Raw genomic sequence first — 55,891 nt, 5'->3', positions numbered from 1 at the left:
GGCCGATGGGGCGGGGGGTGCCACGCGTTCCAGGTGGCGAGTCAGCCCGGCTGTACAAATACATGATCGCCAAGGCCGGCGCGGACACTTCTGCGTGCTCGCGGTCGTCGCCCGCCTTGCCGTAGGACAGGTCCTTGCCGGCGGGTGAAGTTCTCCGCCACAGTCAGCCCCTCGCCGAACTCCCTCCCGGACTCCGAGCCCGCCAGGTGATCGCCCAGTATCTGCTCGCCTCGGCCATCACGCGCGTGGCGACGTCGTCGATGGGAGACGTCATGGTTTGGACCCGCCGCTTTGGAGGCAAGGCCTCAGCGGACCGGTGCGGCCGGGATGAGCTTCTCGATGAGGCTGCGTGCCTGCTTGGCAGGGCCTTGCGGGCCGAGCGACTGGCCTGAGGCGTGCAGGCCTTCGAAGACCAGCGTGAGATGGTCGGCAAGCTGGCCGGGATCGTCGATGTCGAGTCGGGCGGTCAGCTCGCCGATGGTCTCGCGGAACCAGGATTTCGCGATGACGGCGTTGCGGTGGGCCGGCAGGTCGGGGTCGGGGAACTCGGCCAGCGCCATCTGCATGGGACAGCCGCGGTACTGCTCGGAGCTGACCTGGTCGAAGACCACGTCGAAGATCGCCAGGATCTGGTCGCGGGGGTCGGGGCCGGCCGCCAGAGTGGCCCCCGCGACTTGAGCCCGGAAGTCTTGATGGGTGTTCTCGACGTACGCGCCCACCAGACCGTCTTTGGAAGTGAACAGCCGGTACAGGGTGGTGGGGGCGACATCGGCCTGGACCGCGACCAGGTCGATGCCGGTGGCACGGATGCCTTTTCGGTAGAACAGCTCGCCGGCCACATGTAGCACGTGGGATCTGGTTTTCGCGGCGGTTCTCTGCACGGCCCCTCCCGATTGCCAATGTTAGGGTTCGTTCCCTATAGTCTACCGAAAGGGAACGATCCCTAACATTCCGCGGTGCCGCTCGGACCTTCTCTCCCGCACAGGGACATGCCGGCGGCCGTTCGCCGCAGCAACTGTGTGCAGCGCGACACGACAAGAAAGGGTCCCGCATGGATAGGCAGCGAGCGGCGCACGGCCAGGGTAAGACCACCCTGGCGCTGGCGACGCTGTTCCTTGGAACGTTCGTGCTGGGCAGCGCCGAGCTGCTCCCGGTCGGCGTGCTCAGCCTGATCGCGACCGACCTGAAGGTGTCCATCCCCGCGGCCGGCGCGCTGGTGACCGCCTACGCCCTCGGCGTGGCCATCGGCGGCCCGCTCCTGACCGCCTTGACGATCAGGCTGAACAAGCGGACCGTCCTGGCCGGGGCCCTCCTGCTGTGCGTCGTGGGCAACCTGGTGCCGGTACTGGTCGCCGACTACACCCTCTTCGTCGCCGCCCGCGCCTTCACCGGCGCACTCGGCGGCCTGTTCGTCGCGGTCGCCTTCGGCGTCGGCACCTCGATCGTGCCGCCGGAACGCATGGGCCGGGCCATCTCCGCCGTCTTCGGCGGCTTCGCGGTCTCCGGCGCGCTCGGCGTGCCTCTGGGCACCTTGATCGGCCAGCAACTCGGCTGGCGTGGCTCGTTCGTCGCCGTCGTGGCGCTGGCCGTCGTCGCCCTGCTCGCGGCACTCATCCTGGTGCCGTCCGTGGCCGGCGCCAACGGGGGCGCGGCCAACCAGGCCAGATACGCCTTCGCCCCGCGGGTGCTCGCGCTGCTCGCCCTGCAAGCCCTGGGATTCGCCTCGCTGTATGCGGCCTTGACCTACATCGTGCCCTTCTTGCAGAACGTCACCGGCATCTCCGGCGCCCTGATCAGCGCCTTCCTGCTCGCCTACGGCGCCGCCAGCGCGGTCGGCACCATCGCCGGCGGCCGCTTCGCCGACAGTAACGCTTCCCTGACCCTGACCGTCGCCTCCATCGCCGTGGCCTTCAGCCTCCTGGCCCTCTACCTGGTCGGCGCGATCGCGTTCCTCGTAGTACTGGCCCTACTGGCCTGGGGCCTGTTCGCGATGGGGATGGTCCCCTCCCTGCAATACCGGGTCGTCAGCCTGGCCGGTCCGGGAGGCGCACTCGCCTCGTCCCTTCCCGCCTCAGCGGCCAACGTCGGCATCGCCATCGGCTCGATCACCGGTGGCGCGGCCATCGGCGCCCACAGCCCCTCCGCCCCCGTGATCGCCGGCCTCCTCATCGCCGTGATCGCCACCCCTGTCGCCTGGGCAACCAGCTTCCTCAAGCCGCCGATCATCGACGAGAGCCCGGCAGCCGAATCCGTCCCGAGCGCCGCGCCCAAGCCCGCCTGACATCAGCGAGACACGTGGCCTGTCGGCCCATGACCCCCTTCCGCTTCGTCGCAGTTTCCCATCAAGGAGTGAGCATGAGCGAGCCGCGAGAATTCGCCGTTGCCGGCGTCCGTGGAACCAACACGGCCTACGCGTGGCCGAATGAGCAGCCGCGCTACTTAGCACTCCTGGTCCACGGCTACGGCGAGCACATGGGTCGCTATGGGCACGTGGCCGACCGGCTCATCCGGCACGGCGGCGCCGTCTACGGCATCGACCACATCGGCCACGGCAAATCCGAAGGCGAGCGCGCGCTGATCGAGGACTTCGAGGACGTGGTCACCGACCTGCGCACCATCGAGGAACGTGCCCGCCAGGATCACCCCAGCCTGCCCGTCGTAGTGATCGGCCACTCGATGGGCGGCATGATCGCTGCCCGCTTCGCTCAGCGTTACGGCATCGGCCTGGCCGCACTCGTCCTGTCAGGGCCCGTCATCGGCGAGTGGCATGTCGTGTCCACGCTGCTGTCCTTCGACGAGATTCCCGACGCGCCCCTCGACCCGGCCATCCTGTCGCGTGATCCATCCGTGGGCCAGGCCGCCGGTGCTGATCCGCTGGTGTGGACCGGGCCGTTCAAGCGAGCCACCCTGGAGGCATTCGTCGAGGAGATGGCCACGATCGCCAAGGGCGGCACGTTCGGGAGCCTGCCGACCTTGTGGCTGCACGGGGAGGACGACGAACTCGTGCCTCCCGGCCCCAGCCGAGACGGCATCGACGCCGTCCGGGGGAGCGACCTGACCGAGCGGATCTATCCGGGCGCCAGGCATGAGGTGTTCAACGAGACCAATAAGGACGAGGTCCTGGACGACCTCATCTCCTTCATAGACCGCGCCCTGCGCACCGGCCATCCGTAGCCTCGCCGACTCGGGTCCCGGTCGCAATTGCAGAAATCCTCGAGAAGTAACCTCTGAACTGCGATGACGCATGAGTCACGGGCTGGTGCCTCGGCTTGATCACGATGTTGGATCGGCCAAGGACAGTTCGCGGCTCGGGTGCCGGCTGGTGTCGTGGTCGCGGAGCACGCGCATGACGGGTGACAAGGCCGCGCGCACGTTGAGCGCCACACCGGACGGATCGTGGCCGCCTCGCAACTCGCCGGTGAGGAACTCCAGTCCGACGCGCGCAACTGTTCGGCGAGCTCGGCCATGGCCAGGCCGAATCGCTGGCGTTCGTGGAGGACCAGGTTGACCGCGACGCCGGAGGCGCATCTACCGGGCCAGGGTGACGCCCGCTCAACGCGACCAGATCCTTTGGTGGCTAGGTTCGCAGACCGGGCAGGATGCCGTGCGGGTCGTGGGCTGCTTTCACCCGTTCCAGCCTGGGGAGGTTGTCGCCCCAGTAGGCGCGTCCCGGATCGGTGAGGGCGGGGTCGGGGAAGTTGGGGTACACGCCGCCGCTGGACCAGGGCTGGACCGTCTGCCAGGAGTGCTGCAGCCATTCGCTCTCCGGCGGGCTGGTGCCGGGCTGCAGCGTGGCGGTGTGTTTGAGCAGGAAGCGTTCGCTGCGATGCGGGAACGCGGTGGCGTGCGAGGGGACACGGTTGTAGGCGCCGCCCCATGGCGTGAGGTCGAGTTCGCGTGACTCGCCGGGCCGCCGGTCGGCGATCAGCTGATCGACCAGGGTGTTGAGCGGACTGGGCGGGATGTCCTGCTGGAAGAAGGCGGACTTGCAGAACAGGTGCCCGTCCGCACCGGCTGGCACGAGCGTGGTCTGGGGGGCGTCCTGCCATGATGTCCGCCGGCTGTGGGGGCGGGCTCCTGCCAGGGTGATGAGCTCGTTGAGCAAGTCGTCGGTGTGCGAGGGCGACAGTCCGACGGCCACTCCGAGCAGGCTCACGCGCGCTAGGCCGTACGGCTCGGCAGGGACGGTGAGCAGCAAGCTGGCGGCGAGTTCGTCGGGTGCGGCCGGGCTCCATCTCTGCCAGGCGTCTGTGACCTGGGCGGCGTGCCGGTAGTCCCAGCGGAGTTCCACGGCGGTGCACCGCGAGGACGGGACCGGCTCGAACGACAGCTCCGTGACGACGCCGACCCCGGCGGCGCCGCCGCCTCTGAGGGCCCAGAACAGGTCGGCGTGCTCGTTCTCGTCGCAGCGGACGAGGCTGCCGTCCGCGAGGACGACGCGCGCGCCGACGAGCCGGTCGCAGGTCAGCCCCCAGGTCCGGCCGAGGAAGCCGAGACCGCCGCCGAGGGTCAGCCCGGCGATGGCGACGGAGGGGCCGCTGCCGGCGGGCAGGGTGCGGGCGTGCCGATCGAGGTGCCGGTACACGTCGGCGAGGCGCGTGCCTGCGCCGATGCGCGCGTATCCGTCTTGTAGGCGGACTCCGGTGAACTCGCCGAGGTCGATGAGCAGTCCGGTGGTGGTGGAGCGGCCGGCGAAATCGTGTCCGCCGCTGCGTACGGCCACCAGCAGGCCGTGGCGCTGGGCGAAATCGAGCGCGGCCCCGATGTCGGAGGCGGTCTGGCAACGGACCACCGCCTGAGGGCGAACCCCGGCGAAGCGTTGCCCGGCAGGTCTGAACACCGCCTCGTAGCCGGAGGAGCCGTCGATCAGCACGGCGTCGGTGACCCGCCGTGCCAGGTCCTGCCAGGCCCGGGCCGGCAGCGTGTCGAAGTGTCCGGTCCTGATCACGAGATTCACACTAGGCAGCCGATGGGCCGGCGAGTATGGCCGTCGAGGCGTCCCTGGCCGGTTGTTGGCTCCGATCGTAAAGTGAGCCGCGTGAATTCCTTTCGGTCGGAAAACGACCTGGATGACCTCGACTGGAAGCTTCTCGACGAGTTGCAGGCCGACGCCCGGCTGTCGTACAACGAGCTGGCCCGGCGGGTGCATCTGTCCGCCCCGGCCGTCGCCGACCGGATCCGTCGTCTGGAACGGCGCGGCGTGATCACCGGTTATCAGGCGCACATCGACCCGGGAGCGGCCGGCTTCCCCATCCAGGCCTACATCGAGCTGCGCTGCGCGCCGGGCTCCTGCCTGCTGAAGAGCTCGGCCGCCGAGGACTACCCGGAGGTGATCGAGGTCGACAAGCTGAGCGGGCAGCACTGCTCGATGCTCAAGGTCAGGGCCGCGTCGCTGGCGCATCTGGAAGGCGTGCTGGAGCAGATCGGCAAGCACGGACAGATGGACACCCACATCGTCCTGTCCACGCAGTATCGCGACACGCGCGTGCGCCGGAACCACCCCGACCGGCCGGTGACCGCCTCCACGGGATGGACGCGCCGGCCCGCGGGGACGGATAACGCGACCGAGTGACCCATCAATGGACTGTGTGCCACATGGTGGTAGGAGAGACAAGCTCGAACAGGAGCTGCGGCATGGCATCGTCCTGGCCGCCCTGTCGCAGCTGCACGTCGCACGCTACGGCTACGAGCTGCGCAAATCGCTCGCGGACAGCGGCATGCCCATCGAGGAGGGGACGCTCTACCCCCTGCTCAGGCGGCTGGAGTCGCAGGGCGTCCTGACCAGTGAATGGCGCACCGACGGCGGCCAACCACGCCGCTACTACGCGCTCAGCGCTGAAGGCCGCGAGCTGTACCCCAACGGCTGACGGCGACCTGGCGCGGCCTCAACGACACCATGGATCTTCTCCTGAAGGACGGAGAGCACCATGAACCCTGACGATCTCATCCGAAGATACGCAGATGACGTGGCACGCCTGTTACCGCGCGGGCAGCGGCGCGATGTCGCGGCCGAGTTGCGCATGCTCCTGACGGAGGAACTCGCGGCCAAGGCCGCCGACCGAGGCCGGCCCGCCGACGAGGAGATGGCGCACGAACTGGTGCTCGCCTTCGGCTCCCCGGCCGAGGCCGCCGCCCGCTACCACCCCTTCCTGACTCTCATCGAACCGGCGAACTCGCGCAGGTTCGTCCGCCTCACCTTGATCGGCATGGCGGTCATCTGGGTGCTCGGGCTGGCGGACACCGTGATCCGGCATCCGGTCGACTCGGTCACCGACCTGCTCGTCGTGCTCCAGATCTGGTGGACCGGCAGCGCCCTGTCGGCCCTGTGGTGGCCGGGCCTGCTCGTGGTCTGCTTCGCGGCAGGCGCCTGGCTGCGCCACAGGCGTCCGCAGTCGGCCGCGTGGAAACCCCGTCGCACGGACCGCGACCGAGTCAACCGATACGGCTCACTCGCGGGAATCGCCGCCGCCATCTGCGGCCTGCTCGTGCTGCTCAACGCGGGACGGCTCCTCGACCACTTCTACGACGGCCGCGCCGCCGCCAACGCCTACCACGCGTTCGCGCTGGACGAAGGCTTCCTGAGCCTCCGCGCGCTGGCTGCTGACCGTGATGATCCTGCACCTCGTGCTCTACGCGGTGCTGATCGTGCGCGGACGCTGGCAGGCGCTGACCCGGCGAATCGACATCGGCCTGCTCCTCCTCACCTGCGGCGTGCTCGCGTGGTGCATGGCCGTGGGCGCCATCTTCGCGGCCGAGCCGACCGACCAGATCGTGAAGGGCGCGCTCGTGCTGATCATCCTGGGCACTCTGATCGACACTGGCCTCAAACTACGTCGCGAGCTGGACAAGGTGATCCGGCCCGCCTAGCGGCTTCTCCGTGAGGGAGGCCCCGAGAGGAGTGGTCATGTACAGCACGCTCCGCCCGGATCGTTCGCGCGTGACCAGCCCGCTCTCGCGCAAGACCCGGAGGTGCTGCGACACCGCGCTGGGCGTGATCCCGAGCGCTCGCGCCAGATCCGTCGTCGTCGCGGGCGACCTCAGTGCCCCGAGCAGTTCGGCTCTCGCCCGGCGGATCGTGCCGTCCGAGCTGCTCGGCCGGGTGAACAGTGCTTACAGGATGGTCGGCTGGGGACTGATCCCGCTTGGGGCATTGGCCGGGGGACTGGTGGCGTACGCGTTCGGCCTGCGGGCGCCGTACCCGGTGGCCGGGGTGTTGCGAGGGATCGCCTTGCTGGTCGCGATGCCTGTGCTGATCCGGGCCATGCGTGGGATCCGAGGCGCCTGAGCCCAACGCGGTGCGATCTGGTCGCGTCCGAAACGTGCCAGTGCCTGCCCACCACCCCCTGTTTGGCTGGATGTCCGCACACCTGCCTGAACGGGAACCATGTCCACGACACTCGTCCGCGCGCGCCTCACCACCTGGCTCGCGATCATCTCGCTCACCCTCGGCATCTTCGCCATAGTCACCAGCGAGATCCTGCCCATCGGCCTCCTGTCCGCCATCGGCGCCGACTTCGGCATCTCCGACGGCGTCACCGGCCTGACCATGGCACTGCCCGGCATCGTCGCCGCCGTCGCCGCGCCCGTGGTCACGCTGACCACCGCGCGGCTGGACCGGCGCGTGATGTTGTGCGTCCTCATGGCGGTCCTGGCCGTGGCCGACGTGCTGGCCGCGGTGGCGACGTCCTACTGGGTCATGCTGATCTCCAGGGTCCTGGTCGGTCTCACCATCGGCGGCTTCTGGTCGATCGGGGCCGGGCTGGCCGGTCGCCTGATGCCGCCGCAGGCCGTCGGCACCGCCACCGCCGTGATCTTCTCCGCCGTGCCGCTGGGCTCCGTGCTGGGCGTCCCGGCGGGTACGTTCATCGGCGACCTCGCCGGTTGGCGGACCGCCTTCCTGGTCCTGGCGGTGCTCGCCGTCCTGGTCATGGCCGCGTTGCTGATATTGCTGCCGCCGCTGCCCGCCGAGCAGGTCACCAGCGCGCGCGTCCTGCTCGACCTGCTGCGGACCAAGGGGGCAGCCAGAGCTTTGCTGGCCACGTTCCTCATCGTGCTGGCCCATTTCGGCACCTACACCTACGTCACGCCCTTCCTCCAGGACGTCACCGGCCTGCCTCCCGCCGCCGTCAGCGCCGTCCTGCTGGCGTACGGCGTAGCCGGGATCGCCGGCAACTTCCTGGCGGGGAAGGCCACCGCCTCCCGCCTGCGAGTCGCGTTCGTGACGTGCGGCGGCCTGATCGCGGCCACCACCCTGCTGCTGCCCACGCTGGGCGGCTCGCTCGCCGGAGCCGTGGTGCTGCTCATGATCTGGGGCTTGGCGTACGGGGGCGTGCCCGTCTGCTCGCAGGCGTCGTTCATCGCCGCCGCCCCGCGCGCGCCCGAGGCGGCCACGGTGGTGTTCACCGCCTCCTTCCAGGCGACCTTCGCCCTCGGGGCGTTCCTCGGGGGCCGTGTCGTCGACGCCTTCTCGGTCTCGGCGGTGATGATCTGCGGCGGGGTGATCGCTTTGCTGATGGCGGTGACTCACCGCCGTTGACGGCCCATGGTGCGCTCGACCGATTGGACCCTGACGTCGCGTCAGGCCGCACGCTGAATCGCATGACCGACTATTACGACGCCTTCGAGATCAGCCCCGTCCCTCCGCCCGGGCCCGACGCGACGCCGCCCGAGATCTACCGAGGGATCTACGGCATGCCGCTGTTCGTGAAGGTGCCGACGCCCGACCTGGCCGCGTCCGTGGACTTCTGGACGCGCGGGCTCGGGTTCGTCGACCTGTTCACGGTCCCCGGCCAGGTCACGCATCTTCGGCGGTGGGCCTTCCAGGACGTGCTGCTCGTCCCGGCCGACGCCTTGCCGGTGCCGTCGACGATGAGCATCGGCTTCAGCTGCGTGCTGAGCCAGGTCGACGAGATCGTGCGGGCGTGCACCGAGCTGGTGCCCGGGTGCACGGCGGGACCGCGGCAGACCCCGTGGAACACCGTGGAGGTCGAGGTCGTCACGCCGGAGAACACGCGCGTGGTCGTGACGGCGGCCCGCCTCTTCGATCCCGGCAGCGTCGAGGCGCGCTTCCTCGAGGAGCAGGGCATCAGCCTGCCGAAGGGGTGAAAGCGCATGTCAGACTCGATGGCGTGACCGATGCCGCGATGGACGACGCCGCGGGTCTTGGCGGGCTGACCGTCGGGGCCGCGGCGTCGCATCTCGGCGTCACCGTCCGCACCCTCCACCACTGGGACAGGATCGGGCTGGTCCGCCCGTCCGCGCGGAGCGGCGGCGGCTACCGGCTCTACTCCGCCGCCGACCTCGCCCGCCTCCACCGCGTGCTCATCTACCGGGAGCTTGGTCTGTCGCTCGACGACATCGGCGAGCTCCTCGACGCTCCGGCGGCCGACATGACCGTGCCGCTGGAACACCAGCGTGCCCAGCTCGTCGAGCGCATCTCCCGCCTGCAGGCCATGGTCGGCGCGGTCGACCGCATGATCGAGGCCGCGCGCACCGGCATCCTGCTCTCCGCCGAGGAGCAGATCGCGATCTTCGGCGAACGCTGGAAGCCGTCGCTGACCGAGGTCGCACGCGAGCGGTGGGGCGACACGGCGCAGTGGGCGCAGTACGCCGAGCGTGCCGCACGTATGACTCCCGAAGACTGGCAGCGGGTCGCCGACAACGTCAGGACGCTCGAACAGGACCTGGCCGCCGCCAAGCGTGCCGGCGTCAGGCCGGGCAGCGCCGTGGCCGACGCCCTGGCGGAGCGGCACCGGGCCTCCATGGACGCCTACTTCGACTGCACCCTGTCGATGCAGGTCTGCCTGGGCAGGAAATACGTCGCCGATCCGGGCTTCAGTGCCTACTACGACGCGATCGAGCCGGGGCTGACCGTCTGGCTGCGCGACGTCATCGACGCCCACGCCCGCCATCGAGGCGTCGACCCGGATGCGGCGACCTGGGTCTGAGCGTCGAGCGCCATGGGAAGGGCGCCACGGAGGTCACCGCCCTGGCCCAGGTGAGCGTGGGCTTCCCGCGAGGCAGTTTCACCGCCGTGATGGGCCCCTCCGGCTCCGGGAAGAGCACCCTGCTGCAGTGCGCCTCCGGCCTGGACCGCCCGGATCGCGGCGAGGTGCGCATCGCCGGGCGGGACATCACCCGCCTGGGGGAGAAGGACCTGGCCGTGCTGCGCCGTGACCGGATCGGCGTCATCTTCCAGTCCTTCAACCTGGTGCCGTCGTTGACCGCCTGGCAGAACGTGATCCTGCCCAGCAGGCTCGGCCGGGGACGGCCCGATCCGTCGCGCGTGCGTGAGTTGCTGCACCGCGTCGGGCTGGCCGGGCGCGAGGGGCATCGCCCGGCGCAGCTGTCCGGGGGTCAGCAGCAGCGGGTGGCCATCGCTCGCGCCCTGCTCGGCAGGCCGGAGGTGCTGTTCGCCGACGAGCCGACGGGGGCGCTGGACCGCGGGGCGGGGCACGAGGTGCTGGCCCTGTTGCGCGAGGCGGTCGACGAGTTCAGCCAGACCGTGGTGATGGTCACCCACGACCCCGAGGCGGCGGCCAGGGCCGACAGCGTGCTGTTCCTGACAGACGGGCGGATCGTCGACGTCCTGGACAGGCCCTCGGCCGACCAGATCGGCATGCGGCTGGGGGGCCGCAGGTGACCATGGTTCTCGCCTGGAACAACGTCAGGACCAACCGGCTGGGCCTCGCCGCGTCGTTCGCGGCGGTGCTCCTGGCGGTGACGCTGGTGGGCGGCGGCGGGCTGGTGGTCGCGGGCGCCGGAGCGCGCGACGAGCTGAACGGCGTCATAGGGCTGCTGGTGTTGTCGGCCGTGGTGTCGGGGTTCGTGTCGGTCTTCGTGGTCGCGGGCATGCTGAGCCTGCACGTGCTGCGCCAGCGCAGGACGTGGGCGCTGCTCCGGTCGGTCGGCATGACGCCGCGGCAGGTGAGCCGGCTGATCACGGCGGAGGCGCTCGTGGTGGCCGTCCTGGCGGGTGCGGCAGGCTGCGTGCTCGCCGTGCCGTACGCCTGGGTGATGTCGGGGTTCGTGCGGATGACCGGCCTGGCTCCGGAGGGGGTGCCGGTGGAGGTCACGCCGTGGCCGTTCGTCGTGGCGCTGGTGGTCGGGCTGGCGGTGACGTTGCTCGCGGCCCGGGGCGCGGCGCGCAAGGCGGTGGGGGTGGGACCGCTGGAGGTGCTGCGGGAGAGCGCGGCGCAGCGGCGGATCCTGCCCTGGCCCAGGGCGGTCGCCGGGGTGATGGCCCTGGCCGGGGGCGGCGGGTTGTTGTTCCTGGTGCCGCAGGTCAAGGCGACGGCCGCGGTGCCGGCCGGGCTGGGGGCGGCGATGGTGCTCTGCGTCGGCGCCTCCGCGCTGGGTCCCGTCGTGTTGCGCGGCGCGGGCTGGCTGGTCGGGCTGGTGGTGGCCAGGTTCGACCCGGGGGCCGGGATGCTGGCCGGTTCGTCGCTGGTCACCCAGCCGCGGCGGGCCATGGCGGCGGCGTCGCCGGTGATGCTGACCATCGCGCTGGCCTGCACCTTCTTGTTCGCCGTGTCGACCGGCGACGCGGCCGACGGCGTCGTCCGCACGGGGCCGTCGGCGTGGGCGGCGCCGATCCTGGTGGGTTCCGCCGTCGTCTATACGGTGATCTCGGTGCTCAACGCGACGGCCATGACGATGGCCGAGCGGGGAGAGGAGATCCGGCTCCTGCGCACGCTGGGGGTCAAGCCGCGGCAGCTCACCAGGATGGTGTGCTGGGAGACGTTGATCGTGACGTGCGCAGGCACGCTCCTCGGGACGGGCATCGCCGCGGCGGCACTCACCGCGCTCGGCGTGGCCGCGACCGGGCGGCCGGCGTTCACCTACTCCGTGACGCAGTACGCGGGGCTGGTGCTGGTCTGCGCCGCGAGCGGCCTGGCCGGCGCGGTGGTCTCGACACGGAAGGCACGGCGCGGGTCGCTGCGGCCCGACTGAGCGGCGGTCAGGACCTCGATCCCCTGATCAGCAGGTAGAGGATCAGCCCGAACTCCGCCACCGACGTCGGCACCGCGATCAGGTCCCGCAGCAGCCCCAGCGACTCCGGCAGCACGAACGCCAGCACCGGGTCCGCCAGCCAGGCGACCCCGCCCACGAGCACGACCACCCCCAGCCACGAGGGGAAGTCCTCCGACAGCCGCAGTGACTGTCCCAGCGGCAGCAGCCAGAGCCCGAACAGGATGCCGCCGATCACATAGGCGTCGTGGTGCAGATCCAGCATGAGCAGGGCCAGATCGGCGTCGTCCACCGTCAGGGTTCCCGCCTGGAAGGTCAGCTTGGCCAGCATGCTGGTCGCGCCGCCGACGACCAGGACGAGCAGCGCCGTCGCGTGGCGGCTGGAGACGGGGTGGAACAGGCGTTGGAAGGCGAGCCCGAGAAGGACGAACACCGTGGACATCGCCAGGTCGGCAGCCAGACCCCAGCGGACCAGGGTCTCGTGCTCGGCCAGCCGGGCGGCGGTCGCCGCCGCGTCGCCGGGGACGTGGACCTTGTCGCGGACGAAGAGCTCGGCCCAGATGCCCAGGGCGGCCATGAGGGCGTACAGCAGGCCCGCGAACCGGGCCTGGCCTTTGACGGAGGAGGAGGTGGTCATGCATCCCAGCGTCGGGTTCCGCCGGGTCCCCTGACCTCCCCCCTGGGCCTCGAACGGCTCCACCCGTGGGGGGAGCCGCCACGACGATGGGCTGTCCTACTGTGGGTGCCATGTCCCGATTACTGCCCTATGCGATGGCCGGGCTGGCCGGGGCCGCGCTCTGGATCATGCTGACGACCACGATGCTGATCGACTACTCCGGGGATCTCCTCGGCCCGATGCTGGTCGTCGACGCCGCCGTGGGCTGCGTGGCGCTTGCCGTACAACCTCTGCGGCACCGGCGCCCGCTGGCGGTGACGCTCGCGGCGGTCGCGGCGGCGGCCGTGTCGGTCAGCGCCCTCGGGCCCGCCCTGCTGGCGGCGGCGACGCTGGCCACCCACCGCAGGCGCGCGTGGTCCGTCGCCGCGGCGGCCACGCTGGCCGCCGCGATGAGCGCCGGCGACCGGCTCTACCGCCCGCTGTTCACGGGTGTACGGCCGAGCGTCGCGGAGACCGCCGGCAGCGTACTGCTCACGCTCGCGCTGCTGGCGGTGGCCATGGTGTTCGGCCTCTACCTGGGCGCGCGGCGCGAACTGGCCGCCTCGTGGGAGGAACAGGGGCGTACGGCGGAGCGGGCCAGGATCGCCCGCGAGATGCACGACGTCCTGGCGCACAGGATCTCCCTTGTGGCCATGCACGCCGGGGCACTGGCCTTCCGCGAGGACCTGGATCGCGAGCAGGCGCGGGAGACGGCGCAGACGATCCGCGCCAACGCCCACCTGGCGCTGGCGGAGCTGCGGCAGGTCCTGGGAGTGCTGCGCAAGAACGACGCGGTCGGCGTGGAACCGCCGCAGCCGACGCTGCTCGAACTGCCCGCCCTGCTCGCCGAGGTCCGCGAGGCGGGGGTCGGCGTGATGCTCGACCTGGGCGGGCGGCCAGTGCCCAGAGTCGAGGAGAGCCTGTCACGCACGTGCTTCCGCATCGTGCAGGAGGCGCTGACCAACGCGCGCCGGCACGCTCCCGGCGCCCCCGTGACAGTACGGCTGCGCGAAACCGCGGGGGAGTGGCTGGAGGTGGAGGTGTCGAACCCCTTCACCGGCAGGATCCGCGACGGGCTGGGGCTCATCGGGCTGACAGAACGGGCCGAACTGGCCGGCGGGCGCCTCACCCACGACCTCCACGACGGCACGTTCCGGGTGACGGCGAGGTTCCCATGCCCAAAGTGGTGATCGCCGACGACGACCCGCTGGTCAGGGCCGGACTGCGGATGATCCTGGGCGGCGCCCCCGAGGTCGAGATCGCGGGCGAGGCCGCCGACGGGCGCGAAGCGCTCGCCGTCGTCGCGCGGGAACGCCCCGACCTGGTGCTCATGGACATCCGCATGCCCGTCATGGACGGCCTGCGCGCCACCCAGGCCCTGCGCGAACGCGGCCGGCTGCCCAGGATCGTCATCCTCACCACCTTCGACGCCGACGACCTGGTGCTCACCGCCCTGCGGCACGGCGCCGACGGGTTCCTCGTCAAGGACACCGAACCGGAGGAGATCGTGCGCGCCGTCCGCCGGGTGATGCTGGGCGAGCCGATGCTCTCGCCCGGCGTCACCGGGCGGCTCATCGCCACGGTCACGGGCAACGGCCTCGACGAGCGCCGCAGAATCGCGCGCGCCCGGCTGGCCCGGCTCACCGCCCGCGAACGCGAGGTGGCGGCGGCGATCAGCGAGGGACTCACCAACGGGGAGATCGCCACGGCGCTCCACCTGGGGATCGCGACGGTCAAGACATACGTGGGCAATGTGTTCGCCAAGCTGGAGGTCACCAACCGCGTCCAGGTCGCCAGGTACGTCAACGACGCCTCGTCATGATCGGGGCGTGGCGCGCGTGAACGTCGTGCGGTAGGCGGTTGGGGTGAGGCCCGTTCGCCGTGACAGGTGCCGCCGCAAGGAGTCCGTTGTGACCAGGCCGCTGAGCTCGGCCACCTGACCCATGGGCAGGTCGGTGCTCTCCAGGAGCTCCCTGGCCCGCTCCACGCGCTGGTGCAGCAGCCACTGCAACGGGCTGAGCCCCGTCTCGGCGTGGAAGCGGCGGGCCAGGGTGCGGATGCTGGTGCGGGCGTGGGAGGCCAGGTCGGCGCGGGTGAGAGGTTCGTGCAGCCGCTTCAGCGCCCATGCCCTGGTGCCGGCGAGCGAGGTGCCCGTCTCCGGTGGCAGCGGTGAGGCGATGAACTGGGCCTGCCCGCCGGGCCGTACGGGGGCGGCGACGACCAGCCGGGCCACGGCGTTGGCGGCCGCGGCGCCGTAGTCGGCGCGCACCATGTGCAGGCACAGGTCGATGCCGGCCGACAGCCCGGCGGAGGTCCAGATGGGACCGTCCTCGACGTAGAGCACGTCGGGCCGCAGGTCGACGGTGGGGAAGCGGCGGCGGAACTCCTCCGATCTGGCCCAGTAGGTGGTGGCGCTGCGGCCTTCCAGCAGTCCCGCCTGGGCCAGGACGAACGCTCCCGTGCAGATCGAGGCGACCCGCTTGCCCGCTTCTGCGGCTCGCCGCAGGGCCTGCAACACGCGGGCGTCGATGTCGTCGCGGGCGCCCGTGCCGGTGACGATGACGGTGTCGGCGTCGTCGACGACCTCCAGCCCATGCGGTACGGCGACGCGGAGGCTGCCGCTGGTGGCCACGGCGCCGGGCTCGGCCGCGCAGATGCGTACGGCGTAGCCGGGGCGGCCGTCGGCGAGCGTTTCGCCGAGGACCAGTTCCGGGATGGACAGGTCGAACGTGGTGGCCGGTGGGACGGCGATGACGGCCACCCGGTGCATGGCCTGAACCTCCGGATACTTGGCATTCGGGCCACTATCGTACGCGGCGTCCGCGAGGCAGGGTGGACAACCAGGTCCCCCAATGAAGCGGAGTGGAGCATGTCCTTGCAGGTCATCGTGGGCGCCGGTGCCACCGGATCGGCGCTCGCGCGGTTGCTGGCCGACTCCGGTCACCAGGTTCGTCTTGTCACCCGCCGGGGCAGCGGCCCGATCCATCCGCGGATCGAGCGGGTGCCAGGCGACGCCGTGCTGCTGCCGGATCTGGCGGAAGGGGCGGAGGTGTTGTTCAACTGCGCGATGCCGCCCTACGACCGCTGGCCGCAGGAGTGGCCGCCGCTGGCCGCCGCGTTGCTGGCCGCCGCCGAGCGCGCGGGGGCCGATTACGTCATGCTCGGCAACACCTACGGCTACGGGCCCGCCGAGGGGCCCGTCACCACGGGGACGCCGATGGCGCCGGCCAGCCGCAAGGGCCGGGTGCGCGCGCGGATGTGGCACGAGGCCCTCGCCGCTCACGTGGCGGGCCGGGTCCGGGTGACCGAGGTCAGGGCCGCGGACTTCCTGGGAGCGGGAGCCTACTCACCGTTCACGCTCATGGTGGGCGCGCAGGTGCTGGCGGGCCGGCCTGCTGACTACCCAGGCGACCTGGACGCGCCACACAGCTGGACCTACACCGGCGACGCGGCCCGCACGCTCGCCGCCGCCGCGCGCCATGAGGAGTCGTGGGGCCGGGCCTGGCACGTGCCGTCGACGTCCGACCTCCCGGTGCGCGAGCTGGCCCACCGTCTCGCGGAGGCGGCCCGGGCGCCGGCGCCGCAGCTGGCCCACCTGCCCCGGCGCCGGCTGGAGGAGATCGCGCGCACCGATTCGATCATGGCCGAGATCCCGGAGATGCTCTATCTGTACGACCGGCCGAACATCCTGGACGCGTCGGCGACCACCAAGGTCCTCGGCGTCGAGGCCACGCCGCTCGACGCCGTCCTGGCCGAGATGGCCGCCGGGGCGGGCCCTAGAGCCTGACCAGCATCTTGCCGACGTTTCCGCCGCGCATCATGTCGAGGAAGGCGGCGGGAGCGCGGTCGATGCCCTCGGTCACGGTCAGCTCGGTGCGCAGTGAGCCGTCGGCCAGCCAGCCCGCCGCCTTGCCGATCCACTCGGGGAACAGGTGGAAGTAGGAGCTGACGAGCATGCCGCGCAGGGTGGCGTCCTTGGCGGCCAGGGCGAACAGGTTGGCGGGGCCGGGGAGCGGCCCGGCGGCGTAGGAGGAGCTGATCGAGCCGACCATCGCGATCCTGCCGCCGTGCCTGAGCGCGTCGATGGCCGCCACCAGGTGGTCGCCGCCGACGTGGTCGACGTAGACGTCGATGCCGTCGGGGGCGGCCTGGGCCAGCTGTTCGGCGAGCGAACCGGCGCGGTGGTCGATCGCGGCGTCGAAGCCGAAGCTCTCCACCAGCTTCGCGGTCTTCGCGGGCCCGCCGGCGGAGCCGATCACGCGGGAGGCGCCGAGCTTGCGGGCCAGTTGCCCGGCGACGCTGCCCACCGCGCCGGCCGCGGCCGAGACGAAGACGACGTCGCCCTCTCGCACGGGGGCCACCTGGGTGAGGGCCACGTAGGCGGTCAGTCCGGTGGTGCCCAGCGCGCCCAGCCACGCTTCTGCAGGTGCCAGCGACAGATCGGCGACGGTGGCGGTGGCGGCGTCCACCACCGCGTACTCACGCCACCCTTGGAAGTGCACGACGGTCGCGCCGACGGGGACGCCGGCGGAGCGCGAGGCCACCACCTCGCCGATCGCCGAGCCCTCCATGGGGGCGCCGAGCTGGAACGCAGGCATGTACGACTCCTTGTCGTGCATGCGGTCGAGCATGTAGGGGTCGACCGACATCCAGGTGTTGCGGACCACGATCTGGCCGTCGCCCGGTTCGGGCAGCTCGGTGACGGCCAGCTCGAAGTTCTCGGGCCGCGGCTCGCCGTTGGGGCGGGAGACCAGGTGGATCTGACGGTTCATGGTGTTGCTCCTCAGTCGTTCTCGGTGAGGTCCACAGTGGCCGGGGGCGCTCACGATCGGCTGGGGGTTCGCTGCGGGTACGGTGACCAGGTGCGATTCGGTGTGCTTGGCCCGCTTTGCGTGTGGACCGACGACGGGCGGCTCGTGCGGGTCCCCGAGGTGAAGGTCCGCGCGTTGCTGGCCGACCTGCTGGTTCACGAGGGCCGGCCGGTGTCCGCCGACCGCCTGGCCGAGGACCTGTGGGGAGACGACCCGCCGGGCCGCCCGTCCAACACGCTGCAGACCAAGGTGTCCCAGCTGCGCCGCGCCCTGGAGCAGGGCGAGCCGGGAGGGCGCGAGCTGGTCGTGTTCCAGGCGGGCGGCTATGTCCTGCGGGCCGACGACGTGGACGCCGCCCGCTTCGCCGAACTGCTGCAGCGCGCCCGCGCCGCCACCGTGCCCGCGACGAGAGCCGGTCTCCTGGCCGACGCGCTGGCGCTCTGGCGCGGGCCCGCCTACGCCGGCTTCGGCGACGAGGAGTTCGCCCGAGCCGCCGCCGCCCGGCTGGAGGAGCAGCGCCTGACGGCGCTGGAAGAACAGGCGGAGGTACGGCTGGAGCTCGGGGAACACGGGTTGCTCGCCGACGAGCTGGGCGAGCTGGTGGCCGCCCACCCGCTGCGCGAGCGGCTGCGCGCCTCCCACCTGCGTGCGCTCTACCGGTCGGGACGGCAGGCGGAGGCGCTGGCCGGTTTCGACGAGGTACGGCGGCTGCTGGCAGACGAGCTGGGGCTGGACCCGGGCCCCGAGCTGGCGGCCCTCCAGCGGGCGATGTTGCGGCAGGACCCCTCGCTGGCATCGCCCGCGCGTCCGGTCACGGCACGCCCGCGGACGGACCTTCCCGCCCAGCTCACCGAGCTCATCGGCCGCGAGGAGGCCGTGACCGCTGTAGCCGATCTGCTCGGTTCCGCGCGGCTGGTCACGCTGACCGGTCCCGGAGGCGTGGGCAAGACCAGGCTCGCCCTGGCGGTCGCCGCCGGTGCCGTCGAGGACTTCCCCGACGGCGTGTGGCTGGTCGAGCTGGCCGGGACCGGGTGCGAGACGGCGGGCGTGGCCGAGGTGGTGGCGGCCCGGCTCGGCGTGCGCGACGACACGGCGACCGGCTCGCGTCCCGGCGTGCGGCCGCCCGACCTGGCGCACCGGCTCGCCGACGCTTTGGGCGGCAGGCGGTCGTTGCTGGTGCTCGACAACTGCGAGCACGTGGTCGGCCAGGTCGCCGACCTGGTGGACGTGCTGCTGCGATCCGCCCCCGACCTGCGCATCCTGACGACCAGCCAGGAGTCGCTGGCCCTCCCCGGCGAGACGTTGTACGCGGTGCCGCCGCTCGGCCTGCCGGTCCCGGGAGAGGATCCGGGGCAGGCGGCCTCGGTGCGGCTGTTCGTCGCCCGCGCCTCGGCCGCCGCGCCCGGATTCGTCTTCGACGAGGCGAGCGCTCCGGCGGTGGCGGCGATCTGCCGGAGGCTGGACGGTTTGCCGCTGGCGCTGGAGCTGGCCGCCGCACGGGTACGCGCGCTGGGGGTGCGCGGCGTGGCCGACCGGCTGGACGACCGTTTCCACCTGCTCACCGTCTCGGGCCGGGGCCGTCCGGCGCGCCAGCAGACCCTGCGCGCGGTGATCGACTGGAGCTGGGAGCAGCTCACCGACGAGCAGCGCCAGGTCATGCTCCGGCTGGCCGTCCATCCCGGCGGTAGCACGCTGGAGGCGGCGCGGGACGTGTGCGCGGACCTCGGGCTGGACGTGGCCGACGTGCTGGACCAGCTGGTCGCCAGGTCGATGGTGGAACCCGCGGGTGAGGCCCGCTTCCGGCTGCTGGAGTCGATCGCCGCCTACTGCCTCGAACGGCTCGGCGACGGCGAGGCCGTCCTGCGCAGCCGGGATCGTTACTACGTCGAGCTCGCGGAGCGGGCCGCGCCCCGGCTGTACGGCCCGGCCCAGCGCGAGTGGCTGGAGCGCCTCGACGCCGAGGCCGTCAACCTGCGGGCCACGCTGGACCATGTCACCGACCCGCGCCTGGTCGACGCCCTCACCTGGTACTGGTTCCTGCGCGGCCGCCACCGCGAGGGCCGCGCCTCCATCGCCGCGGCGCCGCCCGGTGCCCGATCGGACCGGAGAACGGCCCAAAGAGCGGCATGGGAGGCCGGGTTCGCCATGCTGACCGGCGACGGCGGCGACCTGATCGAGCGCAGCCGTACCGTCTCACGAGACCTGGACCCCGGCGACGCCCGGGAACGCTGGTTCCTCGCGCTCGCGCACCTGAGCTTCGGCGACGCAGCCACCGCCGAGGGCCTGCTGACCGAGGCGCTGGCCGCCTTCCGCGCCGCCGGCGACCGCTGGGGCGAGGCAGCGGCGCTGGCCGGCCGCGCCAAGCAGGCGATGTTCCAGGGCGACCACGCCCTCGCACAGCAGGCGGGCAGCGAGAGCCTGGCGATCTTCGCCGATCTCGGCGACGGCTGGGGCTGGTTGCAGGCTTCCGACATGCTCGGCTACCTCGCCGAGATCAACGGTGACTACGAGCGGGCCGCCGAGCTGCTCGGCGAGGGGCTGCGCATCGCCGAGGAGCTGAAACTGTGGACCGACGCCTCCTACCGGCTGTCGAGCCTCGGCCGGATCGCCCTGCTGACCGCGGATCTCGACCGATCGCGTGACCTGCACGAGCGCGGCATGCGCCTGGCCGCCGAGCAGTCCGACAGGTTCGCCGAGGAGTTCGCCCGGGTCGGCCTCGGCCTCGCGGCCCGCCGTACGGGAGATCTCGACGCGGCGGAGCGGCTCTTCGGGCAGTCGCTGGCCTGGAACCGCCGCCTGGAAGCCGACTACGGCGTGCCCTTCTACGGGCTGACGTTGTTGCTGGCCGAACTCGGCTTCATCGCCGAACTGCGCGGCGACCTCGCCACGGCCAGGGCACTGCACGAGGAAGGTCTCGCGGCGGCCCGCGAGGCCGGCGACCGGCGGGCGGTCGCCCTGGCCACGGAAGGGCTCGCCGGGGTCGCGGCCGCCGGGGGCGACCACGAGAGCGCGGCGGCCCTGCTGGACGAGGCCGCCGCGCTCAGGGAGTCGGTCGGCGCGCCCCTGCCGCCCGCGGAACGCGCCGACGTCGACCGGATCTCCGCGGCCATCAGCGCGTCGCGGCGCAAACTTGTTCAAGACCCCGTGGACCCCGCCTGACGACACTGGACGGGTGATTCCTCCCGCTCCTTCGCCGGTCACGGGCGTGCGCCGTGGCCCGATGCTCGCCGTACTGCTCACCGGCCAGGTCATGGCGTCCATGGACGGCTCGATCGTGTCGGTGGCCGCGGAGACCATCCGGGGCGACCTCCGGGCGGGCGGCACGGGCATCCAGCTGATCGTGTCGGGCTACCTCCTGACCGTCGGCGTGCTCCTGGTCACCTGCGCGCGGATCGGCGACGTGATCGGGCAGCGGCGAGCGTTCCTGATCGGGCTGGGCTGGTTCACCGCCGCCTCGCTGTTGTGCGGGCTCGCGCCGAACGTGACCGTGCTCGTGCTGGCGCGCATCGCACAGGCCGTCGGGGCGGCGCTGCTCACGCCGCAGATCTTCTCGCTCATCCAGACGCACTGGGACGGCACGGCACGCCGCAGGGCCATCGGCCTCTACAGCATGGTGCTCGCCCTCGGTGTCGCGCTGGGGCAGGTCGTCGGCGGGCTGGTCGTCAGCGCCGACCTCTTCGGCCTGTCGTGGCGTCCCGTCTTCCTGCTCAACGTCCCGATCGGCGTCGTCGCCGTGGCCGTCGGGCCGAGGCTGCTGCCGGCGTCGCGAGCGGACGAGCGGGCGCGCCTCGACCCCGGCGGGGTGGCGGTCCTGACCGCCGCGATGGCCGCGATCACGATCCCGCTGATCTTCGGCAGCGACCTGGGCTGGCCCGCGTGGACGTGGATCTCGCTGGCGTGCGGCGCCGCACTGCTGGCGGGGTTCGTCCGTTACGAGACCCGGGCGCCGCACCCGCTGCTCGACCTGGCCTCCGTACGGCCCGGCGGAGTCAAACCGGGGCTGGCGGCGTGCTGGACCATCATGGGGTGCTACACCGCCTTCGTGCTCGCCCTCACGCTCCACCTGCAGACGGCGCTGTCGTATTCGCCCTTCGAGGCGGGCATGGCCTTCGTGCCCTACGCGCTGGGATTCGGCACGCTGAGCCTGACGTGGACGCGGTATCCACAGGCTGTGCAGCGCGCGCTGCCGATCGCCGGGCCGCTCGCCTTCGCGGGCGGGGCGGTCCTGGTGGTGCTCGCCTGCCGCGACGAGTGGCAGCCGTGGCTCGCCGTACCCTTGCTGCTCCTGGCGGGGGCGGGGCACGCGGCGGGGTACAGCCCGCTGATCGCGAGGATAACGTCGCTGGTCGAGCCGCGGCTGGCCTCGGCGATCTCGGCGCTGAACGCCACCGGCCCCGTTCTCGCGGGGGTGACGGCGGTGGCGGGGCTGGGGAGCGTGTACTTCGCGGCGCCCTCGTCGGCGGACGGCCTGCTGCGCGTCGTGATCGCGGTGGTGGGACTGCTCGCGCTGGGGACGGCGTGCGCCGTTCGCGTCGTGGTCCTGGACAAGGCGCCGGCCCGGGTGTGACCGCTAGTAGGACGGCAGGTCGATGGCGGTGGCGGCGCGGTGGATGGGCTCGACGACCTTGGCCATGATGCGGTCCTTGCCCGGCAGCAGGTTGACCACGCGCAACATGATCATCGACATGCGCACCTGGAACGGGGTGGCCATCACCATGCGCTTGATGTTGCCGGTGCCCAGGGCCTGGTTGGCCTCGACGAAGGGGCGCATGCGCGCCTCGTAGGCGGGGAAGGCGGCGGTGTGGTCGCCGGCGGCGCGCTTGAGCTCGCCCGCCAGCACGTAGGCGCCGACGAGGGCCAGGCTGGTGCCCTGCCCGGAGGCGGGGGAGGCGCAGTAGGCGGCGTCGCCGATCAGCGCGACCCGGCCCGCGTGCCAGCTGTCCATGCGCACCTGGCTGAGGGAGTCGTAGTAGAAGTCGGGTGCGTCGGCCATGCCCTCCAGCAGGCGCGGCACCTCCCAGCCCGAGCCGGTGTAGGCCGCGGCCAGCGTGCGCTGCTGCTCGGCGCGCTCGCGTGCCTTGTCGTCGGACTGCCACAGGAACATGGCCTTCGCGCCGGCGTCCTGCCGGGTGCTGTAGAGCAGCGCCGTACGGCCGGGGCCGACGTAGGTGAGCTCTTCGCGGTCGAGCCCGAGGTGGTTGGGGACGCTGAAGATCGAGACGTTGTAGCCCATGTCGCGCACGTAGCGGTCTTCGGGGCCGAAGGCGAGCGCGCGGGTGTTGGAGTGCAGCCCGTCGGCGCCGACGACCAGGTCGAAGTGGCGTACGAGCCCGCTGTCGAAGGTCACCCGGGTGCCGTCGATGGAGGCGATCGAGTCGCCGAAGATGTATTCGACGCCGCTGGTCGCCTCGTGCAGGAGGCGGGTGAGGTCGCCGCGGTGGAGCTCGGCGTCCTGGTGGACGCGGCCGCCGAAGCTGTCGCCGTCCATGCTGGCGACCTGGCGTCCGGCGCCGTCGACCACCGAGCCGGTGCGCACGTCGGTGCGCAGCGAACGGATCCGCTCCAGCAGGCCCATGCGCTCGACCACGTCGAGGGCGGCGCCCCGGATGTCGACCTTGTAGCCGCCTTCGCGCACCTCGCTCGCGCGCTCGACGACGGTGGGGGTGAAGCCGTACTCACGCAGCCAGTAGGCGAGGGTCGTGCCCGCGATGCTCGCGCCGGAGATCAGGATGTTCGTCATGTCCTGAATAGTACGCACGTCTTAGACAACTGTGCAAGACGTTCGTGTAAGATGAACTCATGGGTAACCGCGAAGATCTCCTCGAAGGCGCCAAACGCTGTCTGTATGACAAGGGCTACTTCCGCACGACCGCACGCGACATCGCGAATGCGGCGGGGGTGAGCCTGGCCGCGATCGGCTACCACTACGGCACCAAGGACGTCCTGCTCAACGAGGCGCTCGTCGAAGCGATGCGGGAGTGGGCCGAGGATCTGGGCCGGGTGCTGGCGGAGCCGGGCGACTTCGAGACGACCTGGGGCAAGGTCATCGAGTCCTTCGCCACGGCCAGGCCGCTGTGGACGATCCAGTTCGAGCTGGTCGCGCACATGGCGCGTACGCCGGAGATGCGCGAGTCGTTCGCGGAGGCGGGACGGCACGCCAGGCTCGGGCTGGCCGAGCTGTTCGGATCGGATTCCGAGCAGGTGGGGGCGGTGATCCAGACCCTGCTGAGCGGGCTGGCGGCGCAGTGGCTGGTGGATCCCGACAACACGCCGACACCGGCGGACCTGCTGGAGGGGCTGCGCACACTGGTCAAGGCGTAAGGGATCGCCCAAGCGCGACGCCCCGCGCGCCCGGGAGCGCGCGGGGCCGTACAAGCCGGTGAGGTTACGGCCTGACCAGGAAGACGTTGCCCAGGGAGCGCTGCCCCGTGGCGTCCGACGGGCGGTTGACGATGCCCGCGCCGGCCGTGGCCAGCACGCTGGAGCCGCCGCCGTCGAGGTTCATCGCCTCCACCGCGCCGAGCCGCTTCATCAGCTCGGCCGTCTGCGCGATGCCGAGCCCCTCGCTGTATCCGGCCTGCCTGCCGTCCACGACCACGAGCATCAGCCGCCCGCGGTCGTCCATGCCGATCATGGATCGCGGGTTGGCGCGCAGCGTCCAGTTGTAGGTGAACGTCTGGTCGGCGCCCTCCCGGATCAGGCCGTCCGCGTCCGCGTTGACGGAGACCCGGCCGTCGCGGACCAGGGTCGGGCCGACCTGCAGGATCGTGGTGTCGGGCGTGAGGGGCACGCGGTGGCCCCTGCTGTCCTCGACACGCTCGGTGACGGTCAGCTTCCCGCCCGGCGCGGCATGGGCGAGCAGCCACGCGGCGCTGTCGCCGATCGCCTGGACGACCGATCCTCCGGCCGGCACGCTCGCGCCGCGCGTGGTGTTGACCGCCAGCACTGTGCCGTCGGCGTCGAGTACCGCCTCGGCGCCCTCGCCGACCGGCGGCACGCCCCATTCGGGGGTGAAGAGCACCAGCTCGCTGGAGTCGGTGCACTTCAGGTCGTGCTGGGGCTTCTGTGTGGGCTGGTCGCCGCCGACGCCGCCGCAGTTCCAGACCTCGCCCGGCAGCCGGTTGACGCCGTCGATCTCGGTCGTCGCCCCGCCCGAGCGGAGCGTGACGCGTGCGGTGTAGGCGTCGACGTCCACCCTGCGGCCGCCGTGCGTGATCCTGATCCCGCCGCGGCCCTGGGTGGCCGAGCCGATGAGCTTGCCGTTCTTGACGTAGAGCCCGCCGGGCGCGCGGTTGTAGAACCACTGGGCGTTGATGCCGGCCGTGGCGCCCGTCGCCGTGATGAGGTCGGTCAGCGTCTCGGGACCGTTGAGCGCCGGCCCGAAGTCGGTGTCCACGGTGCCGCGGAACCGGCTGAAGTCGACGCGGAGCACGTGGACCTTCTGCGGCGCGTTCGCGTCGGTGCCGTCCTGCGCGGTGTAGCGGGTGCCGCCGGTGAAGCCCGCCGCCCTGACCTGGGTCAGAGCGGCCGACGCCTCACCGCTGGTGGCGTAGCGGCCCAGCCGTACGGTCCACCCGAGCACGCCGGCCGGGCGGTCGGCGAAGGCGGGCAGGTCGACCTGCTCGATGCGGGGCTCGAAGCCCTTCTCGCGCAGGCCCGCGGCGATGCGGTCGGCGATCTCCCTCGATCCGAGCGCGGTGCCCGCCGTGCCGGCGGGGCCGTCGAGGGTCGCGGGCAGGTAGACGTGCACCGTCCAGAAGTCGTCGGCGTCCTGGGCGCCCAGCGACAGCGTGGTCAGGGTCAGGCCCGGGGGGAGCGCGGGCGAGGTCGTTCCCTCCGCGGGTACGGCCACGGCAGGCAGCGCGATCGTCAGGGCTGCCACCAGGGACGTTAAGGCTGTGCGGGGCATGGGCGTCCTTCGTTCTCATGGGCGAGCCGGGCCGGGAGGCCGTCTTGACGGCGTCCCCAGCGGCTCCTATTCTTCAGGCTTAATTAATAAATGACCCTTAAAAAAAGAGCAAGCCTCCTTCCCCCAAGGACCCCTCATGAGGAATCTGCTTCGGCTCGCGGCGGCCGCACTCACCGCCCTGCCCCTGGCCGCGTGCGCCGCCGAGAACGACGGCCCCGTCGCGCTCACCTGGTGGCAGGGCCCGAACGCCGAGACGCCCACGCAGGAAGCCGTGGCCGCCTGCACCAAGGACGGCAAGTACACGATCAAGGTCGAGACCCTCCCCGACGGCTCCGACAAGCAGCGCGAACAACTCGTGCGGCGGCTCTCGGCCAAGGACAAGTCGGTCAACCTCATCACCATGGACGTCGTCTGGACGGCCGAGTTCGCCGAGGCCGGCTGGATCCTGCCGCTGCCCGACGCCACCGCCAAGACCGTCTCCGACGGCACGCTCGAAGGCGCGCTGAAGTCCGCGACCTGGAAGGACAAGCTGTACGCGGCGCCGCTGCTGTCCGGCTCGCAACTGCTCTGGTACCGCAAGTCCCGCGCGGAACAGGCCGGCATCGACCCCGCCAAGGGCGAGCTGACCTGGGAGCAGCTGCTCGCCGCGGCCGGCGGCATGCCGGAAGGCGAGCGCGGGGTGGCAACGCCCGGCAACCGCTACGAGGGATACACCGTCTTCGTCAACGCCCTCGTCGCCTCGGCCGGCGGCCAGGTCGTCGACGCCCAGGGCCAGGCCGGCCTCGACAGCGACGCCGGGCGGGCCGCCGCCTCGGTCATCGGCTCCCTGGCCACCGGCCCGGCCGCGCTCAAGGGCATGAGCACGCTCGACGAGGAGACCATGCGGGCCGCCTTCGAGCAGGGCGAGGCGTCGTTCATGACGAACTGGGGCTACGTCTACGCCGCCGCCGCCGACCGCGCGACGAAGGAGCCCGAGTTCAAGAAGATCTTCGACGACTACGGCTGGGCCAGGTACCCGAGAGTCGTGGCCGGCGTCCCCAGCGCCCCGCCGCTCGGCGGCTCCAACATCGCCATCGGCGCCGGCACGCCGGAGGACCAGCGTGAGAGCGCCTACGCCGCCCTCGCCTGCCTGACCTCCACCCCGTCGCAGAAGGGCTTCATGATGGGCGCCGGCATCCCCGCCGCCCGCTCGTCGGTCTACGACGACGCGGAGGTGCGCGCCAAGTTCCCCTTCGCCGACGTCATGCGCGACTCGATCGCCGAGGCGGCGCCGCGCCCGATGGTCCGCAAGTACAACGCGCTGTCCACCGCCATCCAGACCGCCTTCCACCCGCCCGCGTCCGTCACCGCCGACACCGCGGCCAAGGCCCAGGCGGCCGTCGCCCAGGCCGTGGGACAGTGAACCGAGTCCGCACCGAGCAGCGGCTGGGCTGGCTCATGGCCGGCCCGGCGCTGTTGCTCATGCTGGCGGTGACGGTGGTGCCGGTCCTGCGGACCGTCGCCCTGTCGCTGGAGCGTTACTCCCTGAGCGCCCCCGACGAGCGGGCGTTCGCGGGACTCGGCAACTACCGTGAGATCCTCGCCGGCCAGGACTGGTGGCGTGACCTGTCCTCGACGGTCATCCTGACGGTGACCAGCGTCGGACTCGAGTTCGTGCTGGGCTTCGCCCTCGCGCTGGCCATGCACAAGGTGCTGTGGGGCAGGCAGCTGCTGCGCACCGTCGTGCTCGTGCCGTACGCCGTGCTGACGGTGGTCTCCGCCTTCGCCTTCCGCTTCGCCTTCCAGCCGTCGGTGGGATTCGTCGGCGGCGACTTCAACTGGCTGGGCGAGACCTGGTCGGCCTACACGGTGATCGTGCTGACCGAGGTGTGGAAGACCACGCCGTTCATGGCGCTGATGCTGCTCGCCGGGCTGGTCACCGTGCCCGGCGAGGTCTACGAGGCGGCCAAGGTCGACGGGGCGAACGCCTGGCAGCGCCTGTGGCGGGTGACGATCCCGTGCGTACGGCCGGCCATCATGGTCGCCCTGCTCTTCCGCACCCTCGACGCCTTCCGGATCTTCGACACCGTCTACATCCAGACGCAGGGCGCCGTCGGCACCGAGACCCTGTCGTTCCTGAGCTACCGCTTCCTGATCAGGGACCTGGAGGTCGGCCTCGGCTCGGCCGTCTCGGTGCTGCTGTTCGTCTGCGTCGCGATGATCGCGGCCGGGTTCGTCCGAGCGTTCAGGGGTGCGTCATGAGGCGGCGGATCGCCGACATCCTGGTCACCCTCACGGTCGCCGTCTGGACCCTGGCGCCGATCGTCTGGGTCGTGAGCCTGTCGCTCAAACCGCCCACCCTGCAGAACGACGGGCGATTCCTGCCGGCCTCGCCGACGCTCGACAACTACACCGGGCTGTTCACCAAGCCGATGTTCACCACCGCGCTGGCCAACTCCGTGGGCATCTCGCTCATCGCCACCACCGTCTCGGTGATCGTCGCCGTCTTCGCGGCGTACGCGATCGCGCGCCTGCGCTTCCGCGGCAGCGGGCTGGTGCTCGGCACCGCCCTGGGGCTGACGATGTTCCCCGCGATCGCGCTGGTGGGCCCGCTGTTCACGCTGTGGACGGAGCTCGGCCTGTTCGACACCTGGCTCGGCCTCATCATCCCCTACGTCTCGTTCTCGCTGCCGCTGGCGATCTGGCTGCTGACCGCCTTCTTCCGCACCATCCCGCGGGCGCTGGAGGAGTCGGCGCAGGTCGACGGGGCCACCCGGCTCCAGGCGCTGATCCGGGTGATCCTGCCCGCGGCCGTCCCCGGGGTGGTCACCACGTTCCTGCTCACCTTCCTGGCGTGCTGGGGCGAGTTCCTGTTCGCGATCTCGCTCACCTCGACCGAGGCCTCCCGCACGGTCCCCGCCGCGCTGGCCTTCTTCACCGGCGACTCGGAGTTCCAGCAGCCGTACGGCGCCATCGCCGCGGCCGCCCTGCTGGTGACGGTGCCGGTGGTCGTGCTCGTCCTGCTCGCCCAGCGTCGCATCGTCGCCGGGCTCACCTCCGGCGCGGTGAAGGGGTGACACCATGCCTGCCATGACGTCATCAGCGACCGCTCCCTTGCTGCGCCGACTGAACGCCGAGAGGGCGCTCGCCGTCCTGCGAGAGGTCGACACGATCCGCCTCACCGAGCTGGCCGACGCGTCCGGGCTGTCCAGGCCGACGGTCGACGCGGTGGTCGAGGATCTGCGCAGGATCGGGCTGATCGCCGAGACCGAGGACGCCACCGCTGGCCGCCGCGGCCGTCCCGCCCGGCTCGTACGGCTGCGGGCCGAGCGCGGCTACGTCGTCGGCATCGACATCGGCGTGCACAAGTGCGTCGTCTCGGTGGCCGACCTGCGCGGCGCCGTCCTGGCCACCGAGGTCAGGCCGCTCGGGCAGGAACTCGACCGCAAGGCCAGGCTCGACGGTGTTCGGAGGACCGTACGAGCCGCGCTGAAGCCCGCCGGGGTCGACCGCTCCGCCGTGCTGGCCGTGTGCACGGCCACGCCCGGCGTCGTCGACCCCCGCACCGGGGTGGTCCTGGCCTGCGACGTGCTGCCCGACTGGAAGGGCCTGAACCTGCGGACCGGGCTGGGCCGGTCCTTCGGCGCGCCGGTCCTGGCCGACAACGACGCCAACCTCGCCGTCGTGGGCGAGCGCTGGCGCGGCGTGGCCGCCGCCAGCCAGGACGTCATCTACGTGCTGGCCGGCGAACGGCTGGGCGCCGGCATCGTCTCGGGCGGCCAGGTCTTCCGCGGCCACGACGGGGGCGCCGGCGAAATGGCCTTCCTCAGCCTGCTCGAACACACCCCGGGCGCCGAGGGCATCGGCGCCCTGGCCAGCAACATCGGCAAGGAGGTCGTGGCCAGGCTGCGCGAGCACGATGCCGTACGGCCGGGCGGCGCCGAAGGGCTGACCGGCGACGCCGCGCTGCTGATGGCCGCCGCCCGCGACGGCGACGACGAAGCCCAGCAGGTCCTCGAACAGATCCTCGCCCGCATCGCCCGGGCGGTCGGCACGCTGGCCCTGCTCCTGAACCCCGAGCTGATCGTCATCGGCGGCGGCGTGGCCGCCGCGGGCGAGCAGATCGCCGAGCCCATCCGCCGCAGGCTGCCGCAGATGACCTCCCTGCCGCCCCGGCTGGAGGTGTCGTCGCTGGGCGACAGGGCCGTCACCGCCGGCGCCCTGCGCACCGCCCTCGACGTCGTCGAGAGTTCCCTGCTGGACAACCTGAATGGCTGAGAAGAGAAGCATGTCACCTGTGTCGTTGGCCATCGTCGGAGCCGGAGACCGCGGCAGCGGATACGCCCGGTGGGCGCTGGCGCACCCGGACCAGGCACGGATCGTGGCCGTCGCCGACCCGTCAGAGGAGCGGGCGCTCGCCCTGGCCCGCCCGAGCGGCGCCCGCGTCTTCCCGGACTGGAGGCAGCTGGCGGACGCCGGCCGGATCGCCGACGCCGTCGTCATCGCCACCCAGGACGCCGACCACGCCGAACCGGCCGAAGCCTTCGCCGCGCTCGGCTGCCACCTGCTCGTCGAGAAGCCCCTGGCACCGACCGAGGACGAGTGCCGCGCCATCGTCGCCGCCGTCGAACGGGCAGGCGTGATCTTCGCCGTCTGCCACGTGCTGCGCTACGCGCCGTACACCGACACCGTGCGATCCGTGCTGCGCTCCGGGCGGATCGGGGAGATCGTCTCCGTCCAGCACCTCGAACCCGTGGGCTTCTGGCACCAGGCCCACTCCTACGTCCGCGGCAACTGGCGCAGGTCCGACCAGGCCAGCTTCATGCTGCTGGCCAAGTCGTCCCACGACCTCGACTGGCTGCAGTACGTCGTCGGCCGCCCCATCCGGCGCGTGTCGAGCTTCGGCGGGCTCAAGCACTTCCGCCCCGAGAACCGCCCGGAAGGAGCGGCCTCGCGCTGCCTCGACTGCGCCGTCGAGCCCGACTGCCCCTACTCCGCGACGCGCCTCTACTTCGGACGGCTGCGCGAAGGACGGCACGGATGGCCGCTCAGCGTCGTCACCTCCACCTTCACCGAGGAGGCGCTCACCGGCGCCCTCAGACACGGCCCGTACGGCAGATGCGTCTACGACTGCGACAACGACGTCGTCGACCACCAGGTCGTCGCCATGGAATTCGAAGGGGGAGCCACCGGCACCTTCACCATGACCGCCTTCAACACCGGCGGGCACCGCCGTACCCGCATCTTCGGCACCCACGGCGAGCTGTCGTGCGACGGCCAGAGCGTCGTGGTCAACGACTTCCGCACCGGCGCCACCACCACCCTCGACGTGACACCCACCGGCGACGCCACGGCAGGCGGCGGCCACGCGGGCGGCGACGAACGCCTCATGGACGCGTTCGTGCGCGCCGTCGCCACCGGCGAACGCGACCTCATCCGCTCGGGCCCCGCCGAATCGCTCGCCTCCCACCTCGCCGTGTTCGCCGCCGAGCGGGCCCGGCTCACCGACCAGGTCATCACCGTGGAATGAATCGAAAGGAGCTCGCCCATGCGGGCAGCAGTCAGAACGTTCCTCGCCACGCTCTTCTCCTTAGGCCTGATCCTCACCCCGAGCCCAGCCCAAGCCGACCTGCCCGACGCCGAGAACTGGCCGCGCCCGCGCTTCATCTCCTACAACGTGTGCGGCGCCGCCAAGCACTGCCCGCCCGTCTACCAGGGCTCCAAGACCGCCTGGCGTGACATCGTCGTGCGCGCCATGGACAACTGGAGCGCCGACCTCGTGATGCTCCAGGAGGTCTGCTACGGGCAGTGGACGCTGCTGCGCGACCACCTGCAGAGCCGCACCGACAAGCCCAGGTACGACTCGGTGTGGGCGGCGGCCCTGCCGTCCGCGCCCGGCTGCTCGGACTGGGGCACCGACCACCGCTTCGGCCTGGTGATCTTCGCCAAGGGGGAGGCGGGGACGATCAACAACGGCTCCCGCAGCGTCTACGCGCTCCCCGAGGTGGGCAACGTCGAGGACCGCAAACTCCTGTGCGCCCGCACCACCGTCACCGGCCGGACCGTCCGGGCCTGCAACACCCACATCGACCCCGACCCCGCCAGCGCCAAGGTACAGGTCGAGCGCGTCGCCGCGCTCACCGAGGGCTTCGCCGCCCAAGGCGACCCGGTGGTGCTCGGCGGCGACTTCAACGTGATGCCCACGAGCGCCACGCTCGACCCGCTGTACAACCACACGGGCGGGCACGGGGTGTTCCAGGAGGTCGACGAGAACGACAAGGAACACTTCGGGAACGTGTGCGGGCAGGAGCGGGACCGCTGCAGGACCGGCGAGGAGACGGCCGAGCCCGTGTGCTCACCGCCGGTGGGGGAGGCGGGGAAGATCGACTACATCTTCCTGAGCTACTACTGGTTCACCACCGTCCGCGGCGACGCGGCGGCCTGCACCACCGGCGTGTCGGACCACCACCTCCTCCGCGGCGCCGCAGCCTGGGAGCACTGAGCATCACGCGACGACCTCGAACGAGGTCCCCTCACCCGTGTTGGTGAACGGCTCCGCGGTCCGCGACGGACCGCGGAGCTCCGACACGCTCCAAGCCAGGACCACATGGCGGGGAAGAACACACGCAGCCGCGGGAACCGCGCCCTCCAGCAGCGCCAGGCGCTGGCTGCACGTCGGCGCCGGAGACCTCTGCCGAGAGGGACAGGATCCGCGGGTGGGTCCAGTCGAGGATCGGCGTGCTGCGGGGCGCTCGGAGCTGGGGAAACGGGTACATGCCGTAATATTGATCACTTCCACCCGCATTTGGAAGGCGCGCAAGATGACCACCCACTGGCGGCGTAACGTCGCCTTCTTCCTCACCGGCCAGACCGTGTCGCTCTTCGGCTCGATGGTCGTGCAGTACGCCGTCATGTGGTGGGTCACCCTGGAGACCCGTTCCGGGATGAGCGTGGCGCTGTACGCGGTGGCCGCCTTCCTGCCGCAGGGGCTGGTCTCGCTGTTTGGCGGTGTGCTGGCCGACCGGATGAACCGGCGGGTGCTGGTGATGGTGGCCGATGCGGGCATCGCGGCGGCGACGCTGGTGCTGGCGGTGTTGATGGCCAACGGGGTGACGGATCTGTGGATCGTGTTGCTGGCCGTGGCGGTGCGGTCGGTGGGTGCCGGGGTGCAGACGCCTGCCGTACAGGCGATGATCCCGCAGATCGTGCCGGGCGAGCAGCTGATGCGGGTCAATGGGATCTTCCAGACGATCCAGTCGGCCATGGCGTTGCTCGCGCCGGCCGCGGCGGGGGCGATCTACGCGAAGTTCGGTCTGGTGCCGGTGTTCTTCCTCGACGTGATCACGGCTGTGCTGGGCATCGGGCTGCTGGCGCTGGTGGCGGTGCCGACGCTGGAGCGGGTGACGGAGTCGTCCGCCACCTACTGGCAGGACCTGGTCGAGGGCATGCGCTACATCCGCAGCCACTCGGTGGTGCGCTGGCTGCTCATCGTGTACACCGTGATCTTCCTGCTGACCGTGGCGCCGTCGTTCATGACGCCGTTGATGGTGGCGCGCAGTTTCGGCAGCGAGTCGTGGATGCTCGCGGTGCTGGAGATCGCCTTCAGCGTGGGCATGTTGCTCGGCGGCGTGCTGATGTCGACGGTGCTGGCCAAGCGGGGCAAGGTGGGCCTGATCCTGGTCGCCGTCTACGGGTTCGGGCTGGTGACCATCGGGCTCGGGCTGAGCCCGAACCTGTGGATCTTCTTCGGCTTCATGTTCGTGATCGGCCTGCTGGTGCCGCCGTTCTCGACGCCGTTCATGACGCTCATCCAGGAGACCGTCGAGCCCGCCATGCACGGCCGGGTGTTCAGCTACGTCAGCATCGTGATGGCGCTGGCGACGCCCGTCGGCATGATGGTGTTCGGCCCGCTGGCCGACGTGATCAGCGTGCAGGTGCTGCTGATCGTGGCCGGGGTGGCCACCGTGGTGGTGATGGCGATCGCGGCCCGGCTGCCGTCGGGCCGGGAGACGATCGCGATCGCCCGCGGGCGGGAGCCGGTCTCATAGGTCCTCGCTCCATGGCCGCAGCTTCTCGGGGTTGCGGATGCCCCAGATGCGCCTGATCAGGCCGTCGTCGGCGATCTCGAAGGCCAGGACGCCCGCCACGGCCCCTTCGTGCTCCAGCAGCAGACCGGGCTGGCCGTTGACCAGGCGCTCGTGGATCGCCAGCCCGGTGCCGCCGATGTCGGCGATGTAGCGGGCGATCAGCTCGCCGCCCTCGATCGGGTGCAGTGCGGCGCTGGCGCGTCCGCCGCCGTCGCCGATGGCCACGGCGTCGGGGGCGAGCAGGCCGATGAGCGCGCCGATGTCCTTGGCCTCCCATGCCTGCTTGAAGTCGCGCACGACCTCGGCGTGCCGGTGGCCGGGGGCGGGGGGCACGCGCGCGTCGCGCAGGCGCCGCCTGGCGGAGGTGGCCAGCTGGCGGCAGGCGGCGGGGCTGCGCCCGACGATCTCGGCCACCTCGACGAAGGTGTAGCGGAAGACGTCGTGCAGGACGAACGTGACGCGCTCGGCCGGGGTCATCGCCTCCAGCACCACCAGGAAGGCCATGTTGACCGACTCGTCGAGGGTCACGTGCTCGGCGGGGTCGACGGTGGTGCTGCCCAGCCTGGCGCTGGACCACTCGTGCCGGCCGGGCACCGGCTCGGGGATCCACTCGCCGACGTAGCGTTCGCGGCGCACGCGCGCGGAGCCGAGCACGTCGAGGCAGATCCGGCCGGCGACCTTGGTCAGCCAGGCGCCGGGCGACTCGATGGTCTCCTGTTGCTGCGGCGACATGGCGTACCAGCGCGCGTAGGTCTCCTGGACGACGTCCTCGGCGTCGGCCAGGGAGCCGAGGAGCCGGTAGGCCAGGTTGATCAGCTGCCGCCGCTCACTCATGATCGCGTTCATAGGGTCCCCCTCCGACATGTATGACGGAGCAGCGGCCAGGAATGTGATCCCGGCGCCTCACACTCCGCGCGCCCGTCTCGTCGTACCTGCCATGACTACCATCACCCAGCTCGGCGAGCTGACCGGCGACTACGTCCTCGACCCCGCCCGCACCACGATCGGCTTCGTCGGCAGGCACACCATGGCCACCAGGGTGCGCGGCCGGTTCGACGCCTTCGCCGGGCACGCGCGCCTCGATGGCGAGGACCCGACGCGGTCGAGCGTCGGGATCACGATCGAGGCGTCCAGCCTGCGGACCCGCGACGCCCGGCGTGACCAGCACCTGCGGCGCAGGTTCCTGCACGCCGACGAGCACCCGGCCATCGCCTTCACCTCGACGCGGGTGGAGCGGGCGGGCGGGAACACGTTCGTGGTCACCGGCGACCTGACGATCCGCGGCGTGACCCGCCCGGTCGCCGTGGAGTTCGAGCTGACGGGCCCCGAGCCCTCCTTCACGGGCCGCGCGACGATCAGCCGCCGCGACTGGGGCGTCAACTGGAACGCCGCGACCGCCCTCCTCCTGGAGGACGCCGTGGTGCTGGAGCTGGAGGTCCGGCTCGTACGGCAGGCGAGATAACCGCTGGCAGCGGGAGATCGCCGCATGGCAGGCTCGGCCGGATGAAGATGCACGCCGACGAGCTGACCGTCGTGCCCGAGACCGTACGGGCCCTGGTGGCCGGTCAGTTCCCCCACTGGCGCGGCCTGCCCGTCAGGCGCGTTCCGGGAGAGGGCACGGTCAACTCGATCTTCCGCATCGGCGACGGCCTGGCGGCCCGCTTCCCGCTGGAGCCGAAGGACCCGGACGAGGCACGCGACTGGCTCGAACGCGAGGCGGAGGCGTCACGCGAGCTGGCCGCGGCCACCAGCTTCCCGACTCCGGAACCGGTCGCGATCGGGGAGCCGGGGGAGGGCTACCCGATGCCCTGGTCGGTGCAGACCTGGCTGCCCGGCGTCGTGGCCTCGCGGGCCGACGCGGGCGGGTCGGAGGGGCTGGCCCGCGATCTGGCCGAGTTCGTCGCCGGGCTGCGTGCTCTCGACACGCGGGGCCGTACGTTCTCCGGCGGCGGCAGGGGCGGGCGGCTGAGCGACCACGACGAGTGGGTGGAGACGTGCCTGCGCCGCAGCGAGGAGCTGTTCGACGTCCCGCGGCTGAGGCGGTTGTGGGCGGAGATGCGCGAGCTGCCGCGCGAGGCCCCCGACGTGATGAACCACGGCGATCTCATCCCCGGCAACGTGCTGGTCTTCGGCGGGCGGCTCGCGGGTGTCCTCGACGGCGGGGGATTCGGCCCCGCCGACCCCGCCCTCGACCTGGTGGGCGCCTGGCACCTGCTGGAGGCGGGTCCTCGCGAGGTGCTGCGACGGGAGCTGGGCAGCGACGACCTGGAGTGGGCTCGCGGCCGGGCCTGGGCCTTCCAGCAGGCACTCGGCGCGGCCTGGTACTACGTCGAGAGCAATCCGGCCATGAGCGGGATGGGCCGCACCACCATCGCGCGCATCCTCGGCTAGCCGGGCGTCACGTATTTCCGCGGACGCAACGCGTGCGATCGCAGCGCCGACAGGGCGACCAGCTGGCCGGTCGGCGTCAGCCGTACGGGGTCGGCCAGCAGGCCGAGCGAGGCCAGCCGCGACAGCAGGTCGGAGGAGGTACGGCCGGCCACGGCGCCGACCCGCTCCTGCAAGGTCTCCGCCGACCACGACGAGCCGTCGGCCAGCAAGAGCAGCGTCACCTCGTCGGGCTCGCCGCAGATCAGCCCCCTGGCCACCGGCTCCAGCGAGGGGTCGAGCGGCACGGGAGCGTGCAGCCGCACCTCGAAGGGCTGGGCCAGCTCGCGGCGCGCCTCGCCGCGGCCGAGCACCCACCGGTTGAGCCGCTCGCCGTGCACGCGGTGCAGCCAGCTGTCGCCGCCCAGTTCGGCACGCGGCCGGGTGAGCCAGTCACGCGTCAGCTCGACGGCGTCGAACGGCGTGTCGGACAGCTGCGCCAGCTCCAGGGCGGCCGAGCACGCCACGTGGGCGCCCAGCTCCTCCGGACCCATGATCATGCTCCAGGCGAGCTCGGGCACGTCGGGAGGCAGCACGCCCGTGGCCGCCAGCGCCTCCTGGTAGGCGGCGTTGCCGGCGTCCTCACCGTCTTCCGCGTAGACGCGGAAGATCCGCAGGGTCACGGCCGACGTGCAGATCTCGGCGTAGCGGGACAGCCCGCCGAGGGACAGCAGCTGTCCCAGCGCGCGGGCCAGGCGCACCGGGTCGCCGTCGACCTTCAGCGGCAGCGTGAACCACAGGAACTCGCACACGTCGAGCTGCGTCACCGTCTCCAGCGGCTCACCTCCGGTGAGCCACTCCACGGCTGTCCTGGCCTCGTCGGCGATGGCTGGGTCCAGCAGCGCCAGGAGCGCGGCCACGTCCGGTGCGGGCATGCCTCGAAGTCTGCCGTATCGACCCCGGCCCTGACGATGACCGAAACCGGTGCGTATTGGCTCTTGCACAGCGACTACCCTACGAAATCACCATCAAGCCAGCTGTAACCGGGTCAGATCCATCGCTTCTCGAAGAGCATTCTGGCCTTCCACTGCGTGTAAGGGATGACCTCGGCCGACAGGACCGGGTACAGCCACCAGAAGTTGATCAGCGCCAGCAGCGCGAAGGATCCGACGATCGCCGCGCCGACGGTGCGCCGGGTCTGGGACGAGCCCTTCGGCCCTATCAGCAACCCCGCGCAGAGCGTGATCGCCAGGATCATGAAGGGCAGCATGGGGATCGCGTAGAACAGGAACATGGTCCTGTCGTCCTTGAACGCGAAGTAGAACCACGGCAGCCACGCGATCGCGTAGCCCAGCAGGACGGCTCCGGCGCGCCAGTCACGCGAGGCCACGTACCAGGCGATCAGGGCGACCAGCGCGGCCAGCGCGCCGTACCAGATCACCGGCGTGCCGACCCCGAGCACGGCCTCGGAGCAGTCCTTGACCCCGCAGACGTCCTGGCGTCCTTCGTAGTAGAAGGCCACCGGGCGCAGCAGGAGCGGCCACGACCACGGCTCGGACTGGTACGGGTGCGTGCTGGTCAGGTCGGAGTGGAAGCTCAGCACCTGCAGGTGGTAGTCGACGAGCGAGCGGAAGGAGCTGAACAGGAAGTACAGCGGCCCCGACGAGGTCGCCTCCTCCCAGTTGCGTCCCCAGCCCTTGTCGGTGACGAACCAGCCGGTCCAGCTCACCAGGTAGGTCACGGCCGGCACGACGACGGCGGCGATCAGCCCGGTGGGCACGTCCTTGACCACCGCGCCCCGGTACGGCGAGCGCAGGCCCACGGCCTTGCGCGCCCCCGCGTCCCACAACCACGACATGATGAAGAAGACGAAGAAGAACGCGCCCGACCACTTCACCGCGCAGGCGGCGCCCAGCATGAGCCCGGCGGCGATGCGCCAGGGCCTGACGCCCAGCCATGGTCCCTCGGCGGTGACGGCGGAGGTTTCGTACCAGTCGACCAGCCTGGCCCGCGCCTGGTCGCGGTCGACGACCAGGCAGGCGAAGGCGGCAAGGACGAAGAACATCAGGAAGATGTCGAGCAGCGCGGTGCGCGAGAGCACGAAGTGCAGGCCGTCGAGCGCGAGCAGCAGGCCGGCGAAGCAGCCCAGCAGCGTCGAGCGGGTCATGCGGCGCGCCAGCCTGGCGATGATCAGGATGGACAGCGTGCCGAAGAAGGCGGCGGCGACACGCCATCCGAGCGGGTTCATGCCGTACAGCCACTCGCCCGCGCCGATCAGCCACTTGCCGAGCGGCGGGTGCACGACGTAGGACGGCTCGTTGGCGAAGACCTCGGTGTTGCCCGCCAGGATCGCCTTGTCGGCGTCCTTGATGAAGGTGCGCTCGACCAGGTTGGTGATGATCGAGAAGGCGTCCTTGGCGTAATAGGTCTCGTCGAAGACGACGGCCTTGGGGTGTCCCAGATTGAGGAAACGCAGGACTCCACCGAAGATCATGACGAGGATCGGTCCCAGCCAGCCCCACAGCGGGTTGCCCGGCATGGGGGGAACCAGACGATCACGCACCGACGGCGCGCTCAGTCTGGATTCCTTTTGGTTGAGGAAATCGGTCACCGCCATTCGGACATCGTACGGGCCCCAAGCGGGTGCTTACCGAAAAAACACGGCCACAATGGTTGGGTGAGCGAACACGGCAGGCTGGTGCTGGCGGGGGCGCCGATCGGACAGGTAGCGGACGCCTCGCCCCGGCTGCGAGACCTTCTGGCGACGGCCGATGTGGTGGCGGCCGAGGACACGCGGCGGCTGCGCCGCCTGGCCACCGATCTGGAGGTGGAGATCCGGGGGCGGATCGTCTCCTACTACGACCAGAACGAGGCGGCGCGCGCGGCCGAGCTGGTCGAGAGCCTGCGCGCGGGCGCGACCGTGGTGGTGATTACCGACGCGGGCATGCCGGGCGTGTCGGATCCCGGCTACCGGCTGACCAGCCTGGCGGTCGAAGCGGGCATTCCGGTCACCGCCCTGCCGGGGCCGAGCGCCGTCACCACCGCGCTGGCCATCTCCGGCCTGCCCTCCGACCGGTTCTGCTTCGAAGGGTTCCCGCCGCGCAAGCAGGGCGAGCGCGCCAGGCGCCTGGCCGAGCTGGCCACCGAGCAGCGCACGATGGTCTTCTTCGAGGCCCCGCACCGGCTGGAGGAGTGCCTGGCCGCCATGGCCGAGGCCATGGGCGCCGACCGGCGGGCCGCGGTCTGCCGCGAGCTGACCAAGACCTACGAGGAGGTACGGCGGGGCGGCCTGGCCGAGCTCGCCGAGTGGGCGGCCGGCGGGGTCAAGGGCGAGATCACCATCGTCGTGTCCGGATATATCCCGACTCAAGGCTCGATGGGGGACGCGATCACCCTGGTGGATGAGATGGTGAGGAACGGCACCAAGGCCAAGGACGCCATCTCCGAGGTGGCCAAGTCCATGGGCCTGGTCAAACGGGAGCTCTACGACGCCGTCCACAGGAGAGCATAGGTGTCGATGTTACGCAGACTGGTCCCCCCGATGCAGGAGAGCGCGCTCTGGGGGTGGGTGGGACCGGTGCTCGTGGCCGTCCTCGGTGGCGCCATGCGCTTCATCAATCTCGGCCATCCCAAGGCCATCGTCTTCGACGAGACCTACTACATCAAGGACGCCTACGCGCTGCTCACCTTCGGGGCCGAGCAGGAGACGCTGGGCGACGACAAGAACCCGATCGCCGACCGCATGATCATGGCGGGCGACCTGAACATCTGGGACGCCGGCGGCTCCTACGTCGCCCACCCGCCGCTCGGCAAGTGGATGATCGCCGTGGGGGAGTGGCTCTTCGGGGTCACCCCCTTCGGCTGGCGGTTCGCCGCCGCCGTGGTCGGCACCCTGTCGATCCTCATCCTGGCCAGGCTCGCCCGGCGCATGACCCGCTCCACCCTGCTCGGCTGCCTCGCCGGGCTGCTGCTGTCGCTCGACGGCCTGCACTTCGTGATGTCGCGCACCGCGCTGCTCGACATCTTCCTGATGTTCTGGGTGCTGGCCGGCTTCGCCTGCCTCGTGGTCGACCGCGACAAGGCACGCGAGCGCCTGGCCGGCTGGTACGAAACCTCGCCCGTCACCCTCCACGGACCCTGGCTCGGCGCGCGTCCCTGGCGCATCGCCGCGGGCGTCTGCCTGGGAGCCGCCTGCGCGGTCAAGTGGTCGGGCATCTTCTTCCTGATCGCCTTCGCCGTGCTGTCCCTGATGTGGGACATGGGCGCCAGGCGGGCGGTGGGCCTGCGCCTGCCGTACAAGGGGGCGATCCTGCGGGACCTGCCCACGGCCCTGTCGGCGATGGCGCTGGTGCCCGCGGTGACCTTCATGGCCACCTGGACCGGCTGGTTCGTCACCGACAAGGGCTGGGGGCGCAACTGGGAGCAGGCGACCTCGTCCGGGCCGCTGTTCTTCGTGTTCGACTCCTTCCGCTCCTGGCTCGACTACCAGAAGCAGGTGCTCAGCTTCCACTCCGGGCTGACCACCACGCACAGCTATATGTCGGAGCCGTGGCAGTGGCCGCTGCTCAACCGGCCGATCTCCTTCTTCTGGCAGGGCGAGATCAGCTGCGGCGGGCAACGCTGCGTGCAGGCGGAGCTGGCGGTGGGCACGCCGGCGTTGTGGTTCGGCGCGGCGGCGGCGCTGATCGGCATGGTCGCCTGGTACACCTCCTCGCGCGACTGGCGCGCGGGCGCGGTGCTCCTGGCCTACGTGGCCGGGTGGGCGCCGTGGCTCTACTACGCGATCTCGCACAACCGGACGATGTACTTCTTCTACATGATCCCGCTCGTGCCGTTCATGGTGCTGGCGGTCACGCTGCTGGCGGGGCAGGCGCTGGGCAGGACCGACGCCTCACCCGTACGGCGGGCCGTCGGGGCCGCGGGCGTGGGCGCCTACACGCTGATCGTGCTGATCAACTTCTGGTGGCTGGCGCCCGTGCTGAGCGGTCAGACGATCACTCACTCGGAGTGGTGGGCGCGGATGTTGCTGCGGACCTGGGTCTGAGCGTGATCGCCGCGGCCAGGCACGCCAGGGGCACCGCGGGCAGCACGTAGCGGTAGTCGAACTCCGCTGTCGCGGCGGGCGCCAGGAGCAGCCCGAAGGCGGCCAGCCAGGGCAGCGCCACCGGCCCGCCCAGGCGCCGCCACCGCCTGGCCACGCCGTACAGGCCGATCAGCATGATGGGCGCCAGCATGATGCCGCGCAGGAAGAACCAGTCCTGGTAGACGTCCATGAACGACGCCCAGGGCTGCTTCGTCTTGGTCTCGGGCGGGCCCTGCTCGTACATGAAGGCGTCGGTGTCGGCCCGCCCCTGGTAGGTCGACCAGACCTCCAGCCGGGCGGGCTGGTCGGGGCGGAACTCGTACTGGTTGAAGGTCTTGGCCTCGGGGAACTGCGGCCGTCCCCAGTGGAAGGAGCGCAGGAAGTCGGTCGCCACCACGCGAAGGTAGTCGCCGGGCTGCGCCATGATCGCCCGCTTGGCGAAGCGTCCGGCGATCTCGTTCTTGAACTCGTCGAACTTCTTGCCCGGCCAGCGGTGCAGGATCTCGCTGGCCGTGCCGTCGTCGCGGCCCTGGCCCTGACCCCACAGATACCACTGGGCGTACGGCTTGCGCTGCTCGACGTCGAGGCACATCAGCGCCAGATCGAGCTCCTTGCGCGGGTCGATCTCCATCTTCTTGCAGTCGGCGAACACGGCGGTGCGCATGTAGAGGATGAGCCCGTCGCTGTAGGTCATCCCGAACTTGCCGTTGTCGGACTTGAACCAGGCCATGTAGCCCAGCACCGGAACCGCGCAGGCGATCACCATGGCCACGATCGGCTTCCAGCCCACCCGCTTGACCAGCAGGTAGAGCACCACCAGGCCGAGGATCGCCAGGCCGATCGACCGCGTCAGCGCGGTCACGGCGAGCATGAGGCCCACCGCGGCGCCGATGCGCCAGGTGAGCTGCTCGCGCCACAACACCAGCGTGACCACGCCCACCACCAGCAGGGTGAACATGGAGTCCGACATCACCAGCTGTTCCATCTGGATCTGGTAGGCGTCGAACAGCACGGGCGCGGCCGCCAGCGTCGCGCCCCAGCCGGGCAGGCCGAACCTGCGGCGCAGCAGCATGTAGATGAGCACGGCCGTGGCCAGGCCCATCAGGTGCTGCGTGAACACGACCAGGGTGAGGCTGCTGAACGGCTTGAGCAGGAACAGCCACAGGCTGTAACCGGCCGGGCGGATGACGTCGGCGCGCGGATGCAATGCAACGTTTACGTATTGATACGAATCGTTGAACCACATCGCCGGGCCGTACCCGAACATGGTGATGAGCCGCAGGATCGCTCCTACGGCGAAGGCCGCCACAAACACTCGGTTATGCCGAAGAAACATCCGGATCCGTAGGCTTCGGCGCGGTGTTGAGTGATTGACGGCGGATTGATCCGCGACACTCACCATGCACTCAAGGATGCCAGGCGTTTCGCGGACTTGACCCGAGCATCTGGGGGCAGAGGGCATCATGGTGGGCTGGAAGAGTCATGACCGGAGGGTTAAAGCGTGGAACTGACGGTGGTCATGCCCTGCCTCAATGAGGCAGAGACCATAGAAGTCTGTATTCGCAAGGCTCTGGCCTGCATGGAAGAGCACGGCATCGACGGTGAGGTGCTGATCGCCGACAACGGCAGCACCGACGGGTCGCAGCAGCTCGCCCGTGACGCAGGGGCCCGCGTGGTCCACGTCGACGAGAAGGGGTACGGCAACGCCCTGATGGGCGGCATCCGCGCGGCGCGCGGCAAGTACGTCATCATGGGCGACGCCGACGACTCCTATGACTTCACGGCGTTGCTCCCTTTTGTGGAGCAGTTGCGCGACGGCGCCGACCTGGTCATGGGCAACCGCTTCAAGGGCGGCATCAAGCCGGGCGCCATGCCCCCGCTGCACCGCTACCTGGGCAACCCCGTCCTGTCGTTCATCGGGCGGTTGTTCTTCCCCAGCGCCATCGGTGACTTCCACTGCGGCCTGCGTGGCTTCCGCCGCGACTCGATCCTGCGCCTCGGCCTGCAGACCGGCGGCATGGAGTTCGCCTCCGAGATGGTCGTGAAGTCGACGCTGCAGGGCCTCGACGTGCGCGAGGTGCCGACGACCCTGTCGCCCGACGGCCGTTCCCGCCCGCCGCACCTGCGCTCGTGGCGCGACGGCTGGCGTCACCTGCGCTTCCTGATGCTCTACAGCCCCAAGTGGCTGTTCTTCATCCCCGGCTTCGTGCTCATGGTGGTCGGCCTGGTGGCCGGCACCGCGCTGACCTTCGGGCCGGTGCGCATCGGGGAGCTCGCCTTCGACGTCGACACCCTGGTCGGAGCGTCCGCCGCGGTGGTCATCGGGTTCCAGGCGATGTTGTTCGCCGTGTTCACCAAGGTCTACGCCGCCGAGGAGGGCTTCCTGCCCGAGTCGCCGCGCATCCGCAGGCTGGTGAGCATCGTCACCCTGGAGAAGGGCCTGGTCGTCGGCGGCCTGCTGGCCCTGGCCGGCCTCGTCGGCCTGGTGATGTCGCTGGTGCACTGGCAGGTGCGCAGCTTCGGCCAGCTCGACCCGCGCGAGTCGCTGCGCATCGTCGTGCCCGCCGCCACCGCCCTGATCATGAGCTTCCAGACCATCTTCGCCGCATTGTTCGTCAGCATCCTGGGCATCCGCCGCACCAGGGAGTCGTCGATCGACGTGGCCGCCAAGGCCGCCGAGGAGGCGGCCGAGAAGGTGACGCGCGAGCAGCGCGTCTGAGCCTCCGCTTCGCTTTCGCCGAGGAGCCCCCGGTTTTCCGGGGGCTCCTCGGCGTTTATCAACTTGTTAACCGATCTCCTGCCCGTTTTGTCACTCTTTACGAAGAACTGGACCTTATGTTCTCTGAGTCTTAGCTGAGTGTCCGCTGTGAACCGCGGGCCGAATCACCACTGGAGTTACCTGTGCGCAAGCGCGCCCTCGCTTCCCTGCTCGCCGCGACCGCCGCCACCACCGGCGTCGTCGTCCCCGCCGCCTTCGCCGCCCCGGCCGGCGCCGTGGTCCAGGCCGCGCCCACGGTGGACGACCTGCGGCTCGCGCTGCGCGCCGCCATCCGGGCCGCGGACAAGGCGGAGGACGCCTACCGCGCCGCCCAGGAGCTGTACGTCGCGGCCGACGACAAGGCGGACGCCGCGGAGGGCAAGGCCAAGGAGGCCCGCGACGAGGCGGACCGGCTGAAGAAGGTCTACGAGGACGAGCTGGCCGAGAAGGAAGCCGCCCACGCCGCCATCCCCGGCCTCGAGAGCGCCGTGACGCAGGCCCAGGCCGAGCTGGCGGCGGCCGAGAAGGCGCTCGCGGAGGCCACCCCCGAGACGGTCGAGCAGGCCACCAAGGACCGCGACGCCGCCAAGCTCGCCTTCGACGACGCCGTCAAGGCGCTCAACACCGGCGAGCTCCGCTTCGAGGAGGCCGCCAAGCGCCTGCCGAGCAAGAAGGCCGACGCCTCGGAGGCCGACGCCGAGGCCACCGCCCTGGAGGGCGAGGCCGCGCCGCTGCGGAAGACCGCCGACGAGCTCGGGGCCGAGGCCGACCGCCTCAAGGGCCTGTGGGACGCCGCCGAGGCCAGCGTGAAGACGGCGCAGGCCGCCCTCGACGCCGCCCTGTTCCCCGTCAAGATCTCCTCCATCGACGTCGACGACAACGCCGTCCGCTACCCCGGCAAGAAGACCGGCGTCGACATCACCGTCTACACCAAGACCGACGACTCCGACGCCGACGTCACCTGCGGCGGCTTCACCTTCGACCTCGACGAGACCGTTTCGGGCGTCTTCGCGGGCGGCATGTGGGTCTTGCCCGGCGCGCCGAGCAAGGCCACCTGCGGCGTCGTGGTGCGTAACAGCCACGGCGTCACCGCCTCGTCGAGCTTCACCTACGACCTGCAGCGTCACGCCCGCATCGTGTCCCTCAACGCCGGCCCCGAGCCCGTCCGCAAGGGCAGGCGGATCACCGTCACCGGTGTGCTCCAGGGCACCAACACCGTCGGCACCGCCTACGGCCACCTCAACGGCGGCCGGGTGAGCATCCAGTTCAGGAAGAAGGGCTCCACCACCTGGAGCACCCTCAGCACGGTGACCACCAGCGGCAAGGGCAACTTCAGCCGCGCCTTCACCGCCAAGTCGGACGGCACCTGGCGTGCGGTCTACGGCGGCACCTGGTCCTTCACCAAGGCCACCAGCGGCAGCGACTACGTCGACGTGCGCTAACCCGCACATGCGGCCATGCGCGGAAAGACACCCCGATAGGATTTCCCGCATGGCCGCCTACTACGTCTCGACGCCGATCTACTACGTCAACGACGCTCCTCACCTGGGTCACGCGTACACCACGGTGGCGGGCGACGTGCTCACGCGCTGGCACCGTCAGCGCGGCGAGGACGTGTGGTACCTGACCGGCACCGACGAGCACGGCCAGAAGATCATGCGTACGGCGGAGGCCAACGGCGTCAGCCCGCAGGAGTGGTGCGACAAGCTCGTGAGCGAGGCGTGGAAGCCCCTCTGGGAGCACCTGGAGATCGCCAACGACGACTTCATCCGCACCACCGAGCCGCGCCACACGCAGCGGGTGCAGGAGTTCGTCCAGGACCTCTACGACAAGGGCGAGATCTACAAGGGCAGCTACACCGGCCCGTACTGCGTGGGCTGCGAGGAGTACAAGGCTCCCGGCGACCTGCTCGAGGGCGACCTGTGCCCGATCCACAAGCGCCCGGTCGAGTGGCTCGAGGAGGACAACTACTTCTTCAAGCTGTCCGAGTACGGCGCGCGCCTGCTGGAGTTCTACGAGGCCAATCCCGACTTCGTGCAGCCGGCGAGCGCCCGCAACGAGGTCGTGCAGTTCGTCAGGTCCGGCCTGCAGGACCTGTCGATCTCCCGTTCCAGCTTCGACTGGGGCATCAAGGTGCCGTGGGACGACAAGCACGTCATCTACGTGTGGATCGACGCCCTGCTCAACTACGCCACCGCCGTCGGCTACGGCGCCGACCAGGCGAGGTTCGACCGCATCTGGCCGGCGAACGTCCACCTCGTGGGCAAGGACATCCTGCGCTTCCACGCCGTGATCTGGCCGGCGATGCTCATGGCGCAGGGTCTGCCGCTGCCGGGCCGGGTGTTCGCCAACGGCTGGCTCATGGTCGGCGGCGAGAAGATGAGCAAGTCCAACCTGACCGGCATCTCGCCGCGCCAGCTGACCGAGCACTTCGGCGTCGACGCCTACCGCTACTACTTCCTGCGCGCGATCCCGTTCGGTCAGGACGGCTCGTTCTCGTGGGAGGACTTCACCGCCCGCTACACCTCCGAGCTGGCCAACGACTTCGGCAACCTGGCCTCGCGGGTGGCGGCGATGGTGGGCAAGTACTTCGACGGGCGGCTGCCCGCGGGCTCCGACGAGTCGCTCGCCGGCCCGCTGGGGGAGGCCGTGGAGAAGGCCGACCGGGCGATCGGCGAAGACCTCGACTTCTCCGGCGGTCTCGGCCACATCTTCGACTTCGTGCGCAAGGTCAACCTCTACCTGTCGGAGCAGGAGCCCTGGAAGGTGGCCAAGGACACCTCGCCGGATGGCCAGGCCAAGCTCGCCTCGATCCTCTACGCCGCCGCCGAGTCGCTGCGGGCCATCGCCGTGCTCCTCAACCCGGTGATGCCCGCGACGGCCGAGAAGTTGTGGGTGTCGCTGGGCGCGGAGGAGCACCTGGGCGCGCTCTCGGCCCAGAAGGTGCACGAGGCGGGCCGCTGGGGCGTGCTGCCCGAGGGCGCCACGATCACCAAGGGCGAGATCCTCTTCCCGCGCCTGGAGGGCTGAGCATGCTCCCGGACGCGCCGGAGCCGTTGTCGGCGGAGGTGTTCGACAGCCACTGCCATCTCGACATCATGGTCGGCAAGCGTCAGGCCTCCACCGGGGATCCGGTGGCGCAGGCCGCGCAGGCGGCCTCGGCGACGGTCGACAGCATCCTCGACGAGGCGCGCCGGGTCGGGGTGACGAGGCTGGTCACGATCGGTTACGACCTGCCGTCCTCGCGGTGGAACGCCGACCTGGCCGAGCTCCACCCCGACATCTACGCCGGCGTCGCGATCCATCCGAACGAGTCGTTCGCCTCGACCCCCGAGGTGCTGGCCGAGATCGAGGAGATGGCGGGCCTGCCGAAGGTCAGGGCGGTGGGGGAGACCGGGCTCGACTACTACCGCGACTGGGCGTCCAAGGACGACCAGCACGCCAGCTTCCGCGCCCACATCGAGATCGCCAAGCGCGCCGGCAAGGCGCTGGTGATCCACGACCGCGACGCGCACGACGACGTGCTCGCGGTGCTCCGTGCCGTCGGCGCCCCCGACGTGGTGGTCTTCCACAGCTTCTCGGGCGACGCGGAGATGGCCAAGCAGTGTGCCGAGGCCGGTTACTTCATGTCGTTCTCCGGCCCGGTGACCTACAAGAACGCCGCATATCTCCGCGAGGCGGCGGCTGTGGCTCCCGCCGAGCTGATCCTGGTCGAGACCGATGCGCCCTACCTGCCGCCGGTCCCGCACCGGGGCAAGCCCAACGCTCCCTACCTGATCCCGCTCATCGTGCGGTGCCTGGCCGAGGTCAAGCAGATGCATCCCGACGAGCTCTGCCGGGCCATCACTGCCAACGGAAACACCGCCTTCGGTAGCTGGTGACCATCTTTCCGAGATCTGGTTGTGACTCTGAGTAGTCGGCAACTAGCGTCTGGCGCTCTACCGTGCGTGGAGGTGCCAGATGGCGGGAAGCAGACGTAAGCCGCGTCGCCGCAGTCCATGGTCGTCGCCGTGGGCGTGGACGGCCTACGGCGTCGCCGCCCTGATTCCCGTCGTCGTCCTGTCGGTCGCGAACCTGGGCAAGCAGGTCGAGCTGGTCATCGACCACCAGACCGTGGCGATGAGCACCTTCTCCGACACGGTCTACGACCTGCTCGACGAGGCGGACGTCTCGGTGGGGCCGAACGACTACGTCAGCTCCTCCGGCATGGACGAGGTGGCCGACGGCTCGCGCATCGTGGTGCGGCGCGCCAGGCCCGTGACGCTCGTCGTCGACAGCCCGCCGGAGGCGGCGCCCGTGGCGTCCATCGGGCATCTGTCGGCGTCGGGCGCGGGCACGATGCCGGTGTCGGAGCCGGCCGAGCGCCGGGTCCAGGTGGTGGAGGGCGACGAGCGCAAGATCGTCTACACCACCGGGAGCACCGTGCGCCAGGTGCTGCAGGAGGAGGGCGTACGGCTGGGCCCGGGCGACCGGGTGACGCCCTCGCTCGACAGCTATCCGCCCCGCGGCATCGTGATCAAGGTCGAGCCCGCCCGCCCCGCGCGTGCCGTACCCGCAGGGGTGGCGGAGCTGAACTGGGCGGCGCTCGCGCAGTGCGAGTCGCACGGCAACCCGAAGGCGGTCAACGCGGCGGGCGGCTATTACGGGATGTACCAGTTCAGCCTGCCCATGTGGAAGGCGGTCGGCGGCACGCGCCTGCCGACCGCCTGGCCAGAGGCCGAGCAGACCTACCGCGCGCAGCTGCTCTACCAGCGCGTGAGCGGGCGCTGGCAGGGTCAGTGGCCGCACTGCGGGGCCCAGCTGTTCAGCTGAGCGTGGCGCCGAACTCCGTGCCCTTGCCGGGCCGGAACGTCTCCTCCTCGTCGGCGTTGCGCCCGTACACCGCGATCGCTCCGTACGGCCCGCGGTCCGGCACCCCGACGACGAGCCGGTTGCCGCTGAAGGCCACCGCCGCGCCCAGCCGCCCGTCCGGGTCGGTGACCTCGAGCGAACGGTCGCTCTTGCCGGGACCCACGATCCTCACCGAGCCCGTCGAGGCGACGCCGATCACCAGCCGCCCGTCGGGCGAGGCGGCCAGCGCGCCGGCCGACTGCTGCCGCAACGTGCTGGTCTGCTTGAGCGCCGCGTCGAAGAACCGCACGGTGCCCTCCACCGGAGCGCTCACCGCCAGCCCCACGGAGTCGGAGTAGGCCAGCGCGTAGCCGAACCGCGAGCCCGCCTTCAGATCCTCAGGCTCCCACTTCGTCGCGGTGATCTTCGCCGCCGTCACGTCGTTGATCAGCGTGATGGAGCCGGTGTCGAGCAGCCCCTCGCCGACCTGCTTGCCCGCGCCGTCGTTGTTCTCGTACGGCACGCCGACCGCCAGGCTGCGGCCACGCGTGAACTGCAGCGCCCAGCCGTACTGGTCACCCGCCTCGCCGTTGCCCGGCACGTCGGCCATCTCCTGCGACAACCGCCTGAGGTTGTCGGCGGTGCCGGTGTAGATCGCCCCCTGATCCTGGGTGTCGGCCTCGTCCTCGTACGGCGCGCCGATCGCGATCAGGCCGCCGCCGGCGGAGACGGACCAGCCGAAGTGGGCGTCCTGCTGGGGGCTCGGGGCGATGAGCTTCTTGGGCGGCCGCGTGTCCCCGCCGTACAGGACGTAGACCGCGCCCGCGTCGCGGGCACCGTTCACGTCCGCGTACGGCGCGCCGACCAGGACGTCGGCGCATCGGTCCCCGTCGAGATCGGCGACCTCCGCCGACCAGCCGTAGCCGTCGCCCGGCGCCAGCTCGGGGCTCGGCAGCGCGACGAGCTTGTTGCCCGACAGCAGGTGGACCGCGCCGGGACCGGCGAACGGGTCGCCGATCGCCGTGTGGTCGGTGTCGACGGGCGTGGTGCACGCGACGGCGGCCGCCTGCGGCCCGGTGACCGTCAGGCTCGCCCCCGCCATCAGGAGCGCCAGCAGGTGCCTCACAGGATCACCTCGACCTGCTTGCCGCCGGGGAACATGGTCGCCGACAGCTTGGCGGGCGTGCGCAACGGCGCGAGGTCGAAGACGAAGACGCCGTCGACCCGGCCGCCGGGGACGACCGAGGCGGGCAGATCGGCCGGGGCCGGATCGTGGGCGGCGCCCTGGTTGTCGGTGAGCGTGACCACGGGGTCACCGAGCTCCTTGATCGTTCCCCCTGGGTTGATCATGGTCCATTTGACGATGCAGAGCTGGCCCTGGGTGCTCCGCGTGCCCTGGTAGTCGGCCAGGCCGCACTGGGGCGCCTCGGTGACCAGCAGCTGGGGATCGTCGATGGCGGGCCCCAGGGCGAACCTACGGCCCACGTCGTTGACCTGCTGGGTGACCTGGGTCGGTCCCGCGGTCGGATCGGTCTGCGTGCTCGTGGACGAGACCGGGCGCAGGGTGCTGATCAGGACCGCGCCCGTCACCGACAGGGCCGCGACCGCCGCCGCCGCGGCGATCAGCCAGCGGGTGCTCCTGGGCTTGCTGGCCGGCTCGGCGGGATTGGTGTGATCGGGTTCCGGGCGCACGTACGTGGGCGCGCTCGCCGCGTCCCTGAGGTCCGCGATGGGCGCCGGCGTGGGGTCGTCGACGCGGCTGACGGCATCGCGCGGCGGAGGCGTCTGCCCGGCGGCGCCCGCCACGCCCACGGCCCCCACGGCCTCCTGGAACTCCCGCTCCAGCGCCTCCTGCTCGGCCTTCTTCCTGCCCCGGCGCGAGAACCTGCGGAACGCGCCGGTGTCCTTGACCACGTTCTCCGGCGGCTGCCACGACTGGTTGAGCACGTTCGTGGCGATCACCGTCGGCGGATCGACCGGCCGCGGCGCCCCGCCGACCAGCGCCAGCACCAGCTCCTGCGCGCTGGGACGGGCGCCGGGATCCATCTCCGTCGCCTGCCGTACGAGATCGTTCAGCGGCGCGGGCAGCGCCCCCAGGTCCGGCTGGTTGTTGAGCACGCGGGAGGCCAGGGTGATCACGTCGCCGCGCCCGAACGGGTGGCGGCCGTTGCCCGCGTACGCCACCAGGCAGCCCCACGAGAAGATGTCGGCCGCCGGAGTGATCTCGATGCCCCTGACCTGCTCGGGCGCCCACCAGCCCGGACTGCCGAGCAGCTCGCCCGACAGGGTGAAACCGCTGTCGCGGTCGAGCGCGCGGGCGATGCCGAAGTCGATCACGCGCGGCCCGGAGAGCGACAGGATGACGTTGGCCGGCTTCAGGTCACGATGCACCAGGCCGGCGTTGTGGATCGCCGCCAGCGCCGCCGCCACGCCCAGGGCCACGCCGTGGAGCGTGCCAGGGTCGAGCTGCCCGTACTGCGCGATCTGCTCCGACAACGGGGTGCCCGCGATGAACTCCGTCACCATGTACGGCCGGCCGTCGTCGGAGTTGCCGTTGTCGAGGACCTCGGCCGTGCAGAAACTCGCCACGCGGCGAGCGTTCTCCACCTCCGCGTGGAAACGGGCGGCGAAACCCTGCTGGTTGGCGTACTCCGCCTTCACCACCTTGACCGCCACCAGGCGTTCCGTGGGCGCGCGCGCCAGGAACACCGTGCCCATGCCGCCCTCGCCCAGCCTGCCGAGGAGCCGGTACGGGCCTATCTCGCGCCGGTCCGTGGGGCGGAGCGGCGCTGCGCCCGTTGGATCCATAAGGGATGTCCCTTCGTTGTCCATACCCGGCCTCCCCTCGTCCATCTCAGGTACTTCGGTGCGGGAGACTGGATGGATGTGGGGAACAGTATGAGCCTGCTTGGTCCCGTGGAAATACGTAATTTGGCGCAGAAGCTTGATCTTCGTCCGACGAAGCGGCTGGGCCAGAACTTCGTGATCGACGGCGGGACGGTGCGGAAGATCGTCCGGGCCGCCGAGGTTTCGGGCTCCGACGTGGTGCTCGAGGTCGGTCCAGGGCTGGGGTCGCTGACGCTTGCCCTGCTCGAGGCCGCTTCGCACGTGGTCGCCGTCGAGATCGATCCGGTGCTCGCGAAGCAGTTGCCGATCACGGTGGGTGATCGGGGGCTGGGGGAGCGGCTCACCGTGGTGGAGGCGGACGCGATGCGGGTGACCCCCACCGACTTTTCCGGATATTTGCCGACAACGCTCGTGGCGAACCTTCCGTACAACGTCGCCGTCCCCGTCGTCCTCCACCTGCTCGCCGCCGTCCCGTCGCTGGAGCGCGGGCTCGTCATGGTCCAGGCCGAGGTCGCCGACCGCCTGGCCGCCCGCCCCGGCTCCAAGGTCTACGGCGTGCCGTCGGTCAAGGCCGCCTGGTACTCCGACGTCCGCCGCGCCGGCCCCGTCGGCCGCACCGTCTTCTGGCCGGTGCCCAACGTGGACTCCGGACTCGTCTCGCTCGTCCGCCGCGACCCCCCTTCCACCACGGCCTCCCGCGAAGAGGTCTTCGCTGTCATTGACGCCGCTTTCGCGCAACGCCGCAAGACCCTACGAGCAGCCCTCGCGGGCTGGGCGGGCACGCCGGCGCGCGCGGAGGAGGCGCTGAGGGCGGCGGGCGTGGATCCCTCGCTGAGAGGGGAGCAGCTGGACGTGGGCGACTACGCCCGCATCGCGGAGCACCGACCCGCCTGAGACCCGGCCGGGCTGTTGGTGACTTCGGGCCGGACCCGACCCTTCTTGCGCGCCCTGCCCTCCACAACCTGATCACGCGCAGATCCACGCTGCCCACAGGCCAACCCCATCTCGCGGCCGCTGTCTACGGGCCAACCCCGTCCCCGCAGCCGCTGTCCACACCCCGACCCCGTCCCCGTCCCCGTCCCCGCAGCCGCTGTCCGCGGACCGACCCCGACCCACCCCCGCAGCCGCTGTCCGCGGACCGACCCCGTCCCGGCAGCCACCGTCCACAGAACGCCGTTCGCCCCCTCCGCCCCTCCGCGCCGACCAACATCCTGGGCGCCTCGATTCGCTCTCACCTTCGAGGAGAACCAGGATGTCCCCCCTTCCACGACTGCTCACGATCAGCGGCGGCATGCTCGCCACCCTGAGCGCCCTCCCCGCCGCGTCCGCCCTCGCCGACCCCGCCACCACCTGTTCGGGCACGGTCACCCTGCCTCGGCTCTACGCACCGCTCTTCGACGCCACCTCACCCGGCCAGGGCACGTCGCCGCTGCGTGTGCGTGTCGCCCTGCCGCGTGAGGCGTGCACGAGAAACGACGCCACGCTCCAGCGCCTCCTCAAACGCGCCGGCATCACCGAGATCACCACCACTGCGCCCACGCAGGAATCCGCCCACCTATCGGCCACCCAGTGGACCCGAGCATCGGCTACGCCTTCCTGGCCGCCCACGCCCTCCGATCGCCCGACCACTCCCGAGGCGAGCGCTCCCTCCAGCCTCGGCACACCCGCATGGGCAAGCCCGCGCCCGCTCCCAGACCCACCGCCGTGGGCCATCACCCGCTCCCGCCTCGACGCACCGCCCTGGGCTGACACGCCCTCACGCCTCGACACCACGCCCTGGGCGAGCACCCGCTCACGCCTCGACACCCCGCCGTGGGCGAGCACCCGCTCACGGCCCCACCCACCGTCGTGGGCAAGCACCCGCTCGCTTCCTCCCACGCCGCCGTGGGCCATCACCCGCTCACGCCTCGACACCCCGCCCTGGGGTAGCACCCGCTCACGGCCCGCCGTGCCCCCATGGGCCGCCGCGCCGTGGCACTCAACCGTCGAGTGGCCGATCGCCCTCTGGCGCCGCCGCGACGGGTCCAGCGACACCTGGCGAACGCTGCCCGGCGACCGTCCCGACACCCACGACGGTCCCCTCTCTCACGACCGCGCCCTTCCACCGGAGCGCCACCCACGCCGCCCGGACGTCACGCACCCGGACGTAACGCACCCGGACGTAACGCACCCGGACGTCACGCGCCCCGACATCACCCGCCCCGACATCACCCGCCCCGTCCCCCACGACTCCACCCCTCGAGCCACGCCCCCGAAGCCCTCACGCCCGAAGTCCTCAACCCCCAAGCCCTCAACCCCCAAGCCCTCAACCCCGCGCAAGCCCGCCCCCCGCCCAGCCAAGCCCTCGACCACAAAAGCCGACCTGGCCGTAACAACCGCCCTCCGAGAACTAGGCACCCCCTTCTCCTGGGGCGGCGGCTCGCCATCCGGCGCCACCAAAGGCATCGGCCGAGGCGCCTCCACCATCGGCTTCGACTGCAGCGGCCTAACCCTCTACGCCTGGTCCAAGGCAGGCGTGAAGCTCGGCCACTACACCGGCACCCAGTTCCGCCAGGGCCGCAGAATCCCCCTGGACGATCTACGCAAGGGCGACCTGGTCTTCTTCGGCGGCGGCACAGGCGACCCCACCCACGTCGGCCTCTACCTCGGCAACGGCGTCATGATCCACGCCCCCAAGACAGGCGACGTCGTCAAGAAGACCCAGTTCCTCAACTCGACCTACTACCGCCCGATCTACCGCGGCGCCGTACGCCCCGGCTAACCCGCCACCGTCGGGCGGCAAGCCAAGGAAAGCGCTCCACCCCCACCTTGCCGCCCGACCCCCCACCACCCAAGAAACGCAGCCTGGGCCCACCACCCAAGAAACGCAGCCCAGTCCCGCCGTCCATGAGACGCTGCCCAGCCCCACCGCATCAGTGAGGCCCAGCCACACCCCCACCCTCCGTCCCGCAAGGCCCCCCACCCACAGCAGCCGCGAGCGCGACAACCTCCCCACTCATCCGCATCGTGGGATACCAGGAGGAAATATGCGTGGTCGATTCACCCACATAATGAAAGATCAAACTCCTCCGAAACCGATCAACAGTCGAGTTCGGCTCCGAGCCGTGCACCAGGCTGCCGTTGAAGAACAGCACATCCCCCGGCTCCATATCCACCGGCACCCGCTCCAGCCCAGGAGGCGGCGGCACGTACTCCCGCGTGAACGACACGTCCTGATCCGCGTCCTCAGGACAGAACAGATCCATGGCATGAGTCCCCGGCACCACCTCAAGCCCTCCGTTCTCCCGATCGACCCGGTCGATCGCGATCCAGGCGGCGATGCACGTCCCAGGCTCGGCCCGAAGATAGAAGTTGTCCTGATGCAACGCCTGCCCCCGTGCCCCGGGCGGCTTGAAGTAGAACATGCTCTGCGCTGCTATCGGCTCTTCCCCGAGCAACTCCCGCAGCACCGCGGCGATCCGCGGATCGAGCAGATACCGCATGGTCAGCTCGTTGACCTGATGCGGATGCATCACCCGCGGGTACTCCCGCAGCACGTCATAGGGCTCGCCCTCGACTCCCACACTGGGCGAGAAATGCCCAGCAATAGGCCCGTCAGCATGCAGCCTCATGAACTCGTCGCGAATACCCGACACCTCATGCGCGGACAGCAGCCCAGGTAGGACAAGATAGCCACGCTCGTGAAACTCGCTCGTTCTCATACATCACACGCTAAGGAGCCGACCCGGCGGAAGGTATGCACCCAACGGCTAATGACATGTCTGTTCCTGCTGCCGAACTAGTGATCGTCGGCCACTACGACATGCCCCGCGGCTACGGCACCCGCCGCCGCACGGGCTCCCCGAGCTGGATGCTCATGTGGACCCAGCAAGGCAGCGGCCACATCGAACAGGGCGCGACCACCCGCACCACATCCCCAGGAGACCTGGTCGTCCTGGCCTCCAACACCCCGCACTCCTACCGAACGGCCGACGACCACTGGCGCTTCTGGTGGATCCACTTCCAGCCGCGCCAGTCGTGGCTGCCATGGCTGGCACCTCACACCGCGGGCCCGGGCTACTTCGTCATCCCCGGCCTGACCGCCGCACGCGTGGACGAGACGTTCCTCCGCGCCCACGCCGACGCCCGCTGGACCGGCCACGGCCTCCCACCCGCCCCCACCACCCCCACCCAAGCCGTCGTCGCCACCGCAGCAGAAGCCCGCGAACTGGTCCTCGGCGCCGTCGAAACGGTGCTCCTCCTCGCCACAGCCGGCGCCCGCCCAGCCCATACCGGTGACGCCCGCATCCGCCACGCCCAAGAACTCATCACCGCCGACCCGGCAGCACCCCACACGGTCGCGTCGCTGGCCCGCGCCGTCGCCCTGTCCCCGTCCCGCTTCGCCCACCTCTTCACCGAGACGACGGGCCGCTCACCCATGACCGCGGTCAGAGAGGCCCGCGTACGGCACGCAGCCAGACTCCTGGAGGTCACCGACCTCGACATCGGCCAGGTCGCCACCGCCTCAGGCTTCGCCAGCCCGTTCCACTTCAGCCGCATCTTCAGCCGAGAGTTCGGAGTGCCACCACGCAGCTACCGCGCCACATTGCGAGAAG

General features: G+C 70.9%; 51 protein-coding genes (1 of these 51 running past the window's edge). 35 read left to right on the top strand and 16 right to left on the bottom strand.

Annotated elements, in window-relative coordinates; translation table 11 throughout:
* Positions 1-305 precede the first annotated feature (305 nt).
* Positions 306-848 (bottom strand): TetR/AcrR family transcriptional regulator, encoded by a 543-nt coding sequence (locus ACIBH1_RS40670; protein ID WP_397319401.1) that lies wholly within the window; start codon positions 846-848, stop codon positions 306-308.
* Positions 849-1,051: 203 nt separating this feature from the next.
* Between ACIBH1_RS40670 and ACIBH1_RS40665 the strand changes: the two genes are divergently transcribed.
* Together ACIBH1_RS40665 and ACIBH1_RS40660 are read left to right on the top strand one after the other, a co-directional pair.
* Entirely contained in the window at positions 1,052-2,281 is a 1,230-nt protein-coding gene (locus tag ACIBH1_RS40665) for an MFS transporter (RefSeq protein ID WP_397319400.1), read from the top strand.
* A 74-nt stretch (positions 2,282-2,355) separates the two neighbouring features.
* Positions 2,356-3,174: a lysophospholipase gene (locus tag ACIBH1_RS40660; protein ID WP_397319399.1), complete on the top strand. Its 819-nt coding sequence runs from the start codon at positions 2,356-2,358 to the stop codon at positions 3,172-3,174.
* Between the two features lie 403 nt (positions 3,175-3,577).
* On the opposite strand, the gene ACIBH1_RS40655 is transcribed toward ACIBH1_RS40660, so the two are convergent.
* A complete protein-coding gene (locus ACIBH1_RS40655; RefSeq protein ID WP_397319398.1) occupies positions 3,578-4,948 on the bottom strand; it encodes an FAD-binding oxidoreductase in 1,371 nt (456 codons plus the stop codon).
* 90 nt (positions 4,949-5,038) lie between these two features.
* On the opposite strand from ACIBH1_RS40655, the gene ACIBH1_RS40650 reads away from it, so the two are divergent.
* Together ACIBH1_RS40650 and ACIBH1_RS40645 are read left to right on the top strand one after the other, a co-directional pair.
* Positions 5,039-5,572: an Lrp/AsnC family transcriptional regulator gene (locus ACIBH1_RS40650; RefSeq protein ID WP_397319397.1), complete on the top strand. Its 534-nt coding sequence runs from the start codon at positions 5,039-5,041 to the stop codon at positions 5,570-5,572.
* Positions 5,573-5,588: 16 nt separating this feature from the next.
* The gene (locus ACIBH1_RS40645) at positions 5,589-5,867 is read left to right on the top strand and encodes a PadR family transcriptional regulator (RefSeq protein ID WP_397319396.1); all 279 of its coding nucleotides are present in this window, start codon (positions 5,589-5,591) and stop codon (positions 5,865-5,867) included.
* A gap of 269 nt (positions 5,868-6,136) precedes the next feature.
* Here the strand turns inward: ACIBH1_RS40645 and ACIBH1_RS40640 are convergent, their stop codons facing one another.
* Entirely contained in the window at positions 6,137-6,418 is a 282-nt protein-coding gene (locus tag ACIBH1_RS40640; protein ID WP_397319395.1) for a hypothetical protein, read from the bottom strand.
* Between the two features lie 188 nt (positions 6,419-6,606).
* On the opposite strand from ACIBH1_RS40640, the gene ACIBH1_RS40635 reads away from it, so the two are divergent.
* Positions 6,607-6,867, top strand: a complete 261-nt coding sequence (locus ACIBH1_RS40635; RefSeq protein WP_397319394.1) for a hypothetical protein — start codon at positions 6,607-6,609, stop codon at positions 6,865-6,867.
* On the opposite strand, the gene ACIBH1_RS40630 is transcribed toward ACIBH1_RS40635, so the two are convergent.
* Complete coding sequence (locus ACIBH1_RS40630; RefSeq protein ID WP_397319436.1) at positions 6,829-7,014, bottom strand: ArsR/SmtB family transcription factor; 186 nt, start codon at positions 7,012-7,014, stop codon at positions 6,829-6,831. The two genes, ACIBH1_RS40635 and ACIBH1_RS40630, sit on opposite strands and share 39 nt — an antisense overlap.
* Before the next feature lie 370 nt (positions 7,015-7,384).
* Here ACIBH1_RS40630 and ACIBH1_RS40625 point away from each other — a divergent pair, with 370 nt between their 5' ends.
* The 5 genes from ACIBH1_RS40625 to ACIBH1_RS40605 all read left to right on the top strand — a co-directional run bounded on the left by ACIBH1_RS40625 (position 7,385) and on the right by ACIBH1_RS40605 (position 11,952).
* Positions 7,385-8,536 carry an MFS transporter gene (locus ACIBH1_RS40625; protein WP_397319393.1) on the top strand — a complete coding sequence of 384 codons (1,152 nt, stop codon included), beginning with the start codon at positions 7,385-7,387 and terminating at the stop codon, positions 8,534-8,536.
* Between the two features lie 62 nt (positions 8,537-8,598).
* Complete coding sequence (locus ACIBH1_RS40620) at positions 8,599-9,105, top strand: VOC family protein (protein WP_397319392.1); 507 nt, start codon at positions 8,599-8,601, stop codon at positions 9,103-9,105.
* A 23-nt stretch (positions 9,106-9,128) separates the two neighbouring features.
* Positions 9,129-9,947 (top strand): MerR family transcriptional regulator, encoded by an 819-nt coding sequence (locus ACIBH1_RS40615; protein ID WP_397319391.1) that lies wholly within the window; start codon positions 9,129-9,131, stop codon positions 9,945-9,947.
* Between the two features lie 50 nt (positions 9,948-9,997).
* Positions 9,998-10,642: an ABC transporter ATP-binding protein gene (locus ACIBH1_RS40610; RefSeq protein WP_397319390.1), complete on the top strand. Its 645-nt coding sequence runs from the start codon at positions 9,998-10,000 to the stop codon at positions 10,640-10,642.
* A 2-nt stretch (positions 10,643-10,644) separates the two neighbouring features.
* Positions 10,645-11,952, top strand: coding sequence for an FtsX-like permease family protein (locus tag ACIBH1_RS40605; RefSeq protein ID WP_397319435.1), 1,308 nt, complete (start codon positions 10,645-10,647; stop codon positions 11,950-11,952).
* A gap of 7 nt (positions 11,953-11,959) precedes the next feature.
* Here ACIBH1_RS40605 and ACIBH1_RS40600 read toward each other — a convergent pair whose 3' ends face one another.
* The gene (locus tag ACIBH1_RS40600) at positions 11,960-12,607 is read right to left on the bottom strand and encodes a DUF4386 domain-containing protein (protein WP_397319389.1); all 648 of its coding nucleotides are present in this window, start codon (positions 12,605-12,607) and stop codon (positions 11,960-11,962) included.
* Between the two features lie 110 nt (positions 12,608-12,717).
* On the opposite strand from ACIBH1_RS40600, the gene ACIBH1_RS40595 reads away from it, so the two are divergent.
* Positions 12,718-13,815 carry a sensor histidine kinase gene (locus tag ACIBH1_RS40595; protein ID WP_397319388.1) on the top strand — a complete coding sequence of 366 codons (1,098 nt, stop codon included), beginning with the start codon at positions 12,718-12,720 and terminating at the stop codon, positions 13,813-13,815.
* Positions 13,800-14,447, top strand: coding sequence for a response regulator (locus ACIBH1_RS40590; RefSeq protein ID WP_397319387.1), 648 nt, complete (start codon positions 13,800-13,802; stop codon positions 14,445-14,447). The genes ACIBH1_RS40595 and ACIBH1_RS40590 overlap by 16 nt, the downstream gene beginning before the upstream one ends.
* On the opposite strand, the gene ACIBH1_RS40585 is transcribed toward ACIBH1_RS40590, so the two are convergent.
* The gene (locus tag ACIBH1_RS40585; protein WP_397319386.1) at positions 14,442-15,395 is read right to left on the bottom strand and encodes a GlxA family transcriptional regulator; all 954 of its coding nucleotides are present in this window, start codon (positions 15,393-15,395) and stop codon (positions 14,442-14,444) included. The two genes, ACIBH1_RS40590 and ACIBH1_RS40585, sit on opposite strands and share 6 nt — an antisense overlap.
* Positions 15,396-15,494: 99 nt before the next feature.
* Between ACIBH1_RS40585 and ACIBH1_RS40580 the strand changes: the two genes are divergently transcribed.
* Positions 15,495-16,412: an NAD-dependent epimerase/dehydratase family protein gene (locus ACIBH1_RS40580; protein ID WP_397319385.1), complete on the top strand. Its 918-nt coding sequence runs from the start codon at positions 15,495-15,497 to the stop codon at positions 16,410-16,412.
* Here the strand turns inward: ACIBH1_RS40580 and ACIBH1_RS40575 are convergent.
* Positions 16,402-17,397 carry an NADP-dependent oxidoreductase gene (locus tag ACIBH1_RS40575; protein WP_397319384.1) on the bottom strand — a complete coding sequence of 332 codons (996 nt, stop codon included), beginning with the start codon at positions 17,395-17,397 and terminating at the stop codon, positions 16,402-16,404. The genes ACIBH1_RS40580 and ACIBH1_RS40575 overlap by 11 nt on opposite strands.
* A gap of 102 nt (positions 17,398-17,499) precedes the next feature.
* Between ACIBH1_RS40575 and ACIBH1_RS40570 the strand changes: the two genes are divergently transcribed.
* Positions 17,500-20,595, top strand: a complete 3,096-nt coding sequence (locus ACIBH1_RS40570; protein ID WP_397319383.1) for a BTAD domain-containing putative transcriptional regulator — start codon at positions 17,500-17,502, stop codon at positions 20,593-20,595.
* Between the two features lie 13 nt (positions 20,596-20,608).
* Positions 20,609-22,003, top strand: coding sequence for an MFS transporter (locus ACIBH1_RS40565; RefSeq protein ID WP_397319382.1), 1,395 nt, complete (start codon positions 20,609-20,611; stop codon positions 22,001-22,003).
* A 3-nt stretch (positions 22,004-22,006) separates the two neighbouring features.
* Here the strand turns inward: ACIBH1_RS40565 and ACIBH1_RS40560 are convergent, their stop codons facing one another.
* Positions 22,007-23,176, bottom strand: a complete 1,170-nt coding sequence (locus tag ACIBH1_RS40560) for an FAD-dependent monooxygenase (RefSeq protein ID WP_397319381.1) — start codon at positions 23,174-23,176, stop codon at positions 22,007-22,009.
* Between the two features lie 59 nt (positions 23,177-23,235).
* Here ACIBH1_RS40560 and ACIBH1_RS40555 point away from each other — a divergent pair, with 59 nt between their 5' ends.
* Entirely contained in the window at positions 23,236-23,757 is a 522-nt protein-coding gene (locus ACIBH1_RS40555) for a TetR/AcrR family transcriptional regulator (protein WP_397319380.1), read from the top strand.
* 64 nt (positions 23,758-23,821) lie between these two features.
* Here the strand turns inward: ACIBH1_RS40555 and ACIBH1_RS40550 are convergent, their stop codons facing one another.
* On the bottom strand, positions 23,822-25,318 hold the full coding sequence (locus tag ACIBH1_RS40550; protein ID WP_397319379.1) for a phosphodiester glycosidase family protein: 1,497 nt from the start codon (positions 25,316-25,318) through the stop codon (positions 23,822-23,824).
* A 163-nt stretch (positions 25,319-25,481) separates the two neighbouring features.
* Here ACIBH1_RS40550 and ACIBH1_RS40545 point away from each other — a divergent pair, with 163 nt between their 5' ends.
* The 7 genes from ACIBH1_RS40545 to ACIBH1_RS40515 all read left to right on the top strand — a co-directional run bounded on the left by ACIBH1_RS40545 (position 25,482) and on the right by ACIBH1_RS40515 (position 33,372).
* Positions 25,482-26,747 (top strand): extracellular solute-binding protein, encoded by a 1,266-nt coding sequence (locus ACIBH1_RS40545; protein ID WP_397319378.1) that lies wholly within the window; start codon positions 25,482-25,484, stop codon positions 26,745-26,747.
* Entirely contained in the window at positions 26,744-27,586 is an 843-nt protein-coding gene (locus ACIBH1_RS40540; RefSeq protein ID WP_397319377.1) for a carbohydrate ABC transporter permease, read from the top strand. The genes ACIBH1_RS40545 and ACIBH1_RS40540 overlap by 4 nt, the downstream gene beginning before the upstream one ends.
* Positions 27,583-28,401, top strand: coding sequence for a carbohydrate ABC transporter permease (locus ACIBH1_RS40535; protein ID WP_397319376.1), 819 nt, complete (start codon positions 27,583-27,585; stop codon positions 28,399-28,401). The genes ACIBH1_RS40540 and ACIBH1_RS40535 overlap by 4 nt, the downstream gene beginning before the upstream one ends.
* A gap of 13 nt (positions 28,402-28,414) precedes the next feature.
* Positions 28,415-29,602: an ROK family transcriptional regulator gene (locus ACIBH1_RS40530; protein ID WP_397319375.1), complete on the top strand. Its 1,188-nt coding sequence runs from the start codon at positions 28,415-28,417 to the stop codon at positions 29,600-29,602.
* A 10-nt stretch (positions 29,603-29,612) separates the two neighbouring features.
* Positions 29,613-30,854 (top strand): Gfo/Idh/MocA family protein, encoded by a 1,242-nt coding sequence (locus tag ACIBH1_RS40525; RefSeq protein WP_397319374.1) that lies wholly within the window; start codon positions 29,613-29,615, stop codon positions 30,852-30,854.
* Between the two features lie 18 nt (positions 30,855-30,872).
* Positions 30,873-31,826, top strand: a complete 954-nt coding sequence (locus ACIBH1_RS40520; protein ID WP_397319373.1) for an endonuclease/exonuclease/phosphatase family protein — start codon at positions 30,873-30,875, stop codon at positions 31,824-31,826.
* Between the two features lie 319 nt (positions 31,827-32,145).
* Positions 32,146-33,372 (top strand): MFS transporter, encoded by a 1,227-nt coding sequence (locus ACIBH1_RS40515; RefSeq protein ID WP_397319372.1) that lies wholly within the window; start codon positions 32,146-32,148, stop codon positions 33,370-33,372.
* Here the strand turns inward: ACIBH1_RS40515 and sigJ are convergent.
* Positions 33,367-34,245: an RNA polymerase sigma factor SigJ gene (gene sigJ / locus ACIBH1_RS40510; protein WP_397319371.1), complete on the bottom strand. Its 879-nt coding sequence runs from the start codon at positions 34,243-34,245 to the stop codon at positions 33,367-33,369. The two genes, ACIBH1_RS40515 and sigJ, sit on opposite strands and share 6 nt — an antisense overlap.
* Before the next feature lie 103 nt (positions 34,246-34,348).
* On the opposite strand from sigJ, the gene ACIBH1_RS40505 reads away from it, so the two are divergent.
* Entirely contained in the window at positions 34,349-34,873 is a 525-nt protein-coding gene (locus tag ACIBH1_RS40505) for a YceI family protein (protein ID WP_397319370.1), read from the top strand.
* A 41-nt stretch (positions 34,874-34,914) separates the two neighbouring features.
* Entirely contained in the window at positions 34,915-35,802 is an 888-nt protein-coding gene (locus ACIBH1_RS40500; protein WP_397319369.1) for an aminoglycoside phosphotransferase family protein, read from the top strand.
* Here ACIBH1_RS40500 and ACIBH1_RS40495 read toward each other — a convergent pair.
* Both ACIBH1_RS40495 and ACIBH1_RS40490 read right to left on the bottom strand, forming a co-directional pair.
* Entirely contained in the window at positions 35,799-36,713 is a 915-nt protein-coding gene (locus ACIBH1_RS40495) for a hypothetical protein (protein ID WP_397319368.1), read from the bottom strand. The genes ACIBH1_RS40500 and ACIBH1_RS40495 overlap by 4 nt on opposite strands.
* 113 nt (positions 36,714-36,826) lie before the next feature.
* Positions 36,827-38,317, bottom strand: coding sequence for a dolichyl-phosphate-mannose--protein mannosyltransferase (locus ACIBH1_RS40490; RefSeq protein WP_397319367.1), 1,491 nt, complete (start codon positions 38,315-38,317; stop codon positions 36,827-36,829).
* A 138-nt stretch (positions 38,318-38,455) separates the two neighbouring features.
* Here ACIBH1_RS40490 and rsmI point away from each other — a divergent pair, with 138 nt between their 5' ends.
* Positions 38,456-39,289 (top strand): 16S rRNA (cytidine(1402)-2'-O)-methyltransferase, encoded by an 834-nt coding sequence (gene rsmI / locus ACIBH1_RS40485; protein WP_397319366.1) that lies wholly within the window; start codon positions 38,456-38,458, stop codon positions 39,287-39,289.
* A gap of 6 nt (positions 39,290-39,295) precedes the next feature.
* Positions 39,296-40,822: a dolichyl-phosphate-mannose--protein mannosyltransferase gene (locus ACIBH1_RS40480; protein WP_397319365.1), complete on the top strand. Its 1,527-nt coding sequence runs from the start codon at positions 39,296-39,298 to the stop codon at positions 40,820-40,822.
* On the opposite strand, the gene ACIBH1_RS40475 is transcribed toward ACIBH1_RS40480, so the two are convergent.
* Positions 40,773-42,170 (bottom strand): hypothetical protein, encoded by a 1,398-nt coding sequence (locus tag ACIBH1_RS40475; RefSeq protein WP_397319364.1) that lies wholly within the window; start codon positions 42,168-42,170, stop codon positions 40,773-40,775. The two genes, ACIBH1_RS40480 and ACIBH1_RS40475, sit on opposite strands and share 50 nt — an antisense overlap.
* A 192-nt stretch (positions 42,171-42,362) precedes the next feature.
* Here ACIBH1_RS40475 and ACIBH1_RS40470 point away from each other — a divergent pair, with 192 nt between their 5' ends.
* The 5 genes from ACIBH1_RS40470 to ACIBH1_RS40450 all read left to right on the top strand — a co-directional run bounded on the left by ACIBH1_RS40470 (position 42,363) and on the right by ACIBH1_RS40450 (position 48,431).
* Positions 42,363-43,580: a glycosyltransferase family 2 protein gene (locus tag ACIBH1_RS40470; RefSeq protein ID WP_397319363.1), complete on the top strand. Its 1,218-nt coding sequence runs from the start codon at positions 42,363-42,365 to the stop codon at positions 43,578-43,580.
* Positions 43,581-43,762: 182 nt separating this feature from the next.
* Positions 43,763-45,061 carry a hypothetical protein gene (locus ACIBH1_RS40465; protein WP_397319362.1) on the top strand — a complete coding sequence of 433 codons (1,299 nt, stop codon included), beginning with the start codon at positions 43,763-43,765 and terminating at the stop codon, positions 45,059-45,061.
* Positions 45,062-45,110: 49 nt separating this feature from the next.
* On the top strand, positions 45,111-46,649 hold the full coding sequence (gene metG, locus ACIBH1_RS40460) for a methionine--tRNA ligase (protein ID WP_397319361.1): 1,539 nt from the start codon (positions 45,111-45,113) through the stop codon (positions 46,647-46,649).
* Between the two features lie 2 nt (positions 46,650-46,651).
* Positions 46,652-47,500 carry a TatD family hydrolase gene (locus ACIBH1_RS40455; protein WP_397319360.1) on the top strand — a complete coding sequence of 283 codons (849 nt, stop codon included), beginning with the start codon at positions 46,652-46,654 and terminating at the stop codon, positions 47,498-47,500.
* A 79-nt stretch (positions 47,501-47,579) separates the two neighbouring features.
* The gene (locus ACIBH1_RS40450; RefSeq protein ID WP_397319359.1) at positions 47,580-48,431 is read left to right on the top strand and encodes a ubiquitin-like domain-containing protein; all 852 of its coding nucleotides are present in this window, start codon (positions 47,580-47,582) and stop codon (positions 48,429-48,431) included.
* On the opposite strand, the gene ACIBH1_RS40445 is transcribed toward ACIBH1_RS40450, so the two are convergent.
* Both ACIBH1_RS40445 and ACIBH1_RS40440 read right to left on the bottom strand, forming a co-directional pair.
* On the bottom strand, positions 48,424-49,575 hold the full coding sequence (locus ACIBH1_RS40445) for a hypothetical protein (RefSeq protein WP_397319358.1): 1,152 nt from the start codon (positions 49,573-49,575) through the stop codon (positions 48,424-48,426). The genes ACIBH1_RS40450 and ACIBH1_RS40445 overlap by 8 nt on opposite strands.
* Positions 49,572-51,257, bottom strand: a complete 1,686-nt coding sequence (locus ACIBH1_RS40440; protein ID WP_397319357.1) for a serine/threonine-protein kinase — start codon at positions 51,255-51,257, stop codon at positions 49,572-49,574. Before ACIBH1_RS40440 ends, ACIBH1_RS40445 begins: the two co-directional genes overlap by 4 nt.
* 72 nt (positions 51,258-51,329) lie before the next feature.
* Between ACIBH1_RS40440 and rsmA the strand changes: the two genes are divergently transcribed.
* Entirely contained in the window at positions 51,330-52,190 is an 861-nt protein-coding gene (gene rsmA, locus ACIBH1_RS40435) for a 16S rRNA (adenine(1518)-N(6)/adenine(1519)-N(6))-dimethyltransferase RsmA (protein ID WP_397319356.1), read from the top strand.
* Positions 52,191-52,548: 358 nt separating this feature from the next.
* Entirely contained in the window at positions 52,549-54,057 is a 1,509-nt protein-coding gene (locus ACIBH1_RS40430) for an NlpC/P60 family protein (RefSeq protein WP_397319355.1), read from the top strand.
* A gap of 151 nt (positions 54,058-54,208) precedes the next feature.
* On the opposite strand, the gene ACIBH1_RS40425 is transcribed toward ACIBH1_RS40430, so the two are convergent.
* Positions 54,209-54,997: a phytanoyl-CoA dioxygenase family protein gene (locus ACIBH1_RS40425; protein ID WP_397319354.1), complete on the bottom strand. Its 789-nt coding sequence runs from the start codon at positions 54,995-54,997 to the stop codon at positions 54,209-54,211.
* 56 nt (positions 54,998-55,053) lie between these two features.
* Here ACIBH1_RS40425 and ACIBH1_RS40420 point away from each other — a divergent pair, with 56 nt between their 5' ends.
* Positions 55,054-55,891, top strand: partial view of a helix-turn-helix domain-containing protein gene (locus ACIBH1_RS40420; RefSeq protein ID WP_397319353.1) — the 5' portion only. Its footprint extends 8 nt past the window's final position; 838 of the gene's 846 nt are visible here — the first part of the coding sequence; the start codon lies at positions 55,054-55,056; its stop codon lies beyond the right edge, outside the window.

The organism is Nonomuraea sp. NPDC050663 (assembly GCF_044456985.1).
Classification (GTDB): Bacteria; Actinomycetota; Actinomycetes; order Streptosporangiales; family Streptosporangiaceae; genus Nonomuraea.
This window is presented reverse-complemented; position numbering and strand designations above follow the sequence as displayed.

What these genes read in the sequence shown, in the direction of transcription:
- ACIBH1_RS40590 (WP_397319387.1), top strand. Translation starts at nt 13,800, where the DNA reads ATGCCCAAAGTGGTGATCGCCGACGACGACCCGCTGGTCAGGGCCGGA.
- ACIBH1_RS40605 (WP_397319435.1), top strand. Translation starts at nt 10,645, where the DNA reads ATGGTTCTCGCCTGGAACAACGTCAGGACCAACCGGCTGGGCCTCGCC.
- ACIBH1_RS40585 (WP_397319386.1), bottom strand. Translation starts at nt 15,395, where the DNA reads ATGCACCGGGTGGCCGTCATCGCCGTCCCACCGGCCACCACGTTCGAC.
- ACIBH1_RS40620 (WP_397319392.1), top strand. Translation starts at nt 8,599, where the DNA reads ATGACCGACTATTACGACGCCTTCGAGATCAGCCCCGTCCCTCCGCCC.
- ACIBH1_RS40595 (WP_397319388.1), top strand. Translation starts at nt 12,718, where the DNA reads ATGTCCCGATTACTGCCCTATGCGATGGCCGGGCTGGCCGGGGCCGCG.
- ACIBH1_RS40580 (WP_397319385.1), top strand. Translation starts at nt 15,495, where the DNA reads ATGTCCTTGCAGGTCATCGTGGGCGCCGGTGCCACCGGATCGGCGCTC.
- ACIBH1_RS40500 (WP_397319369.1), top strand. Translation starts at nt 34,915, where the DNA reads ATGAAGATGCACGCCGACGAGCTGACCGTCGTGCCCGAGACCGTACGG.
- ACIBH1_RS40535 (WP_397319376.1), top strand. Translation starts at nt 27,583, where the DNA reads ATGAGGCGGCGGATCGCCGACATCCTGGTCACCCTCACGGTCGCCGTC.
- ACIBH1_RS40495 (WP_397319368.1), bottom strand. Translation starts at nt 36,713, where the DNA reads ATGCCCGCACCGGACGTGGCCGCGCTCCTGGCGCTGCTGGACCCAGCC.
- ACIBH1_RS40430 (WP_397319355.1), top strand. Translation starts at nt 52,549, where the DNA reads ATGTCCCCCCTTCCACGACTGCTCACGATCAGCGGCGGCATGCTCGCC.
- ACIBH1_RS40600 (WP_397319389.1), bottom strand. Translation starts at nt 12,607, where the DNA reads ATGACCACCTCCTCCTCCGTCAAAGGCCAGGCCCGGTTCGCGGGCCTG.
- ACIBH1_RS40515 (WP_397319372.1), top strand. Translation starts at nt 32,146, where the DNA reads ATGACCACCCACTGGCGGCGTAACGTCGCCTTCTTCCTCACCGGCCAG.
- ACIBH1_RS40665 (WP_397319400.1), top strand. Translation starts at nt 1,052, where the DNA reads ATGGATAGGCAGCGAGCGGCGCACGGCCAGGGTAAGACCACCCTGGCG.
- sigJ (WP_397319371.1), bottom strand. Translation starts at nt 34,245, where the DNA reads ATGAGTGAGCGGCGGCAGCTGATCAACCTGGCCTACCGGCTCCTCGGC.
- ACIBH1_RS40525 (WP_397319374.1), top strand. Translation starts at nt 29,613, where the DNA reads ATGTCACCTGTGTCGTTGGCCATCGTCGGAGCCGGAGACCGCGGCAGC.
- ACIBH1_RS40545 (WP_397319378.1), top strand. Translation starts at nt 25,482, where the DNA reads ATGAGGAATCTGCTTCGGCTCGCGGCGGCCGCACTCACCGCCCTGCCC.
- ACIBH1_RS40660 (WP_397319399.1), top strand. Translation starts at nt 2,356, where the DNA reads ATGAGCGAGCCGCGAGAATTCGCCGTTGCCGGCGTCCGTGGAACCAAC.
- ACIBH1_RS40505 (WP_397319370.1), top strand. Translation starts at nt 34,349, where the DNA reads ATGACTACCATCACCCAGCTCGGCGAGCTGACCGGCGACTACGTCCTC.
- ACIBH1_RS40425 (WP_397319354.1), bottom strand. Translation starts at nt 54,997, where the DNA reads ATGAGAACGAGCGAGTTTCACGAGCGTGGCTATCTTGTCCTACCTGGG.
- ACIBH1_RS40440 (WP_397319357.1), bottom strand. Translation starts at nt 51,257, where the DNA reads ATGGATCCAACGGGCGCAGCGCCGCTCCGCCCCACGGACCGGCGCGAG.
- ACIBH1_RS40555 (WP_397319380.1), top strand. Translation starts at nt 23,236, where the DNA reads ATGGGTAACCGCGAAGATCTCCTCGAAGGCGCCAAACGCTGTCTGTAT.
- ACIBH1_RS40530 (WP_397319375.1), top strand. Translation starts at nt 28,415, where the DNA reads ATGACGTCATCAGCGACCGCTCCCTTGCTGCGCCGACTGAACGCCGAG.
- ACIBH1_RS40625 (WP_397319393.1), top strand. Translation starts at nt 7,385, where the DNA reads ATGTCCACGACACTCGTCCGCGCGCGCCTCACCACCTGGCTCGCGATC.
- rsmA (WP_397319356.1), top strand. Translation starts at nt 51,330, where the DNA reads ATGGATGTGGGGAACAGTATGAGCCTGCTTGGTCCCGTGGAAATACGT.
- ACIBH1_RS40455 (WP_397319360.1), top strand. Translation starts at nt 46,652, where the DNA reads ATGCTCCCGGACGCGCCGGAGCCGTTGTCGGCGGAGGTGTTCGACAGC.
- ACIBH1_RS40450 (WP_397319359.1), top strand. Translation starts at nt 47,580, where the DNA reads ATGGCGGGAAGCAGACGTAAGCCGCGTCGCCGCAGTCCATGGTCGTCG.
- ACIBH1_RS40575 (WP_397319384.1), bottom strand. Translation starts at nt 17,397, where the DNA reads ATGAACCGTCAGATCCACCTGGTCTCCCGCCCCAACGGCGAGCCGCGG.
- ACIBH1_RS40480 (WP_397319365.1), top strand. Translation starts at nt 39,296, where the DNA reads ATGTTACGCAGACTGGTCCCCCCGATGCAGGAGAGCGCGCTCTGGGGG.
- metG (WP_397319361.1), top strand. Translation starts at nt 45,111, where the DNA reads ATGGCCGCCTACTACGTCTCGACGCCGATCTACTACGTCAACGACGCT.
- ACIBH1_RS40560 (WP_397319381.1), bottom strand. Translation starts at nt 23,176, where the DNA reads ATGACGAACATCCTGATCTCCGGCGCGAGCATCGCGGGCACGACCCTC.
- ACIBH1_RS40520 (WP_397319373.1), top strand. Translation starts at nt 30,873, where the DNA reads ATGCGGGCAGCAGTCAGAACGTTCCTCGCCACGCTCTTCTCCTTAGGC.
- ACIBH1_RS40490 (WP_397319367.1), bottom strand. Translation starts at nt 38,317, where the DNA reads ATGCCGGGCAACCCGCTGTGGGGCTGGCTGGGACCGATCCTCGTCATG.